Below are 56366 nucleotides of genomic sequence, written 5' to 3' on the forward strand. Positions count from 1 at the left end.
TGCGCTGCTGCCGCCTTCGGCCGTAGGCGTCAGGCTGACGGGGTGTTCGCACCCCGACCCACCCGGCCGGCGCTGCGAGCCCTGCCTGGTCCCAGAGCTTCCCCAGGGCACTGGAGCAGGCAGGGCTCCCCCTACTTCGGGAATGCCCAGCCCTGCCACGGTGTTGAGCCGGTGCACGAGCGCCGTTGAGTCCACTGTGGAGGGTCGAGATGCTGGAGAACTACCGCTGGGCGGAGTCGCTGCTGGCCCAAGGCGACCCGCTGGGCGCGCTGCAGGTGCTGGCGCCGATGCTGGGCGAGGACGCGGAGTTCTCGGTGCGGCTGCTGGCCGCCCGTGCCTATTACCACTCCGCGCAGCTGGGCCGGGCCGAGCGGCTGCTCACCGAGCTGACCGAGGCCGACCCGACCGACCACTACGTCCGGTTCCTGCTCGGCCGCACCTTGGAGCGCGCGGGCAGGCGGCCGGAGTCGGCGCCGCACTTCCGGCTGGCCGCGGCGCTCTCGCCGAGCCAGGACTACGCGGAGGCGCTGGCCAGGGTGGCCTGAACCGAAGACGAACGGCCCGGCCGCGGCAGGAACGCGGCCGGGCCGTTCGCCTCGTCCGGACTCAGCCCGCGAGGGCCCACTCCCTGCCGTCGGTGCTGAACGGCTCCACGCTGCCGAAGCCGTTGGCGAAGTTGCGCTCCACCTGGGCCTTCTCCGCGGCGTTCGGGTTGACGTTCTTGCAGCTGGTGCCCGCGCTGGCGCCGGACATCAGGTCGACGCACAGGCCGGTGCGCCGGTCCGGCAGGCCGAGGATGTGCCCCAGCTCGTGCGAGGTGATCCGCGGGATGTGGTGCCCGTCGTTGACCGCGGTGCGGCCCATCCACACGGTGCCGCGGCCGAGGCCGGTCACCTGGGCGCGCGGCCAGCCGTTGTCGGCCAGGATCCGGACCTGGGCGGGCGTGCCCGGCTCGAACCGGACGTTCTTGACCGAGGCGTTCCAGACCCTGGCGCCCTCGTCCCAGGCCGCCTTGAACTCCTGCGCCTGGCTGGTGTCGTACTTGATCACTCGGACCGCGCTGGTCTCCGCGGCCGCGGGTGAGATGACCACGAGCAGCGAGGCCGCCGCGGTGACCACCCCGACCACCAGCCGCCTGATCTTGTTCTGGAGCACGGTTCATCTCCTAGCGATGCAGGGGAAAAGAGCTGCCCCCAGCTAATCGCGCCGAGCCGTACACATCAACGGCCACGCATATACCAATGCCCCCCAATCCTGGGGTTATGGCGCAAAAACAGGACCGTCGGCCCGGGTGAGTAGTCGTGGCCGGTGCAGACCAATGGCGGGTTGCGGGCGAGTTCCGCGACTAGGCGAGCACGCGGTAGTGGGTTTGGTAGACGGTCCGGAATCCGGCGTTGTCGTAGAGGAGAAGTGCCGCCGGGTTGTCGTCCATCACCTGGAGGTAGAGCTTTCTCGCGCCGTCGGCCCGGCCCCAGTGGGCGAGCGCGTGCAGGATCGCGCGGGCCGCGCCCCTGCGCTGGGCCGAGGGCAGGGTGGCCTGGCAGTAGATGCCCAGCCAGTCCTGTTCGCGCACGCCCAAGGCGATCGCGACCGGCCTGCCGCCCAGGCGGACCGAGGCGTAGGCGGTGGGAAGTGTGATGCGGCGCAGGATCCTGGTGCGAATGTCGGCGCTCTCCGGAGTGAGCCGGTCCTCGGACTCCTCGGCGTCCGCGCTTATTCGCGGCGACTCGGATCTGCAGTAGGTGCCGAACCATTCTTCGTCGATGACCGGGGTTATCCGCACTTCCGGCGGGCCGGGGGCGGCGGTGCGGCCGAGCACCTCGTCCACCTCGGCGGCCTGGACCGCGGTGGGCCACTTCCGCTGATAGCCGCGCCGGGCCAGCTCCTCGTCTAGTTCTCCGGGTAGAGCGGCTGGGGACAGCTGAAATGACGGCGGCAGGCCGCGTTCGCCGTAGAACTTCTCGACCTGGGTGATCCGGGTGTCCAGGTCCGCCTCGCCACGGAGCTCGTTCGGCCACACCGCGTTCGCCCGCCGGGTGACCCCGGCGCCGTACCGGAGCCGCCAGCCGCCGAGCTCCTCGATGCTCAGCGCCGGCCACGCGTGGATCGCCAGCTTTTCCAGCAATCGTGCCGTCTCCAGGCTCATTCCCGGAGTGTGCGTGCGGCTCGCTGGAGTGGTCAAACATTTGCCACTCCGGCTGGCGCGCTATTCACTGTGATCGGTGATGACCAGCACTGTTCTCGTCAGCAAGCGAGGGCCTGCGGAGTTTCGGCTGAATGCGCGCACCGGCGCGGTCGAGCCGCGAAATCCGCATGGCGCGGCCACCGGCGTGGTCAGCGCGATGGCACGGCGGCTCGGTGCAGGCGTGCCCTGGATATCGAGCGCGACCAGTGACGGCGACCGCCAGCTGGCCCGCAAGCACCCCGACGGGTTCGAGATGGCCATCGGCGACGGCCACACCGCCAGGCTGCACCTGCTCGAACACCGGGCCGAGGTGTTCGCCGCGGTGCAGGACCGGATGAGCAGCGGGCTGCTGTGGCAGGCGCTGCACGGGGTGTGGGACCGCTGGTCCGAGCCCACCTTCGACGAGGGCACCCGGCGGGACTGGGCGGCCATGGGCGAGTTCTGCCAGGACTACGCGGACCGGATCGCCAGGGTGGTCAGCGGCGAGCCCGGCGCGCGGGTGGTGCTGCACGACTACCAGTTCACCGGGCTGCCCGCCCGGCTGCGCGCGGCGGTGCCGGACGTGCCGATCTGCACGGTCATCCACGTCGCCTGGCCTGATCCCGGGCAGCTGCGGGTGCTGCCGCGGTACATGAGAGAAGAGATGATCCGGGGCTTGCTGAGCTCGGACCTGGTCGTGGTGCTGGCCGAGCGGTGGGCGCGCAACATCCTGGACTGCGCGCGGGAGTTCGGCGGCGCGGAGCTCGGCGGCCGGGTCGTGGTCCAGCCGCTGGGCTACAGCCCGGACCTGTTGCGGCAGGCGGATTTCCCGCCGGAGGACGCGCTTTGGGCGGCCGGGCGTCCGCTGGTCGTGCACTACGGCCGGACCGACCCGATCAAGAACGCGCCCAGGGCGATCCAGGCCTTCCGGCTGGCCCTGGCCGGGGAGTCGCGGCTGCGGGAGAGCCGGTTGCTGGTGCGCGCCGCACCGCACCACCTCGGGCACACCGCCAACCTGCGCTACCTGGAGCAGATCGAGGCCGAGGCGGCGCTGGCGAACAAGGAGCTGGGCGCGGAGGCGGTGCGGGTGGTCCAGGTCAACGACGTGGCGGCCACCTTCGGCGCCTACGCGCACGCCGACGTGCTGGTGGCCAACTCGGTGGTCGACGGCCAGAACGTCGGGCCGTTCGAGGCGGCCATGCTCAACGACCGGCTGCGGATCGTGCTCTCGGAGAACGCGGGCGCGGCCGAGGTGCTGGGCGAGCACGTGCTGGTGGTCAACCCCTTCGACGTGGCCGAGCAGGCCGAGGCGCTGCGCCGGGCGCTGCTCACCAGCGCTGCCGATTCCTCGGCAGGGCTGCGCGCGGCCGTGGCGCCGCACACCTGGGAGTCCTGGGCCGACAGCGTGCTCGCGCTGCTCGCGGAAAGGTGAGGTCCATGCGACAGGACATCCGCCGCCTGGCGCCGGTGTCGGCGTTCTTCGCGCTGAGCGGCTTCACCCACGGCAGCTGGACGCCGCGGCTGCCGGGCATCGTGGAGCAGATCGGGGCCGACGTCGGCATCCTCGGCATCACGCTGACCGGGTCCAGCATCGGCATGATCATCGCGGCCTCGCTGGCCGGCCGGCTGTGCATGGCCTTCGGCGCGCGCCGGATGCTGGCGGCCAGCACGCTGCTGGTCTGCCTGATGCTGCCGCTGCTCGGCTCGGTCACCACCGTGGTGGCCTTCGGCATCGCGCTGGTCGTGCTCGGGCTTGGCATCGGCCTGCTCGACGTGGCGATGAACGTGGCCGCGGCCGCCATGGAACAGCGGCTCGACCGGCCGGTCATGTCGATCTTCCACGCGGCCCTGCCCATCGGCGGCGTGCTCGCCTCCCTCGCCGCCGCGCTGGCCGCCGCACTGAAGATCAGCCCGCAGGCCCACCTGCTGGTGGTGGGTGTGGTCGGCCTGGCCGTCACGCTGACCGCGCTGCGGGCCATCCCCAAGGACCTCACCGGCCAGCCGAAGCAGGACGCGGCCGGGCGCACCGGCCGGGCGCCGTTCCGCCTGCCCGCGCTGTGGCTGCTGGCCGGGGTCGCGCTGTGCTCGGTGATCGCCGAAGGCACCGCCGGCAAGTGGTCCGCGTTGTTCCTGGTGGGCGACCGGGGTGTGTCCGAGGGCGCGGCCGCGCTCGCCTACACGGTCTTCGCCGCCTCGATGATGGTGGCCAGGCTGTTCGGCGAGCAGGTGCGCAACCGGTGGAGCGCGGCCCGGATCCTGGTCTGCACCAGCGTGATCGCCGCGTTCGGCCTGCTGAGCGCGGTGCTGGTGCCCTCGGCCCTGGCCAGCTACCTGGGCTTCGCGCTGGCCGGGGTCGGCCTGGCCTACGCCTTCCCGGTGGCGCTCGCGATGGCGGGCAAGGCAGGCCGGGACAACGGCGGCGACGGGGCACGCGAGATCGGGTTCGTCACCACGGTGGCCTACTGCGGCTCCTTCGCCGGATCGCCGCTGGTCGGCGGCATCGCCCAGGTCAGCAGCCTGGCGGTGGCGTTTGTGGTGGTGGGACTGCTGGCCGCGCTGATCGGCCCGCTCGGGGCGTCGGCCCAGGCCGTGCTCGGGAAGAAGAAGCAGCCTGAGCCGACCGCCCGCTAGGGCGCGAAGGCGAGCTTGCCCGCGCCGTAACCGCTGCCGGGTCCCAGGGCGAGCAGCTCGAAGGCCGACTGGGACTCGGTGAGCGGGAAGACGTCGGTGACCAGCTCTTCGCAGGGCAGGCCGCGGATCAGCTCGATCGCCGCCGGGAACACCTGGGCGTGGTAGTCGCAGCTGCCGATCAGGCTGACGCAGCGACCGGTCAGGTCGAAGGGCCGGACCGTGGCGGTGGCCGCGGTGTCGCAGCCCAGCAGCAGCACCCGCCCGCCGTCCTGCACCGTGCGCAGACCCGGCTCCAGCAGCGAGCCGGTGGTGTCCACCACGACCGTCGGCGGCGGGGACGCTGACTCGTCGAGCTCGGCCAGCGGGGTCAGGCCGGTGACCGCCTCGGCCAGCTCACGCCGGTACGGATCGGGTTCGACCAGGCTGACCCGCGCCGCCCAGCGGACCGCGAGCAGCGTGGAGAGCACGCCCATCGGGCCGCCGCCCAGCACGACCACCCGGTCCGCAGGGCCGACCGCGGCCGCGCACAGCCCGGTCAGCACGCAGGCCAGCGGCTCGATCAGCACGCCGCGCCGGTCCGGCACGTCGGCCGGCAGCGGGTAGAGCGCCTGGTCCTCGACGGTGAGCAGCTCGGCGAAGGCGCCGTCCCGGCCGACACCGATCTCCAGCGCCGACTTGTTCGCGCAGTGGCTGCTCTCCGCGCGCAGGCACCGGTCGCAGCGGCCGCAGGACTGGGTCGGGTCCAGCACCACCCGGTCGCCGGGCCGCAGCCTGCTCACTCCCTCGCCGACCTCGGTCACGACGCCGACCGCCTCGTGGCCGAGCACCCGTGGCGGCTCGCAGTGGTAGCGGCCGAGGTAGATCGCCCGGTCGGTGCCGCAGACCCCGGCCAGGGTGGGCCGGAAGGTCACCTGGCCCGGTCCAGGCGCGGGCGGGGCGGCCCGCTGTTCCAGCGCCAGCTCACCGGGTCCGCGGAACTGCAGAACATCCATCTTGTCCGTGCCTTTCAGAGAGAGGTGAGGACGCGGTCCAGCCGGTCGCAGATGAGGTCCGCCTCCTCGTGGGTCAGGATCAGCGGCGGGCGGATCTTCACCACGTTGCCCAGGCCGTACCGCGAGGAACGCAACAGCAGGCCGTGCTCCCGGCCTTTCCGGACGATCTCGTTGGTCAGCGCGGGCGAAGGCGTGCCGTCCTGGTCGACCACTTCAAAACCGATCATCAGGCCGACGCCGCGAATGTCGTCGACGCACCGGTGCCGATTCCGGAGTTCGGTCAGCCTGCGCAGGATGTGCGCGCCGACCGCGCGCACATTCGCCAGGAAAGCCTCGTCGTCCACCACGCTCAGCACGGCGTTCGCCGCCGCGGCGGCCAGCACGTTCGCGCCGGAGGTGAAGGAGAGGTATTCGGTCTCCAACGGCCCCAGTTTGGGATCGGAGAGCATTGCGGCCACCTGCGCGCCGCCGCCGAGACCCTTGCCAATGGTGATGACATCCGGTTGCACGCCAAAGTGCTCGGCGGCGAACATCCGGCCGGTCCGGCCGATACCGGTCTGGATCTCGTCGAAGATGAGCACGATGTCGCGTTCGTCGCAGAACTCGCGCAACCGGGCCAGGTAACCCTCCGGCGCCACCACGTTGCCGCCGTTGCCAGTGATCGGCTCGACGATGACCGCGGCGACACTGCCGGAGCTGGCGAACTCGATGAAGTCGTCGATCCGGTTCACGCACATCAGGCCGCAGGTCTCCCGCCGCTGCCCGTAGAAACAGCGGTGGCAGTACGGATCCGGCACGATCAGTCTGCTGATCCCCACCTCGGGGAAGGGCGCGCGGCGGAAGGCGTTCCCGGAGATCGCGGTGGTGGCCATGGTCTGGCCGTGGTGGCCGCGGAACAGGCTGATGATGTCCCGGCGGCCGGTGGCTCGCTGGGCCAGTTTGATCGCGCCCTCATTGGCGTCCGATCCGCTGGCCACTTTCAGGTGCACGCGCTGGATGTTCTCCGGTGACACCGCGACGAGTCTGCGCACCAGATCGTTCACCGGGTGGTTCTGGAACGACGAGGACGCGTGCACCAGCAGTTCGGCCTGCTGCTGAATCGCCTTGACCAGTGCGGGATGGCGATAACCGATGCTCAGGTTGAAAGTGCCGGCGGCGCAGTCGAGATATTTGTTCCCCTCGGCGTCGCAGGCGTAAACACCCTCCCCGTCGACGATGGTGACCGTTCCGACGCTATAGGAGTACAACTCCCTGACGTCGCCCACCAGATTGGTAGCCATCGAACCTCCTCTTGGCTGACAGAGGAAATTCTATGGACGGGTAAGAGTGGTTGCGAATAAAGGAATTCAGCGCAAACCGAGCAGTCGTGGCAGCTCGCGCATGTCCTCGAACTCGATGGTGCGCTCTCCGGTGAGCGCGCCCGGCGGCACCAGTTCGGTGCGATAGCCGAGCACCGTCATGCCGGCCGCCCGCCCGGCGGCGACGCCTGCCGGGCTGTCCTCGACCACGGCGCAGCGGCCGGGTGGCACGCCCATCTTCTTGGCGGCGTGCAGGAAGAGGTCGGGCGCCGGTTTGCCGTGCTCGACCTCCACCGCGCTGAAGATCCGGCCGTCGAACCGGTCGGCCAGCCCGGTGATGCCCAGCGTGGTGGCCATCTTCTCCGGGGTGCCGCTGGAGGCGACGCAGGTAGGCACCCCTGCGGCGGCGATCCCGTCCAGCGCCGCCACCACGCCCGGCACCGCGGTGAGGTCGCGGCGGAACCGGTCCCGGTAGCGCTCGTGCAGCCCGGCCAGCCAGTCCGCGCCCAGCGCCCGGCCCACCTGCCGCTCGATCTCGGCCAGCATGTGCTCGTCCGACTTGCCGAGGAACCGGCCGGCCACCTCCGCCGGCGTCAGCGGCCACCCGGTCTGGGTGATCAGCTCCGCCTCGACCTGGACGCAGAGCCGCTCGCTGTCCACCAGCACGCCGTCGCAGTCGAAGATCACCAGGTCGAAGTGGCCGTTCACCGGTCCAGGTCACCGCCTCGAAGTAGGTCGCGGGCCGCGGCCGCGATGTGCCCGGCCGAGATCCCGGCCAGGTCGAGCTGTTCGGCAGGCGAGGCGGAACCGGGCATGGTCCGCACCGCCAGGTGCCGGGCACGATACGTGATCTCCTGCTCGGCCAGTCCTTCGAATATCGCCGCGCCGAGCCCGCCCTCGGGCCGGTGGTCCTCGGCGACCACCAGCTGCCCGCCGGTGGCGGCCAGCGCCCGCCGGACCGCGGCCGTGTCGCAGGGCTTCACCGAGTAGAGGTCGAGCACCCTGGCGTGAATCCCTTGCGCGTCAAGGGTGTCCGCCGCCTCCAGCGCCTCGTGCACGGTCACTCCGGCCGCCGCGAGCACCACCGAGTCCCGCTCGTCCGAGCGCGGCGTCTTGGAGCCGCCCACCGGGAACTGCTCGTCGCTGCCGTACAACACCGGCCGGGCGTTCCGGGTGATCCGCAGGTAGCAGATGCCGCCGGTGTCCAGCGCGGCCTTGGTCAGCGCCCCCGCGGAGACCGCCTCACTGGGGTAGAGCACCACCGAGCCGTGGATCGCGCGCATTGCGGCGAGGTCCTCCAGCGCCATCTGGCTTGGCCCGTCCCTGCCGATCTCCACCCCGCCGTGCGAACCGGCCAGCACCAGCCGCGACCGCGAGATCGCGGCCATCCGGACGAAGTCGTAGGCCCTGCTCAGGAACGCGCCGTAGGTGGAGACCACCGGGGTGAAACCGCGCGCGGACAGGCCGATCGCGGTGCCCAGCATCTGCTGCTCGGCGATGTAGGTCTCGATGAACCGGCCGGGGTGCCGGGCGGCGAACCGGTCGGTGCGCATGGACACCGTCACGTCGCCGTCGATGACCACCACCTCGGGGCGCTCGCCCAGCTCGGCCAGCGCGTCCCCGAAAGCGTCCCGGATGGCGACCAGGTCGCCGACGGCGTAGCGGGGGAGCCGGACCTCGGTCCGGGCGGGCGGCGGCTGGGCGGGCTCGCGCGGCGGCGGCGGTCCGGTCAGCCGGACCCGCTCCGGCGGTTCGATCAGGGCCAGCGCGCGGCGTGCGGTGGCCTCGTCCAGGGCCGCGCCGTGCATCTCCGCGCGGTGGGTGATCTCGTCGAAGCCCTGGCCCTTCACCGTGCGCGCGACGATGGCCAGCGGCTCGGCGTTGGCGCCGGCTTGGGCGAGCGCGGCGTCCACCTGGTCGAGGTCGTGGCCGTCCACCTCGGCGACCTGCCAGCCGAAGGCGCGCAGCCGGGCCGCGTAGGTCTCGGCCGGACTCCGGTGCGGCACCGGCCCGGACTGGCCGTAGCCGTTCACGTCGATGATCGCGGTCAGGTTGGCCAGCCCATGGATCGCGGCCTTGTCGAAGGCCTCCCACATCGAGCCCTCGGCCAGCTCGCCGTCCCCGCACAGCACCCACACCCGGTACGGGCGGCGGGCCAGCCGCGCGGCCAGCGCCATGCCGACCCCGATCGGCAGTCCCTGGCCGAGCGAGCCGGTGGCCACGTCCACCCACTGCAGGTCGGGCGTCGGGTGGCCCTGCAACCGGGAGCCGCGCTGGCGGTAGGTGGACAGCTCCTCGACCTCGATCGCGCCCGCCGCGGCCAGCACCGAGTACCAGAGCCCGGAGACGTGCCCCTTGGACAGGACCAGCCGGTCGTTGTCCGGGTGCGCGGGATCGGCCCAGTCGTAGCGGAAGTGGCGGCTCATCAGCGTGGCGACCACATCGGCGCAGGACATCGCCGAGGTCGGGTGCCCCGATCCGGCCGCGGTGCTGGTGCGGATCGCGTCCGCGCGGAGCTGGTTGGCGAGCCGGCGCAATGCGGTCCTGGTCACTTCACGGCCTGCGAGCTCGGTCATCTCGGGTCTCCTCCCTCGGCCAGGCCGAGCAGTGGCCCGCACCGCCTGGCGATCTCCGGTCCCGGCGCGCGCGGACCGACGTGCTCACAGGTGGCCGCGCCCGCGACCGCACCCACGACGGCGGCCTTCGCTGGGGTGAGTCCGGCGATCCGGGCGGCCACGTAGGCGCCGTGGAAGGCATCGCCCGCGCCGGTGGAGTCGACCACCCTGGCCGGGGCCGCAGGCACCTCCTCGACCCGGCCGTCCGCCTCGGCGACCACCGAGCCGCGCGCGCCGAGGGTCACCACCACGACCTCGGGGCCGTCGGCCAGCAGCTTGCGCGCGGCATCCTCGATCACCTCGGTGCCGGTGAACCGGACGGCCACGTGCTCGGGCACGATCAGCTCGTCGATGTCAGCCAGCGCGGCGCCGAGCCAGTCGGCGTCCTCGGCGTCGGCGAAGGTACGCACCCCAAGTCCCTTGGCGGCCGCCAGCCCGTACCGGCTGAACTCGGCTTCCCTGCCGTCGGAGAAGAAGGCGTGGCAGCGGCGCAGCAGGCTTGGCGGCAGTTGGGTGTGGTCCGGGGTCAGCGCCGGGCTCTTCTGGGTCACGATGGTCCGTTCGCCATTTCCGTCCACCACCACCGCGGCGAAATGGTGGTCGGCGCCCGGCACCAGAATCGAGCCCTCGACCGCGCAGCCGTGGTCGAGCAGGAAACGGCGGTGCTGTTCGCCGTCGGGATCCGCGCCAAAACGGCCGACGAAGTTGGTGCGCAGGCCCAGCGCGCTCATCACCAGGCAGGCGTTGGTCGCCTCCCCGCCGACCGCCCTGGCCAGCTCGTGCGCCACCTGCTTGTGGCCGGGGTTGAGCGCCGCGCCGATGCGCAGGGTGTAGTCGATCGTGGCATTTCCGACGACCACCACGTCGTAGCGCGTTTCCGGTGGACTCGTCATGGAAAGCACCCTGCCGGAGCGGGCGGAGAGCGCGCAAACACGTCGATTCGCCTTACGCTCGCCGGGTGCGCGTCCTCCATTGCCCCGATCCCGTCGAGTCGGTCACCAGCGGCCAGCGCCTATTCCTGGCCGGTCCTTCACCACGGAACTCCACCGCGTCCTGGCGCGATGAGGCCTGCGCCCATCTGCGAAGGGTCCAGTTCACCGGAGTGGTGCTGCACCCGCAGTCCCGGCCGGGCGAACCGGCCGTTCCGGTCGAGGTGCAGTTGCGCTGGGACTGGCTGGCCGGCGCGCACGCCGACGCGATCGTGTTCTGGATTCCCCGGGTTATGCCGGAACTGCCCGGCCTGACCTCGAATTTCGAGTTCGGCCTCTGGGCCCGTTCCGGCAAGGCGGTGCTGGGCGCGCCGCCGGAGGCCGCCGAGATGGCCTATCTCCGCGGCACCGCCGAGCTGTTCGGCGTGCCCCAGGCCGACACCCTGCCGGACGCACTCGACCAGGCGCTTCTGGTGCTTGCTGCCTAATCCGCGAGCCGGTTCGCTTCGAGATAGGCGATATCCCGCTCGTAGAGCAGGTGGTGGCCGAGCTCGAGCACCCGCTGCTGCGCGGGATCGCCATTCCGGGCCCGGGTCACGATGAACTCGACCATTTCCCGAAGTCGCCGGACGGCTGTCGCGGCCACCTCGCCCGGAGTGATCCGGTCCATTCCGTAGGCCGTCACGAACAACGCCAGCCGCCTGCGCTGTTCCGCGATACCTGGATAGGGCACATCGGGATTTTCCGGGTCGGTCAGCGGCACGAACCGGTAGGCCGTGTACGCCAGATCCCACACCCTCGGACCGGGGGAGATCGTGTCGAAGTCGATGACCCCGGAAAGCCGATCTCCCTCGAACATCAGGTTGTACGGGGCGAAATCGTTGTGACACAGCACTTCCACCGGTTCGTGCGCGGGCAGTTGCCAGACCGCGTCTTCCGGTGGCCGGAAGTCGACGGTGGCCTCGTGGTAGTCGCGCAGCAGCTCCGCGACCGCGATGAGGGTGCGATCGCTGAGCACGTGCGCGGGCAGCGGGTAGTGCGCCACCGCGCCCGGCAGCAGGCTGATCACCTCCCGGCCCTGCTCATCCAGGCCCAGCGCTTCCGGCGCGCGGTCGAACCTGCGCCGCCGCAGGTGGTCGAGCAGCGCGTGCACCGAGGGCGTCCACGGCCCGGCGGCCCGCCGGACCGTGTCACCCACTTTCACCACGCTGGTCATGTTGCCGCCGGTCAGGATTTCTTCCACGAGCGCCACCCTAACTATTCTTCCGGCGGGGTCTCTAGCCGACGGTTGATCTCCTTCCACGCCTCCGCGTAGTACTGGGCGAGTTTGGCCACCGGATCGGAACAATGCGCGGGCAGACCGTCGATCGCGCCGTACAGGCTGTGCAGCGCACCGGCTTGCAGGTGAATCCAGCGCAGCAGCGTCCGGCCCGAACTGGTCAGCCGCAAACTCGGATCACTGTTCATGCTCTGCACGATCGCCCCGATCCGCGCCAGCCGCGAAGAATCCTCCTCCGCCGCCGCGGCCGCCGACCCGGCGGGCTTGCGCCGGGCAACCGGATCCTCACCCCGGTTCAGCCGCATCCGCACATCGCGCGCGGTGGACAGCGAAATCCCGGCCTCCTTGGCAATCTGCCGCAACGAGGCGTCCGGGTTGTCCCGGACAAACCGGGAGGCGCGAATCCGGCCGGCCGCCGGACTGATCGGCCGGACCCGGCCATCCGCGCCGATCCGGGTGTTCGACTGCGCAATATCGGGATTCGAACGGGCCCGGATCGTGGCCACCGTGCGCGGGGACAGTCCGGTGGTGCCGCCGACCACCCGATCCGACCATTCCGGGGTGGCCGCGATGATCCGTTCCGCCGCGGCCCGCCGATCGGCCAGGGTCAGCGGCAAGCCGTGCATGGTGTTGAGCCGCACGGCCAGCACAAATGCTTCCGCTGCACTGCCTTCGAAGAATTCCGCCTCGATCTCGGTCCGCCGCAGCAGGATCGCGGCCCGTACCCGGTGCACGCCGTCGATCACCCGCAGGGACGGCCAGTGCACCAGAATCGGCGGCAGCGCGGCCGCCGAACTGGCCAGTTTCGCCACGTGCTCGGCATCGGCCCCGGCCGACCGCGGCGAATCCCGCAAGCTCAGACTGCTGATCGGCACGATCCGAGTGCGGCCACCATCCCGGACCGTACTCGTCAAATGTTCCGCTCGCTCCAGTTGCCCGACGTCGTCCTGCACGCAGACCGCCTCCCCAGCGCCGTCTCGTGTGGCCTAACCGCTAGCAGAAAGAACGTTTGCGCGACAGCCCCAAGTGCATCCCCAGTTCTGATCTCCCCAACAGAGCCGGTCCGAAACCGAACCGTGATAAGAACCAGACGTAACCTACCCGCCAGGCCACTGTCAAGACTGGTTACGGTGATCGGGTTTGGCCGAGATCAGCAACGAATGGCCCGTATCCAGCGGGTTTCGCGTGTGCATGAATTTAGTCCGGCACGTCATTGGCGACACCGGACAACTAAGCCGCACCCCGGATGACCTCCACCAGGCTGGCGAAGCTGGCCGAGCCGAAGCCAGCCGCGACACCCCGCGCGGTCAGCGACTCCACCAGCCGCGGCAACGCCGGATCCAGCCCGCGCTCCTCGCTGGCCCGCACCAGGTTCGCCATCAGCGGCCAGTCCAGCTCCAGCCACTCCTGCTCGCCCGGATACGCACCGTGATCCACCTGTTCTGCGTAGTCGGCGACAACTTCGGAGACGGTGCCGCGCAGCCACCGGGTGAGCATCGGCGTCACCGCGCCGGCCTGCACCCCGTCCGCGGTGAGCAGCGCGGCGGTGTGCAGGTAGCCGATGAGCGTGGCCCAGGCGAAGTTCAGCAGCGCGATGTCGTAGAGGGCCGCCGTACCGGGATCCGCGCCGAGGTAGGTCGCGTTACCCAGCCGGTCCAGCGCCGCCCGGTGCTGCTCGAACACCGCCGCGTCCCCGCTGTAGACCAGCTCCGTCTCCGGCCTGCCCACGTGCTCGGGATGCGCCATCAGCGCCCCGTCGAGGTACCGCCCACCCCTGGCCGCCACCCGCGCCGCGGTCTCCCGCGCCTGCGCGCTGGTGCCCGAGGTGAGGTTGACCAGGTCGCGCCCACCAAGGTCCCGCGCCAGCAACGCCCACAGCTCTTCGTGGTCCGCCGCGCACACCACCACCAGCCCCGCGTCGAAGGAGTCGCCTGCCACCACTCCCAGCGCCCCGGCCAACCCGGCCCCACGGGCATTGATCCCCACCACCGCAACCTGCTCCACGCGTCCTCCAACCTACAAAACGTAACCTACGTTCTGTAGGATAAGCACATGGCAGACCAACGCCTCAACCGCCAGGACCGCCGCAGGCAACTCCTGGACACCGCCACCGAGATCATCGCCACCGAGGGCGCCAGCGCCCTGACCCTGGTCCGCCTCGCCGAACGCGCCCGCGTCTCCCGCCCCGTCGCCTACGACCACTTCACCACCAGAGAAGGCCTGCTCCTGGCCCTGTACCGCGACTACGACGAGCAGTTGAGCGAGTCCATGCGCGCCGCCAGAACCCGAGCAGGCTCACTCCACCAAGTGGCCACCGCGGTCGTCACGGCCTACGTAGACGGCCTGCTCGCCGCAGGCCCCGAATGCGCGGAGATCAAAGCCGCCCTCTCGGGCCACCCGGAAACCCGCCACTTCCGCCACCAGTCGGAACAGCTGTACCGGGACGAGCTCCGAGCAGCCTTCCGCCCCTTCGCCCCAGCCACCCCACCGATCATCACCGGCCTGTTCCACGCCCTGGACGGCCTGGCCACCGCGGCAGCCGAGGGCAGGACAACCCGGGCCAAGGCGGTAACGGCGGCGGTCACCATCGTGGTCAGCACGCTGCGCGCGGCAGCGGGTCAAGGCGGCGGCAGTCCCCGCCCCGCCGCGAGTCGTAGTACTGCCGCACCAGCGACAACAGTGACGGCCGCGGCAGGGCGACCCGAGCGAAGTGACGCACCAGAACAACCGGAAAAGCGCCAGCAATCACCAGGCTGAAGAGAGAAGACCAAGACGAGCGGGAAACCACAGCCGCACCCCCGCAAAGCGAGCGAGGACCCGTGGCGACACCCCCACAAAGCGAGCGAGGACCCGTGGCAACACCCCCGCGAAGCGAGCGGAGAACCACGGCAACACCCCCGCGAAGCGAGCGAGGACCCATGGCAACACCCCCACAAAGCGAGCGGGGAACCGCCGCGACACCCCCACGAAGCGAGCGGAGAACCACGGCAACACCCCCGCGAAGCGAGCGAGGACCCATGGCAACACCCCCACAAAGCGAGCGGGGAACCGCCGCGATACCCCCGCGAAGCGAGCGGGGGTCCGGGGGCAGAGCCCGCCGGGCGGGGTCCGGGGGTCGCACCCCCGGTGTGATGAATGGAGTCGCCCCGGCGAAGCGCGCAGCGCGAGCAGGGGCGACCCAGTCGACGGAATGGGGCCGGTGGGAGTCGAACCCACACTGGCACGGACCTAAACCGTGTGCCTCTGCCAATTGGGCTACGGCCCCGTCGGCGTACAGCCTAACCGGCGACACCTGCCGGGTGGAGGCGGACTGGGTGACGCGGCGTGGCGGGTTGGGGCTACCGTGATCCCGCGTCAGACATTCGTCCTGCGAGGAGGGACCTGTGGCTCGGGATCCGGAGAGCATTCAGCGTGACATCGAGCAGGCGCGGGACTCGCTGGCCGCGACCTTGGACGAGCTGGCGGTGCGGGCGAATCCGAAGAAGTTCGTGGATGAGTCCAAGGCCGCGGTGAAGTCCAAGCTGGACGATCCGCGGATCAAGTACTCCTTGATCGCCTTTGGGGTGCTGGTGGTGCTCGCGCTGGTGCGCAAGATCTTCCGCTGAGGGACGGGGCCTGCTGCCGCGGGTCAGTTGAGCAGCGGTAGCAGGGCCTGTTCCAGGAGCTTGTCGACGAACGCCTCGTCGATGGGCTCGCCGGTGAGCATCAGGCGGTAGGTCAGGGTGGCGCCTGCCAGCTCGTTCACCATGCCCAGCGGCGCGTGCCGGTTGATCTCGCCGCGTTCGGCCCCGCGTTCCAGGATGCGGCGCAGCATGCCGCGCTGGCCGGTGAGGAAGCTGTCGCGGAAGGCGGTGGCCAGTTCGGGTTCGTGCGGGAGCTCGCCGACCAGGGCCTGGGCCGCTTTGCCGGAGGGGCCGGTCAGGAAGTCGACGTAGCCCAGCAGGAACTCGCGCAGGTCGCCGGCGACCGAACCGGTGTCGGGTTCGGGGACGCTGCGGCTGACCAGTTCGTTGCAGGTGTCGATGACCAGTTCGAGCTTGGACTCCCAGCGGCGGTAGATGGTGGCCTTGCCCGCCTTGGCCCTGGCCGCGACCGCGTCCATGGTCAGCGCGCGGTAGCCGACCTCGGCCATCACTTCCAGGGTGGCCTTGCGCAGGGCGTCGTCGCGGGTCGCGTCGCGCGGTCTGCCCCGGGGCGCTCCACCTGCTTCCTTGGCTCGGCTGCTGCCGTGCAACTCCTCAGTGCCTGGCGCAGTCGCCAAACCTGCCCCCTCTCACCGCCGCCGACGCCCGTGTCGGCGACGTGACCGCCCGTGTCCTGCCATCCTAGGGCCGGGGCGCGGCCTGGGGTGTCAACCGGTCGTCCGAAGTGGAAGGTCAGCCGGTGTTGGTGGTCGCCTGCGCGCCTTGTTCTTCCGCTTCTTCCACTTCCTCGCCGTCGGGCTGGGTGGGCTCCCCGCCCACCGGGGTCAGGCCGTGCCGGGCGTGCAGGTAGGCCGTGGTGAAGGCGAAGGCGTCGCCGTCGAGCAGGTGCACCGCCCTGCTGGGGATGCCGGGGGCGATCCGTTCCAGGATCTGGTCCGCCTGGTCGCGGGCGGCGATCAGGCCTGGCGCGGTGGCCGCCTCCTCCAGCTGGCCGTACCGGACCGTGACGGTCCAGTCCTCGCCTTCGGGCATGTAGTCGACGGTGATCGGTGTGTGGTCCATTGACGCCTCCCGCTCGGCCTCGTCCCATGGTGAGAGACCTGGCGGGGACGCGCATGACGGGTTGGCGGCTGACATCCCCCAGACGGCCGTACTCACTCGTCCGAGTGGACCTGGCTTGCCTGTGTAACCCGAGCGGGGGCCGGACAGATATCCCGGGCAACGGCGCGGTTCCGGTCGAGGTCCCGCCATGGTCGAGCAGGGGCAGCGCGACTGTGGCGGGGCTGCTCGCCGCCTGCTGCCGGCTTCCCGTGTCGAAGGGGCATGCGGGAGGTGCGGGCGGCTCCCGGTCGACGCGGAATCGGGAGCCACCCGCAACACTCACGCCGGCACTGGGGCGAGCCGTCCGGAACGGTCCATCCGGTGCACGGCGAGCGTGCCGAGCAGGCCCAGCACCAGCAGCGTCAGCCACGGAATCGCCGGTGTCCCAGCGGATCTGGCCAGGTCGAGCGCGCGGCCGGCGACCAGGTTGCCGATGGTGATGCCGATGCCGGACAGGGTGCTGTACAGGCCGTAGTGCGTGGCGACCAGCCTGCCGCCGGAGAGCGCGGCGATGGTGTCCATCTCGAACGGGTAGGTCACCACCGTGCCCACCGTGAGCAGCAGCGTGGTCAGCAGCAGCACCGGCAGCCACAGGCCGGGGCCGCCCTGCTGCTGGGGGTCCAGCAGGCCGGTCAGCAGTGGCGGCAGGAACGCGCCGGTCATCAGCGCCAGCCCGAGCGTGATGCACCGGGCCGGGCCGTAGCGCGCCCGGCACCAGGCGGTGATCCGCAGCTGGCCGAGCACCGCGACCAGCCCGGACACCGCGAACAGCGCGCCCACGCTGGCGGTGGCGGCCAGCTCGCTGCCCGCGATCGCCCTGACCTGCAACGGCAGGGTCAGGTAGATCTGGAAGGACAGCACGTACGAGCCGATCATGGCCACCGAGAACAGCAGGAACGGCCGGTTGCGCACCGCCTCGCCGACCCCACCGAGCACACTGCCGCCGCCACCGGGGGCCGACCGCGCGGGCAGCTCCCTGACCTGCAAAACGGTCAGCACGGCGAAGACCACCGCGGCGACCAGGCAGGTCAGCGAGAAGGCCACCCCGGTCAGCAGCAGCCCGATCAGCGGCCCGATCAGGATGCCCACCTGGTAGAAGACGTTGAACAGCGCGAACGCCTCCACCCGCCGCGCACTCGACTCCGCGGTCAGGTAGGCCCTGGAGGCCGGGTTGAACAGCGCCCCGGCCAGTCCGGTGGCGGCGGAGGCGGCGATCAGCGCGGGCAGGCTGTCCACGAAGCCGAGCAGCCCGAACCCGACCGTGCGCAGGGACAGTCCCGCGATGATCATCGGCTTGTAGCCGAACCGGTCGGCCAGCGCGCCGCCGAAGAGGAACATGCCTTGCTGGGACAGGTTCCGCACGCCGAGCACCAGCCCGACCAGCCAGGCGGCCAGGCCGAGACCGCCGGAGAGGTGCGCGGCCAGGTAGGGCATCAGCATGTAGAAGCCCAGGTTGATGGTCAGCTGGTTGACCAGCAGCAGGCGGACCGGCCTGGGGAAGGACCGGTACTGGGTGAGGACCTGCATCACGGCGCTCCGGCCGGGTCGAGCGGGGCGGGGTCGAGCACGGTGCGGCAGCGGGTCCACGACGTCACCTCGGCCTCACCGGGGTGCGCGATCTCGGCCGGGCCGGTGGGCGGCGGGCCGTCCAGCAGGCCGTGCGTGTGGCAGTAGTCGTCGTTGAACACCGTGGTGTAGTAGCGCTGCGGGCCGTCCGGGAAGATCGCCGCGATCCGGGTGTCCGGTTCGGCGTTGCGGGCCAGCCAGCCCGCGACCAGCGCCACCGCGCCCACGCTCCAGCCGCCGGTGGCGAAGCTGGTCTGCGCCAGCGCCCTGCTGGCCCACACCGACTCGCCCGGCGCGACCCAGTGCACCTCGTCGAAGGCGGAGTAGGCCACGTTGCGGGGGTAGATGCTGGAACCCAGGCCGCGCATCAGCCTGCGGCGGGCGGGCTGGCCGAAGATGGTGGAGCCGATGGTGTCCACCCCGACCAGGCGCAGGCCGGGGCAGAACTCGCGCAGCACCCGCGACACCCCGGCGGAGTGGCCGCCGGTGCCCACCGAGCACACCAGCACGTCCACCCGGCCGAGCTGGGCCACCAGTTCCAGCGCCAGCGCCGAGTAGGCGGCCACGTTGTCCGGGTTGTGGTACTGGTCGGGGCAGTACGCGCCGGGGTTGGCGGCCAGCACCTCGGCCACTCGCTGCCGCCTGGCCTCCTGCCAGCCGCCGGTCGGGTGCGCTTCGCTGACCAGCTCGATCCGTGCGCCGTAGGCGGTGAGCAGCCGGTGCAGGATCGGTTCCATGCCGGGGTCGGTGACCAGGGTGACCGGGTGCCCGTAGGCGATCCCGGCCAGCGCCAGGCCGAGGCCGAGGGTGCCGCTGGTGGACTCGACGATCATCGCGCCGGGCGCCAGCTCGCCGCGGCGGCGGGCGCACTCGACCATGTGCAGTGCGGGACGGTCCTTCATGCCGCCGGGGTTGGCGCCTTCGAGCTTGGCCCAGAAACCGTTGCCGGGCTTGGCGAAGGGCTCGTCGATCCACAACACCGGGGTGTTGCCGACCGCGGCGCGCAGGTTCTGGCAGCGCGGCGCGCTGGTGAGCAGCTGGGCCGGGGACGTGCGGGCAGGAGGCAGCAGCAGATCCATGACGTGGTTCTTCCTCGGGAAAGAGGTACGGGTGAAGGCGGGTTACCGGCTGCTGCTCAGGTCCGGAACACGCAGTTGACGAGCTGGATCGATTGTCCACTATGGACAGATATCGGGACGGGACACCGGGTGGGCGCGGACAACACTTGCGGGGCAAGGGAAATCGGCGCGGTGACGGCCAGGTCGGGCAGGACCGGGATGTCGGTCAGCTGGTCGCCGCGGGGCAGTGCGAGGCAGAGCTCGTCGGTGCCGTCGTGGTGGTCACCGTCGCAGTCGTGCTGGCCGTGATCGGCGGTGGAACTGTTGTGTGCATGGGAATGCACGTCAGCGGTGTGCGCCACGAAGCACTCGCCACCGAGGTGGAGAGTGAGGTAGAGGACCCCGAGCAGCAGTGCCACCAAGGGTCGGGCCAGACGCACACCGCCAACGTACCGGATCTTCCGGCCGGGTCACGGGCCGGTCACGACGAAGGTTGTAGGCCTTCCGGGTTGTCTTCGGCGGCGAGCTCGTCCAGCGCCCTGGTGATCTCGGCCATCGGGTAGCCGGAGCGGAACGCGCGGGCGCCGGTTCCGCCGCGCTGCCAAGGCTTCGGGTCCGCCAGCGGCCGGTACTCCACACCCGCCGCGTCCAATCTGGACAGCTGCGCGCGGACCCGCTCCGGCTCCTCCGGCCAGCTCGACGGGGCGCCCGTCCAGGCCACCTCGGCCAGCGCGCACACCCGGGGGAAGGCGCGGTAGTCCAGCAGCCGGGCGTGCGGCAGGTACTCGCTCCACAGCTGCGCCTGCACGCCGATCACGTTGGCGTTCTCCGCCTCGGTGAAGGCGGCGGGGCGCGGGTCCAGCGCGGCCACGTCGGCCAGCCGCACCGGGCCGCCGATGGCCAGCGGCTCCCTCGGGTCGTCGTCGCTGTAGTAGTCGAGGTAGGTGGGGAACACCGGGGTGCGCACCACCTGGAACCCGGCGGCCGCGGCCTTGCGGGCCACCTCGTCGCCGCGCCAGGCCATCACGACCGAGTCCGGCCGCAACCCGCCGCTGCCGAAGGCCTCGTCCCAGAACACCGCGCGCACGCCCCGGCCGGCCAGCCGGTCGGCCAGCCGCCGCAGGAAGTCGCCGTGCAGCGCGGCCATGTTCGGCAGGCCACGGGACTCGCGGTAGGCCTGGATCTCCGGGTTGTCCTCCCACTGGCCGAGCGGGCACTCATCGCCGCCGAGGTGCGCGAACGGGCTGGGCAGCACCTCCAGCAGCTCGCCGAGCAGCTCGTCCACCACCTGCTCCACCGCGGGCAGCGGGGACAACAGGTTCGGGAAGATGCCCCAGGTGGTCTGCACCTCGTACTTGCCGCCGGGCACCGAGCCCAGCTCGGGCAGCGCGGTCAGCAGCGCGGAGGCGTGGCCGGGCACGTCCAGCTCGGGCACCACGGTGACCGCCCGCTCCTGCGCGTAGGCGCCGATCTCGGCCAGGTCCGCGCGGGTGTAGTAGCCGCCGTGCGGGGTGCCGTCGTGGCCGCTGTGCTCGGCGCCGTGGCCGAGCGCGGTGTGCGGCCGGTGGCTGGCCAGCTCGGTCAGCTGGGGGTAGCGGGCGCTCTCGATCCGCCAGCCCTGGTCGTCGGCCAGGTGCAGGTGCAGCCGGTTCAGCTTGTGCATGGCCAGCAGGTCGATCATCCGCAGCACTTCGCGCTTGGGCAGGAAGTGCCGGGACACGTCGAGCATCACCCCGCGCCAGTCGGTGGCCGGGGCGTCGGTGACCTCGCAGCAGCCCAGCTCCCACACCGTGCCCCTGGCCGCGGCGGCCCGCCAGGCCACCTCCGGCAGCAGCTGGCGCAGGGTGGACACGGCGTAGGTCGCGCCGGCGGTGGAACCGGCCACGATGTCCAGCCGGTCCGGCCGGACCAGCAGCTGGTAGCCCTCCGGGCCGTGCGCGGCCGGGTCAAGGGTGACCACCACCGACCCCGGCTCGGGCGTGCCGCGCTGGGGCAGCGGCAGGCGCAGGAAGGACAGCGCGCGGCGCACCAGGTCGGTGCTGCCGTCAGCGCCGGGACCAGCGACGATGCTGGTGCGCTCGGTGAAGGTGAAGGTGCCGGTGAGCCCACGCGCGCTCCGGGGGCGGGGCAACAGGGTGGCGAGTCGATCGGTCACAGGACACATACTTCACCAATTTCGGGGACACGAACCGCCCCAATTGGTGAACCGACAGGTTGTCGCGTTGTGTCGCCAGGTGGCGCGCACCCAGGGTGTTGCGCATGGCGAGCCTGCTCGACTGGTCCCTGATCGACGGGGCGGTCCCGGCCGTGCTGACCTTCGCCGGTGGCGCCGCCTTCGCCGTGCTGCTGGCCGATGGCCGCCGGATGTGGTGGCGGCGGATCGTGCCGCTGGCGCTGCTCGGCATGGTGCTGCTCGGCCTGTTGGTCGAGCTGGTGGTCAACCAGCTGTGGCGGCCGTTCGCGGACCGGCTGCCGACCAACGTGACGCTGTGGATCGCCGTGCTCGCCGGTGGCCTGGTGCTCGGCGTGTTCCGCGCACTGCCGCTGCGCTGGCCGGCCAGGGTCGGCATCGCGCTGGCGGTGGTGGTGCTCGCGGTGTGCGGGGCGGCCGATGTGAACCGGTTCTTCGGCCAGTTCCCGACCGTCGGGGCGGCGCTGGGCGGCGGGCAGGGCAGGACCGCGGACCTGTCCGAGGCGGCCAAGCCCGCCGCGAGCACCGTGGTGGTGCCGCCGGGCAAGGCGCTCAGCGAGGTGTGGCAGCCCCCGGCCGGCCTGCCCGCGCAGGGCACGGTCTCGGAGGTGACCATCCCGTCCTCGGCCGGGTTCGGCACCCGCACCGGCCGGGTCTACCTGCCCCCGGCCTACCAGGCCAGCCCCCGCCCCAAGCTGCCGGTGCTGGTGCTGCTGGCCGGTCAGCCGGGTTCCCCTACCGACTGGCTGGTCGGCGGCCAGCTGAGCACGACCATGGACAAGTACGCCGCGGAGAACAAGGGCCTCGCGCCGGTGGTGGTGCTGCCGGACCACCTGGGCAGCGAGCTGGCCAACCCGCTGTGCCTGGACTCCAAGCTCGGCAACGCCGAGACCTACCTGGCCAAGGACGTGCCGAACTGGGTCCGGCAGAACCTCCAGGTGGAGACCGATCCGCAGGCCTGGACCATCGGCGGGCTCTCCCAGGGCGGCACCTGCGCGCTGCAGCTGGCGGTGCGCGCGCCCGAGGTCTACCGCAACTTCATTGACATCTCCGGGCAGCGCGAGCCCTCGCTGAGCAACCGCAAGGACACCGTGAACGCGGCCTTCGGCGGGGACGAGGCCGCGTTCAAGAAGGTCAACCCGCTGGACATCCTGGCCACCGCGAAGTTCCCGAAGACCGCGGGCCTGATCGCCTCCGGCAACAAGGACGGCGAGTTCCGGCCGCAGCAGCAGGAGGTGCTCAAGGCCTGCCGCCGGGCCGGCATGCAGATGGACTGGCTGGAGCTGCCCGGCGCGCACAACTGGGTGGTGTGGCGGCCCGCGCTGGCGCAGTCCCTCCCGTGGCTGGCCCAGCACACCGGACTGACCCCGCGATGATCGGAGCCACAAGTGTCCACTGAGGACAGTCACGCGGATCGTCCGCCCGGGCCGCGCCGAGGAGCCCCGGTCCGGTTGGCGCACCAAGGAATGGCCGCGCTGCGCGGACTGCTCGGGCTGCTCGCGCACGCGCCGCTGACCCTGGTGTTCCTGGTGGCGCTGTGGACCGTCGGCGCGCTGACCGGCAGCCTGCTGGACGGGCCGCCGGACGAGCTGCTCCAGCAGGTCGGCATCGGCACCGGCTCGCTGGCCCACGGCCACTGGTGGGCGCCGGTGAGCAGCGCGCTGTGGTGCCTCGACCTGACCGGCTACCTGGCCAGTTCGGTGCTGCTGCTGGGTTTTGGCGCGGCGGGGGAGCGGCTGCTGGGCGCGGGGCGGACCGCGGTGCTGTTCCTGGCCGCGCAGGTCGGCGGCACCTTGCTGGGCATCGGGGTGGTCAAACTCGGCTCGCTGGCGGGCTGGCTGTGGCTGAACTTCCTGGACGATCCGGCGGAGCTGGCGCTGAGCCCGTCCACCGGCGCGGTCGGGCTGGGACTGGCGCTGAGCTCGCGGCTGCCCGCGTTGTGGCGCAGGCGGTTGCGGCTGGTGCTGATCGTCGCGCTGGTGACGCTGGCGCTGTTCTCCGGCTACGCCCAGGACGTGGTGCGGCTGTGCGGCGGGCTGGTCGGCCTGCTCGCCGGGGTGGCCATGTTCGGGCGGGTCGGCAAGACGCTGGGCGCGCCGTCCCGGTCCGAGACCAGGGTGCTGGTCGCGCTGCTGCTCGCGGCCTGCGCGCTGGGGCCGGTGTTCATGCTGCTCAACCCCTACAGCGCCGGGCCGCTGGTGGCGCTGGGCGATGTGCTGACCGCGCCCACCCCCAGCGCCGAGGAGGTGGCTGCGGTCTGCGCGGATCCGGAACTGGTCGAGCAGTGCCGGGAGCACCGGGCCAGGGCCAGTTTCGACGGGCTGCCCAGCGCGATCCTCTCCGTGCTGCCCGCGCTGTTCCTGCTGGTGCTGGCCGAGGGGCTGCGGCGGGGGCGGGTGCTGGCCTGGTGGTCGGCCACCGTGGCCAACCTGGCCCTGCTGGTCTGGTTCGTGCAGTCGGTGGTGGACCTCGCGCTGACCCCGGCCGAGGACATCGTCGGGCTGTCCCCGCACACCAAGGCGCAGCTGGTGTTCGACTCCTCGATGCCGCTGCTGCTGTCGGTGGCCATGCTGGCCGGGCTGATCGTCACCCGCAGGCAGTTCACCGTGACCGGGCCGCGCCGGTCCCGGCGACGGCTGCTGGCCTTCGTGGTGACCGCGTTCCTGTCCCTCGGCGCGTTGTACGTGCTCGGCGGATACCTGTGGCGGGACCAGTTCGACCCCCGGCCCAGCTTCGGCGACCTGCTGGCGGACGCGCCCTCGCGGTTCCTGCCGCCGGGTTACCTCGACCTGTTCCCGGTGCGGTTCATCGCCAACGGCGGCGCGGCCGAGGTGCTGTGCGAGTACCTGGGCGTGGTGTTCTGGCTGCTGGTGCTCGGCGGGTTCCTGGTCACCTTCTGGCGGGCCGCGCCGCCCACCGACGCGACCGCGGCCGCCCGCGCCCGCGAGCTGGCGGAGAAGTTCGGCGGTTCCACGCTGGCGCACATGACCACCTGGCCCGGCAACAACTACTGGTTCACCCAGGACGAGCGGGCCGCGGTGGCCTACCGGGTGGTCGCCACCATCGCGATCACCACCGGCGACCCGGTCGGCGAGCCGGCCGCGCGGACCGAGGCGGTGCGCGGGTTCGCCGACTTCTGCGCCCGCAACGGCTGGACACCCTGCTTCTACAGCGTCACCGAGCAGGTCAAGGAGGCCACCGGCGAGTTCGGCTGGAGCGCGGTGCAGGTGGCCGAGGACACCCTGGTGCCGCTGCCCGAGCTGGCCTTCACCGGCAAGAAGTGGCAGGACGTGCGCACCGCGCTGAACAAGGCGGGCAAGGCCGGGATCACCGCGGAGTGGTGGAGCTACCCCAAGGCGCCGCTGGCCATCACCGACCAGGTGCGCTCGATCTCCGAGGAGTGGGTGGCGGACAAGGGCCTGCCGGAGATGGGCTTCACCCTGGGCGGCCTCGACGAGCTCAACGACCCCGAGGTGCGCTGCCTGGTCGCGGTGGACGCCGACCGGACCGTGCACGGCATCACCAGCTGGCTGCCGGTGCACCGGGACGGGCAGGTGGTGGGCTGGACGCTGGACTTCATGCGACGGCGGGCCACCGGCTTCCGCGGCGTGATGGAGTTCCTGATCGCCTCGGCCGCGCTGAGCTTCCAGGAGGAGGGCGCGGAGTTCCTCAGCCTCTCCGGCGCCCCGCTGGCCAGGCTGGACCGCGGTCAGCAGCCCGGCGCGCTGCAACGGCTGCTGGACTTCGCCGGGCGGGCGCTGGAGCCGGTGTACGGGTTCCGGTCGCTGTTCGCGTTCAAGGCCAAGTTCCAGCCGACCTACCAGCCGCTCTACCTGGCCTACCCGGATCCCGCCGCTCTGCCGCGCATCGCGAACGCGATCAGCCGGGCATATCTGCCGAATATGGGACCTCGGCAGGGTCTACGCCTGGTGCGGAGGGTGTTGAGCCGTTAGTTTGCCGGGGTAACGAACCCGGCGAAAGGCGGCGACGTGCGATCCCTACGACCCTTGCGTGCGGCGGTGGTGCTGTGCGCCACGGCTGCGGTAGCCCTCTCCGGTGCGCCGGTCGCGCTGGCCGCTGATGCTGGTCAGAGCGGCAAACAGCCGACGCAGACCGGGTACGGCGGCGCGGTGTCCACGGTTGACGAGGACGCCACCAAGGCCGGGATCGAGGTGTTGCGCCGGGGCGGCAACGCGGTCGACGCGGCGGTGGCCGCGGCCGCGGCGCTGGGCGTGACCGAACCGTTCTCCGCCGGGATCGGCGGCGGCGGGTTCTTCGTCTACTACGAGGCGCGCACCGGGAAGGTGCACACCATCGACGGCCGGGAGACCGCGCCCCAGGCGATGAAGAAGGACTCCTTCGTCGAGAACGGCAAGGCCATCCCGTTCGAGGAGGCGGTCACCTCCGGGCTGTCCGTCGGCGTGCCCGGCACCCCGCTGACCTGGCAGCGCGCCCTGGACAAGTGGGGGCGCAAGAGCCTGGCCGAGACGCTGCGCCCGGCGATCAGGCTGGCCCGCGACGGGTTCACCGTCGACGAGGAGTACCGGGACCACACCTGGCAGAACGAGGACCGCTTCCGGGCCATCGCGCCCACCGCCAAGCTGTTCCTGCCCGGCGGCAAGCTGCCCGAGGTGGGCAGCACCTTCCGCAACCCGGAGCTGGCCGAGACCTACCGGGGCCTGGCGGAGAAGGGCCTGGACTGGCTCTACCGCGGTGAGCTGGGCCGGGAGATCGTGCACACGGTGAACCAGCCGCCGGTGGCCGAGGGCGCGACCATCAAGGTGCGGCCTGGCCTGATGGTGCCCGAGGACCTGGCGCGCTACCGGGCCGAGGACCGCGCGCCGACGAAGATCGGCTACCGCGGGCTGGACGTCTACGGCATGGCACCGCCGTCCTCCGGTGGCTCCACGGTCGGCGAGGCGCTAAACATCATGGAGCGGTTCCCGTTGTCCCGCAAGGACGTCAACGGGGCCACGCACACCTACCTGGAGGCCAGCAGGCTGGCCTACGCGGACCGGAACAAGTGGCTCGGCGATCCGTCCTTTGTGGACGTTCCGCTGAAACCGCTGCTGTCGGACAACTTCGCCAAGGACCGGGCCTGCCTGATCGACCCGAAGAAGGCCATGCCGCACCCGGCCCCGGCAGGCGACCCGCTCAAGCCCGGCGGCTGCAAGACCGCCGCGCCCGGCCCCGACCGCTACGAGGGCACCTCCACCACGCACCTGACCACCGCCGACGCCTGGGGCAACGTGGTGGCCTACACGCTGACCATCGAGCAGACCGGCGGCAGCGCGATCACCGTGCCGCACCGCGGTTTCCTGCTCAACAACGAGCTGACCGACTTCGACTTCGCGCCCCCGGCCGCCGGTCAGCCGTGGCCGGCGAACGCGCCCGATGGCGGCAAGCGGCCGCGCAGCAGCATGTCACCGACCATCGTGCTCAAGCACGGCAAACCGTTGCTGGCACTAGGTTCCCCCGGCGGCTCGACCATCATCACCACCGTGCTGCAGACCTTGGTCAACCGGCTGGACCTGGGCATGACGCTGCCGCAGGCGGTGGCCGCCCCCCGGCTCTCCCAGCGCAACCGGGCCAAGACCGAGGCCGAGCCCGCCTTCTTCAACTCGCCAAGGCGCGCCGAGCTGGAGGCCTACGGGCACCAGTTCGAGCTGCCGTCCACCACCTTCACCCCGAACCCGGAGATCGGCACCGTGGCCGCGCTGGAGTTCCTGGGCTGGGGCCGGATCCAGGCGGTGGCCGAACCCGTGCGCCGCGGCGGCGGCAGCGCGAAGGTGCTGTTCCCGGTCGGACACTGATCGCTAAGGTCGGGGGCATGGGCTTCTTCGACGATGAGCCGGATGTCGCTCCCGCCCCCGCGGCCGAGCCGCCCCGTCCCGAGCGGGCGGTGTGGCTCGGCCCGCCGGAGGACGTGCCAGGGGTGCTGGTGCCGCTGGACGCGGTGGTGACCAGGACGGCGAACGCGGTGGTGTTCCTGGTCGGGGCGCGGGCTTACCCGAACGGGTGCCAGGTCGAGGTGCGGGTGGCGGCGCGCCGGGACGGGCTGGCCGAGGACGCCTGGTGGGAGCTGCACGACGGGCTGTTCGGCGCGCACCGGCGGCGCTGGAACCGGGATCCGTCCACCGAGTCCGCGCCGCACTTCAGCGTGCGGCTGGCCGACGGGAATGAGGTCGCCGCGGTCGGGTCGGCTCCGGAGGAACAGCCTGCCGGGCCGTTGCTGGTGTGCAGCCCGGACGGTGGCACCGCGGACAGCGGCACGGTGGACTCGCACTTCCAGCTTTGGCTGCACCCGTTGCCCGCCAAGGAGTTCGAGCTGCGGGTGGAGTGGGCGAGCGCCGGGGTCAACACCACCGCTGCCGTGGACGGCGCGGCGATCGCGGCGGCGGCTGAGCGGGCGCAGCCCTACTGGTCCTGAAAGTCCTCGGGGTCGTCATCCGGTAGCGCCCAGGCCAGCAGCACAGTGGGCGCGGCGGCCAGCAGGGCCAGGTCCACGGCCAGCAGGACACCGGCGGTGCGGCCGAGGTCCGGGTCGCCGTTGCGGATCAGCAGGTAGGCGATCAGCGGCAGCAGGGTCAGCAGCCCGAGGCTGTAGCCAGCCAAGACCGCCTGGTCCCTGAGCTGGCGCTGGCGCTCGTCCAGGGTGGTGCTCATGGTCTCGGTGATCGCCGAGGTGAGCACGCGCAGCACCCGCCACACCGCCAGCCAGCCCCCGTACACCGTCAGCCACAGCGGCAGGAACAACCCGGTCTCGCGCGGGATGGTCAACAGGATCGCGATCAGCGCGACCGGGAACACCAGCCACAGCGCCACCAGCAGTCGTCGCCGGGACTGGGTGCGCCAGCGCGGCAGCATGCGGCTGTACTTCGCCGCCCGCCGCAGCTCGAACTCGGTGTACCGCTGCCGCAGGCTCATGCCCCGCCCCCTCGATAGACCTGCTCCGACAGCGGGGTGAACGGCTGCCGGCTGAACACCGCCTCCACCGGCAGCCCGAACACCTCGCAGATCCGGAAGGCCAGGTCCAGGCTCGGGTAGTGGTCGCCGCGCTCCAGCGCGCCGATGGTCTGCGGGTTGACCTCCACCGCTTCGGCCAGTGCGACCCGGGACAGGCCGCGTTCGGCGCGCAGCACCGGGAGCCGGTTGTAGATCGGCAGGTCCTTGCCCCGTCGCACTGGGCTCACGGGGCTAAGTCTGGCACAACCAGCTAGCTGGACAACTTGACAGCTTGTTGGGTTTTTACAACACTTCGCCGCATGAACACATCAGGGATGGCGGGAGTGGATCTCGGGCTGGAGGTGGATCGGCTCGGCAAGCGCTATGGCCAGCGGCGGGCGCTGGACGGGATGAGCTTCCTGGTGCGGCCCGGTGAGCTGTTCGGCTTCGTCGGCGGCAACGGCGCGGGCAAGACCACGACCATGCGGATCGTGCTCGGCGTGCTCACCGCCGACGAGGGTGAGGTGCGCTGGAACGGCGCGCCGCTGGGTTTCGCCGACCGCCGCCGGATCGGCTACATGCCGGAGGAACGCGGGCTCTATCCGAAGATGAAGGTCGGCGAGCAGCTGACCTACCTGGCCCGGCTGCACGGTTTCACCCCGAAGGCGGCCCGCCGGGAGACCGAGGAGTGGCTGGCCCGCCTCGGCGTGGCCGAGCGGCGGGACGACGAGGTGCAGAAGCTCAGCCTGGGCAACCAGCAGCGGGTGCAGCTGGCCGCCGCGCTGGTGTACCGGCCGATGCTGCTGGTGCTGGACGAGCCGTTCTCCGGCCTGGACCCGGTGGCGGTGGACGTGCTCAGCGAGGTGCTGCGGGAGCAGTGCGCGCGCGGTGTGCCGGTGTTGTTCTCCAGCCACCAGCTCGACCTGGTGGAGCGGCTGTGCGACCGGGTCGGCATCGTCCGGCAGGGCCGGATGGTGGCCTGTGGCACCGTCTCCGACCTCCAGCGTGCGGGGTCGGCGCGACTGGTGGTGGACGCGCCCTCGGCCGCGCCCGGCTGGGCCGACGAGATCCCCGGCGTCCAGATCGTGTCCACAGTGGACGGACAGACGGTGCTGGAGCTGGCCGAGGGCGTGGACGACCAGCTGGTGCTGGCCGCGGCGCTGCGCACCGGGCCGGTGCGCGGGTTCGGCCGCAGGCAACCGACTTTGACCGAGACCTACCGGCACATCGTCACCGAGGAGGCGGGCGCGTGAACACCCAGCTTGGACCCCTCCGCGGCGCCTGGCTGGTGGCCGGCCGCGAGATCAGCACCCGGATGCGCGGCAAGTCCTTCGTGCTCGGCACCCTGCTGATGCTGGCCATCGTCGGTGGCCTGGTCGGCTTCTCCGCGCTCGGCGGCACCAGCGAGCGCACCGCGGCGGTCACCGCGCAGAGCGCCCAGACCGGGGAGGCGCTGCGGACGCAGCTCCAGGCCACCGGCGGGAAACTGACCCTGCGCACGGTGGCCGATGCCGCCGAGGGCGAGCGCCTGGTCCGCGACGGTGACGTGGATGTGTTCCTGGCCAACGGTGCCGGGGTCTCCGCGGTGGTGGACCGGGACACCGACCGCGAGCTGCGCGGCGCGCTGGACGTGCTCGCGGTCAAGGCCGTGCTGGATCAAGCCGGGCGGGCGCCGGAACCGGCCCAGGTGCGCGCGCTGACCCCGGCCGACCCGGATCGCGGGTCCCGGCTGATGCTGGCCTTCGCCACCGCGATGCTGTTGTACTTCGCGCTGGTCGGCTACGGGGTGACGGTGGCCCAGGGCGTGGTGGAGGAGAAGAGCAGCCGGGTGGTCGAGCTGCTGCTGGCCGCGGTCCGGCCCTGGCAGCTGCTGGCCGGCAAGGTGATCGGCATCGGCCTGGTCGGACTGACCCAGCTCGCGCTGGTCGCCGGGGCCGGACTGACCGCCGCCGCCGCGTCGGGGGTGGTGACGCTGCCCGGGGGCACGGTGGGCACGGTCGCCGGGATGATCGGCTGGTACCTGCTCGGGTTCACCCTCTACGCCACGCTGTTCGCCGCGACCGGCGCGCTGGTCTCCCGGCAGGAGGACATGCAGTCGGTGATCACCCCGGTGATGATGCTGCTCATCCTGCCGTTCGCGGCCGGGCTGCCGCTGCTGCTGCGCAACCCGGCCGACCGGTTGGTCGAGTGGGCCTCGTTGCTGCCGCCGTTCGCGCCGATGCTGATGCCGATCAGGGCCGCCCTCGGCGCGGCCCCACTGTGGCAGCAGCTGCTCGCGGCCGGGCTGATGCTGCCCGCGATCGGCCTGCTGCTCTGGCTCGGCGGCCGGGTCTACGCGAACACCGTGCTGCGGGTGGGGTCCCGCACCAAGCTCGCGGAAGCCTTGAGCCGCAACTGAAACCCGGTGCCCCCGGCCACCTCGGCCGGGGGCGCCGCGGTCAGCGCCCGCGCCAGGCCATGGTGGACACGCTCAGCGCGGCCTCGGCCACCCGGCGGGCCGCCTCGGTGTGCAGCGACTTGCGCGAGGAGTCGATCCAGCCCTGCACGCCCCGGTACCCGCTTTCCCGGTACTCCACGGCTTGCAGCAGGCATTCCAGCTTGTCCGCGTCCTTGGCGCAGCGCGCCTCCGCGGTGCCTGCCGACTCGTACTCGTGCACCACCTCCTGCACCGTCTTGCGCGCGGTGTCCGGCAGCGCGGCGGTCTGGTCCGCGGTGATCCGCTCGTTGGAGGCGGCCTGCAGGTAGTCGCGGGCGGTGTGCGTGAGGTCGCCGATCCTGGTCTCCTGGGAGTCGTGCCAGAGCGCCAGTAACGCGGCGCGGGCGGGGTCGGCGCCCTCCATGGCGGCGAGCATGGTGGCGAGCTGGGCGACCCGCAGGCTGTGCTCGGCGACCGACTCGGGGTCGCGGACGCCGACGTGCCACCAACCAGCCCGGCGGGTGCGTTTGAGCACCCCCAGCTCGAAGGCGAACTCGGCGACCGCGGCCGCTTCGCGGTCGTGCTTGTCGTTCACTGGCTGACCTCTCTCCTAGGTAGTCACGTACCTGGAGCCATCCCGGCCCGCTCAGCGCGCGGCCAGGCGGATGGCGTAGTCAAGTCCGGTCAGTTCGCGATGGGCCTGCTTGGCCAGCTCCCGGTCCGCGCTCATGCCGTCCACCCGCTCCCTGGCCAGGCGGCGCAGGCCGGGGTTGGCGTCCAGCAGCGCGGGACGGGCCAGCACCAGCGACCACAGGCTGTGGATGTTCAGCTCGGCGTGGTCGCCGCCAGGCATCAGCCGGACCAGCAGGTGCCGCAACAGGTCCTCGCCGGTCCAGGACCGCACGCCCAGCTCGGTCATGAAACCGTCGTCGATCTGCACGTCGGCGACCTCGCCCACCCAGTAGGCCCAGTAGTTCAGGTTGGCGATCTCCTGCGCCTCGTTGGTCAGCGCGGTGCGCACGAAGGCGCGCAACGGGTCCCGGTCACCGGAACGGCTCAACGCGATCGCCGAGGAGCGCACCTCCACCCAGGACGGCACGTGGTCGGTGCGGCCCGCGCTGCGCAGCGCCCTGCGCTGTTCGGTGGCCAGCCACTCCGCGGTGGCGCCCCTGCCGTCGAAGCCCAGCAGGTACACCGCCTGCCTGCGCAGCAGCGCCTGGTCCTCGGCGGCCTCGGCGTCCGCGGTGACCAGCAGGTGGTCGAAGAACCGGTCCGTCTCGGCGGCGCCCAGGGCAGGCCGGTCCGGCACCGGGCCGCGGCGCTGGTGGCTCTGCCGGTCCAGGTCACGCAGGTTCGGCGGCACCAGGCCGGTGAACGGCCAGGTGATCATGTTGGTCAGGTTCCGGCGGTGCACGCACTGCGCGAGGGGATGGTCGCCGGCCCTGGCCGGGCGGTCGCCGGTCTCCACCGCGTGCCCGATCAGCAGGTCGGCCTCCAGCGCGTCCTCCAAGGCGGCGAACACCTTCGGCGGCACGCCCAGCCGGATCAGCTTGGCGCGCAGGCGGATCAGGTCGGCGGTGCGGATGGCGGTCAGCGGCCTGCGCCCGCTTTCCCATCCCTGCACCGTGGTCAGGTCAACGCCCAGGTGCTCGGCCAGCACCGACTGGCTCAACGGGACGGACTCCCTGGCCAGCTTGAGCACATAGCCGGAGACGATTCCGACACAGCGCGGAGAACGTTGACCCGTTCGCAGTCTTCCGGACCGATCGGCCACGCCGCTCGCCCTCCCGCCGAGCACCGGCCGGAGCGAGCCAACCCGTACTTCCGGTCAGTCCTCTTGTCGCGTCAGGTTCCCTAACGTTGTACAGACAGTGGTTGATCCACTGCCATGGGTAAGCAGGTTACCGGGGACAACCGCTGGGTCGGACCCCTCCGATCAGCCGGTTGTGTCGGAGGGGAGAGGTCGTGTGCCACTACTACGCGCCGCGGGACGGTGGTGCGGATGGCGGCCAATGACGATCTGGCCTGGTGGCGGAGCTGGCGGGACAAGCAGGTGCACGGGTTCAGGGTGGCCACCCTGCGCCCGGAGACACCGCCGGATGATCTCACCGCCTTGTGCGGACATGTGGCCCCACTAGCCGTGATCGAACCGACCAGCTCCGGGATGCCCTGTGTCCTGTGCGTGGCGCGGATCCCGATGCCGCACCAGCACGAGATCGACCGGTGACATCCCTCCCAGGCTCGTGTCCCCCGTGCCTCTCCCTGGTCGCGGGCGGGGGACACGAGCCCGTTCGGACTAGCTCCCACCGGTGAGTTCTGTCCACAATGGACAGACAGCGCCGCCGGTTCACCCGAACGCCAGGTTTAGACCACCTTTGTAGGTGCCTCCGGCGTATCGCCTGCCGCTAGCTTCGGCCTCTCGTATCGCCTGGTGGTAGGAGGGGCACCTTGTCGAGACATCGGAGAGTCGTCGCCATTCTGGCGGCATTGGGCCTGGTGGCAAGCGGTGTGGCCGGGGGAGTGGGCACCGCGTCGCCACAGCCGCGACCTGGCCAGGACGTGCCGGTCCGGTCCACGGAACTGACCCTGGTCACCGGGGACACCGTGGCCCTTGACCACTACGCGGACGGCCGTCAGGCCGCGCGGGTCCGCGGCTCCGAGCAGTACCGCACGTACACCTTGGACAAACAGGCCCACGTCATCCCGTTCGCCGCCGAGCCCTACCTCGCGGCCGGGCTGCTGGACGAGCGGCTGTTCAACGTCACCAAGCTGGCCGAGCAGGGCTTCGACCGGCAGGACTCGCTGCCGCTGATCCTCACCTACGACCGGCCGCAGCTGTCGGTCACCGCGAACCCGCCCGCCGGTAGCCGCCGCCAGGCCGTGCTGGCCAGCGCCAGCGCCCAGGCGGTGCGCGCGGACCGGGGCAAGCTCGGCGAGTTCTGGGCCGCGCTGACCAACCCCGGGGCCAAGGCGCTGAACAACGGGGTGGCCAAGGTCTGGCTGGACGGCCAGGTCAAGTCCACTTTGGACACCAGCGTGCCCCAGATCGGCGCGCCCGCCGCCTGGCATGCCGGGTTCGACGGCAGTGGCGGCACGGTCGCGGTGCTGGACACCGGGATCGACGACACGCATCCCGACCTGGCCGGGAAAGTGGTGGAACACAAGAACTTCAGCACCGCGCCGGACGCCAGCGACAAGCACGGCCACGGCACCCACGTCGCCTCCACCGTCGCCGGTTCCGGCGCGGCGGCCGGTGGCGCCAAGAAAGGTGTCGCGCCGGGTGCGAAGTTGTTGAACGGCAAGGTGTTGAACGACGGTGGCTCCGGCTCCGAGTCCGGCATCATCGCCGGGATGGAGTGGGCCGCGAGCAAGGCCAAGGTGGTCAGCATGAGCCTCGGTGGCGGGCCCACCGACGGCACCGACCCGATGAGCGTGGCGGTCAACCGGATCTCCGCGGACACCGGCGCGCTGTTCGTGATCGCGGCTGGCAACTCCGGCCGCGGTGGCGCGGAGACGGTGTCCTCGCCCGGCGCGGCCGACTCGGCGCTGACCGTCGCGGCGGTGGACAAACAGGACCGGCTGGCCGACTTCTCCAGCAAGGGCCCGCGTTACGGCGACAACGCGCTCAAGCCGGACATCGCCGCGCCCGGCGTGGCGATCAGCGCGGCCAGGGCGAACTCCGTCGGCGGCGACCGCTACATGTCCGCCGACGGCACCTCGATGGCCACCCCGCACGTGGCAGGCGCGGCCGCGATCCTGGCCCAGCGCAACCCGAAGTGGAACGCCGCGCAGCTCAAGGCCGCGCTGATGCAGACCGCCAAGCCGCTGGACGGCATCAGCGCCTACGACCAGGGCGCGGGCCGGGTGGAGGCCGGGGTGGCCGCGACCGCGCAGCAGCAGCTGCGGGCCGACGCGGGCTCGCTGAGCCTGGGCCGCTTCCTCGGCCCCTACGGCTCGGTCGAACCGGTGACCCGCAAAGTGACCTACACCAACGACTCCGCCGCGCAGGCGCAGCTCGACCTCACCGTCGCGGCCAAGTCCGCCACCGGCGCGAGCGCACCGGCGGAGCTGCTCTCGGTGAGCCCGGCCACCGTGTCGATCCCGGCCGGTGGCTCGGCCACGGTCACCGTGACGGTCAACCCGAACGCGGGTGAGCTGGGTCTGTACTCCGGCGCGCTCACCGCGAGCCAGCGCGGCGGCGGCGCGGTGCTGCGGACCGTGCTGGGCTTCCACAAGGACCTCCAGCACAAGGTCTCGATCAGCGCGATCGGCCGCGACGGCAAGGCCCCCGGCTACGCCGCGATCTCGGCGTGGAACCTGGACAACGCGCGCTACCACCGGGTCAGCGTGGACGCCACCGGCTCCGGCGGCCTGCTGCTGCCGCCCGGCAGGTACTTCCTCGGCAGCTTCCTCTCCACCGCCGACCCCAGCCGCAACGACACCGAGTACACCGTGGTGACCAAGGACGAGCTGGAGGTCAACGGCGCCACCTCGATCACCCTGGACGCCCGCGGCGGCAAGGAGGTCCAGGCCCGCACGCCGGAGAAGACCGAACCGGTCACCCTGTCCCAGACCTGGACCAGGGCCACCGGCAACAACCGGTTCACCAGCGGGTTCTTCTACGGCCGCACCGTGGACCGGATCTACGCCGTGCCCGCCGAGCCGGTCCGGCGCGGAGAGTTCGAGCTGGCCAACCGGATGTGGCTGGAAGCGCCCAAGCTGACCGCCAAGGTGCTCGCGCCGGAGACCGTGCTCCGCCCCGACTACCTGGGCACCGGCCAGGAGCTCGGCAAGCGGATCGACGGCACACACCGGCTGCCGGTGGTCTACGTGGGCACCGGCACCCCGGCCGAGTTCGCCGGGCGGGACGTGCGCGGCAAGATCGCGCTGATCCAGCAGTCCAAGGACATCACGCCGAACGACCAGGTGCGCAACGCGGCCAATGCCAAGGCCGGGGTGGCCGCGGTGTTCGGGTCAGGACCGGGCCGCTTCGCCGACTACACCACCCGAAACCCGGCCATCCCCGGCCTCGAACTGTCCAATGTGGAGGGTAAGCGGCTGCTGGAGCTGCTGGCCAGGGGACCGGTCACGGTGGAGCTCAAGGGCACCGCGCACAGCCCGGTGCAGTACCACCTGGTGCAGCCCTTCGCGCAGCGCATCCCCTCGGACCTGTCCTTCGACGTGAGTCCCGCGTCGGTGGCCACCGAGCGGACCAGGCTGCACGCGGTGCGGCCGGACCAGGTCGGCTCGCAGGGCATGTTCAGCTTCCGGCCGTACGACTTCATCGCGATCGCGATGAGCTTCGAACGGCGCATGCCGAGTGACCACCTGCGCTACTTCTCCGCCAACGGCACCCGGTACCAGCCGCTGTTCTACGGCTCGGGTGGCGCGGACGGCATGGCGGGCAACGGCAGCGCGCCGCTGCCGGTGGCGGGCAGCAGCCGCACCGTGTCCTGGTACCAGGGGCCGTTCCAGCCCGGCGTGTCCAAGGCGCTGCTGCCGGTGAGCCGCACCGATGACAAGCTGCGGCTCAACTTCGCCGAGTTCCTGGACAGCGATCCCGACCACTACCTGCGCGACCTCGGCGCGAGCACGGTGGCCAGGGTGTACCGGGACGGCGAGCAGGTGGCCGAACAGCCGCACGCGCTCGGTGAGGTGGCCGTCGGCGTGGCGGAGAAGGCGAACTACCGGGTGGAGCTGGACGTCAACCAGGGCCGGCCCGGCTGGTCGATCGGCACCGAGTCGTTCTCCTCGTGGAGCTTCAGCTCCGCGCGGGGCGAGGCGGGCAAGACGGTGCCGCTGCCGGTGCTCCAGGCCCGGTGGAACCTGGACCTGGACCTGGACAACGCGGCCCCGGCGGACCGGGTGTTCGCGCTGAACCTGACCGCGGCCACCCAGCCGGGCGCGCCCCCGGTCAAGGTCGCCGAGGCCAGCGCCGAGGTGTCCTTCAACGACGGCGGCACCTGGGAACCGGTCAAGCTCAGCGCGATCGGCGGCGACGGTGGCTACAGCGGGGCGGTCCAGCACCCGCGCAAGGCCGACAGCAGCGGGTTCGTCTCGCTGAGGGTGCACGCCACCGATGTGGACGGCAACGCGGTGGAGCAGACCCTGATCAGGGCCTACGCACTGAAGTAACCCTGCGCTCAAGTAACACTGCGGGTGAGAAGGGGGCGGACCCAGGCGGGTTCGCCCCCTTCTCGTCGGCCCACTCAGGCAGGCACGCTGACCAGCACCTTCTTGTCCAGCGTGCGCACCTCGAACTTGGCGATGTCGCCGGGCTTCATGGCCGCGCCGCCGCGCATCACCAGCGGCTGCGGCCAGCCGGGCACGCCGTAGCCCCAGGACGGCACCAGCCAGCTGTTCACGGTGGCCTCCTGCCCGTTCTTGCCCACCGCGATCAGCTCGCACTTCTCCGGGCCGCGCACGCCCTTGAGCGAGAGCACCACGTCCGAGCCCCAACCCTTCTCCTGCACGGTCAGCTCGATCGAGGCGCCGGTGGGCCCGGATCCGGTCAGCTTGGGCACCCCGTCCGGGAAGGCCACCACGTTCGGGTCGGTCGCGGTCAGCGCCGCGGTCACGATCGGACCGGCGATGATCGCGATGGTCGCGGCGGCCGCGGCCACCCAGGTGACGATCTTGCGCCTGCGGCGGCGCGCGGCCACCTCGTCCAGCAGCCTCGGCATCTCCACCTCGACCGGCGCGGGGGCCGAGGGCGGCTCGCGCAGCTCGTCGAGCAGGTCGGGCAGCGCGGACAGCGACTTCAGCTCCGCCTGGCAGAGCTCGCAGCCGAGCAGGTGGGCCTCGAACGCCTCGGCCTCGTGCGCGTCCAGCACGCCGAGGACGTAGGCGCCCACGTCCGTGTGGTCGATCGGCGGCGTCATGGCGTGACTCCCTGTTCTTCCAAAGTCCGGCGCAGCGCCCGCAGCGCGTAGAACACCCGCGACTTCACTGTGCCAGGCGGAACGCCCAGCACGGCGGCGGCCTCGGTCACCGAGCGGTCCCGGAGGTAAGTCTGCTCGACCGCCTCCCGGTGCTCGGCGCTGAGGCGCTCCAGCGCGCCCTTGATCACGATGCGGGACAGCGCCTCGTCGGTGCGCGCGGGCTCCGGCATCACCTCCAGTGGCGCCGGATCCACCTCCTGCGGCCGGATTCCCTTGCTGCGGCGGGCATCGATGACGATCCGGCGAGCCACGGTGAACAACCAGGCGCGCAACAGGTCCGGATCGCGGTCCAGCTTCTCCGCGTGCCGCCAGGCCCGCAGCAGCGTCTCCTGCACCACGTCCTCGGCCCAGTACTTGTCGTTGCCGGTGAGGCGCATCGCGTGCCGCATCAGCACCTGGCCGTACTGGCGGTACAGCAGAGCGATGAGCTGGCGCTCCGCTTCGTCCTTGCGCTTCTCCGGCTTGCCGAAGCGCCGTACGTTCACCGCGCTGCCTTTCGTCGCCGACTCATCTGGCCTCGCTCCTTCGCGCTGCTCACAGGGCGTCCTTCCCGTGGGATACGAGGAGTCCGCGGTTCCGGTTCAGGAAGCTGGGGTCTTCTGGCACATTCGGCCGTTTCTGCCGTTGAGCTGAACCCGCGCGGCCGATGGGCTCGTATTCCACGGCGTCCGCCTGCTGGGCGAAACACCGAAGACTTCGTGGAGGGATGAGCCGTGCAGACTCGACGCGTGCGCACCATGATCATGGCAGTTTCCGCTGTGTCCGCCGTGCTGCTGGCCGGCGCGTGTGGGTCCGGAGTGGACGGTGCCGCGCCCCAGCTCCAGCCGCCCGCGCCGCCGCAGCAGCCCACCAGCAGCCAGGCCCCGGCGCCGGCCACGCTGAACGTCTCGACCATGGCGCAGCTGGGCGAGGTCGTCACCGACGCCAACGGGAAGACCCTGTACCGCTTCGACAAGGACACCGCCAAGCCGCCGAAGTCCAACTGTGCGGACAAGTGCCTCGAGGCCTGGCCCCCGGCGCTGGTCGAGGGGCAGCCTACGGTGCAAGGCGTGGACTCCGCGCTGGTGGGGTCGCTCAAGCGGGCCGACGGCACCGAGCAGCTGACCCTGGCCGGCTGGCCGCTCTACACCTTCGCCAAGGACACCGCGCCGGGTGAGGCGAAGGGCCAGGGCGTGCAGGGCACCTGGTTCGCGGCCACCCCGGCGGGCAAGAAGGCCAAGGCGAGCAGCGGCGGCGGCCAGAACGCCGCGGCCACCCTCAACGCGGTGGCCTCCAGCGAGCTCGGCAACATCGTCACCGACGTCAACGGCCTGACCCTGTACCGCTTCGACAAGGACACCGCCAAGCCGTCCAAGTCCAACTGCGCGGGCAAGTGCCTGGAAGCCTGGCCGCCGGTGCTGGTCAACGGCAACGTCACCGTGCAGGGCGTGGACCAGGCGCTGGTCGGCTCGGTCAAGCGGCCCGACGGCTCCGAGCAGGTGACCCTCGGCGGCTGGCCGCTGTACCGCTTCACCCAGGACGCCAAGGCCGGTGACACCAAGGGCCAGGCCGTGCAGGGCACCTGGTTCGTGGCGGCCCCCGACGGCAAGAAGGCCAAGGGCGCGGCCGGTGGCAGCGCCAAGGGCGGCGGCGCGACCGGCGGCTACTGAGCCCCCGGGACGGCCGCCCGTGTCCACTGTGGACACGGGCGGCGGCGTGCGCGGGCTAGACCTGGTCCAGGTGCGCGATCTCCTCCGCGCTGAGCTCCAGGTGCACCGCGGCGACCGAGTCCAGCACCGAGGCGGTCCGGCTGGCGCCGGGGATCGGGATGACCACCTCGGACTTGGCCAGCATCCAGGCCAGGCAGACCTGCTGCGGGCTCACCCCGCGGCCGTCGGCGACCTCGGCGAAGGCGGTGAACCCGCTGCCCAGCTCGGCCGCCTTGGCGATCCCGCCCAGCGGGCTCCAGGGCAGGAACGCGATGCCCAGCTCGGCGCACAGTGCCAGCTCCGGCTCGCTGGAGCGGAAGGCGGGGGAGTACTGGTTCTGCACCGAGACCAGCCTGCCGCCGAGGATCTCGTTGGCCTCCCTGATCTCGGCCGGGTTGAAGTTGGACACCCCGGCGTAGCGGATCTTCCCGGCGTCCAGCAGGTCGCGCAGCGCGCTCACCGAGTCACCGATCGGCACCCTCGGGTCCGGCCGGTGGAACTGGTAGAGGCCGAGCACGTCCACGCCGAGCCGCTTCAGCGAGGCCTCGCAGGCCTGCTTCAGGTAGCCGGGGTCGCCGTTGAGGCCCCAGGCCCCCTGCTCGTCGCGGGTGTGCCCGCCCTTGGTGGCGACCAGCACAGCGCTGGTGTCGCCGGGGTAGGCGGCCAGCGCCTCGGCCACGAAGCGCTCGTTGTCCCCGAAGTCGGCGCTGCTGGTGCAGTAGGCGTCCGCGGTGTCGATGAGCGTGACCCCGGCGTCCAGCGCGGCGTGCACGGTGGTCAGCGACGCCTGCCTGTCCTTGCCGAACTCCGATGCCATGGGCATCGCGCCCAGGCCGATCGCGCTCACCTCGACGTCGCCGATACGGCGAGTCCTCATACTTGCTCCTGTCCTCAGCTGTCGGCGTTTCTCCAGCTTGCGGTGTGGTCTCGGTTGAGTCCAACAGCAGAACCTGCTGGCACTCATCGGCTAACGTGCACAGTCGTGGAGCTTCGGCACCTGGAGTACTTCGTCGCGGTAGCGGAAGAACGGCATTTCACGCGAGCCGCCGAGCGGGTGCGGGTCGCGCAGTCCGGTCTCTCCGCCTCGATCAAAGCACTGGAACGCGAACTCGGCGCGCCGTTGTTCGTGCGCAGCACCCGACGGGTGGAACTCACCGAGGCCGGGCGCGCGCTGCTGGTGGAGGCCAGGCGCACGCTGGTCAGCGTGGCCGCGGCCAAGGACGCGGTGGCCGCGGTGCAGGGCGTGCTGCGCGGCACCCTGTCCGTGGGCATGGTGCAGTGCCTCGGGGTGATCGACGCCCCCGCGCTGCTGGCCCGCTTCCACGCCGCGCACCCCGGCGTCGAGGTCCGGCTGACCCAGTCCGGCGGCGCCAAGCTCATCGAAGGGGTGAAGGCGGGCCGGCTGGACCTGGCCCTGGTCGACCAGCCCCGCCCGGCCCCCGACGGCGTCAGCCTGGCCCACCTGGCCACCGAGCCGATGCTGCTGGTCTGCGGCCGCGAGCACCGCTTCGCCCGGCGCGACCGGGTGGAGTGGGCCGAGCTGACCGATGAGGTGTTCGTGGACTTCCAGAGCGACTGGGGCGCCCGCCAGCTCACCGACCGGGTCTTCGCCGCCCAGGGCATGACCCGCAGGGTGGCCCTGGAGCTCAACGACGTGCACAGCCTGCTGGAGCTGGTCGGGCACGGCCTCGGCGTCGCGGTGGTGCCCCGGCCGATGGCCTACAAGAAGGGCTTCCCGATCTGCATCGCCGAGCTCAACCCGGCCGCGCCGAACTGGGAGGCCAGCATCGCGCTGCGCTCCGGCGAACACGTCAGCCCCTCCGCCCAGGCCTTCCTGCGCCTGGTCCTGGGCAGCGACGCACTCCCCGTCAACTGAGGATCACTCGCGGCAGAAGGCCGCCACCGCCATGGGCAGCACCGCGGTGGTCGGCGGGTCCTGCCGGTAGGGGTTCAGCGACAGCACCAGCGACCTGCCCCGCCCGTCGGCGAGTGCGACGGTGACGTAGCCGATCAGCTGCCCGGTGTGCCCCCACACCGGCTTCGGGCCGCCGGCACAGGGCAGCGCGAACTCCTGCAGCCCGAGGCCGTAGCGGAACAGCGGGTCGGCAGCCCGCATCCGCCGCATCTCCGCCAGACCGGCCTGGCTGGTGAGCTTGCCGTCGAGCAGCGCCGTGACGAAGGTGGCCAGGTCGCGCGAGGTGGAGATCATCTCGCCGGCGGCCCAGTCCAGCGACGGGTCCATCCGGGTGGCGTCCACGAACGTCGGCGGAGTCGTGGGCAGCGGTTCGTAACCGTGGGCGTGCGGGGCGGGCAGGGACGGGCGGTTGCCGGGCAGGCTGGTGTGGCTGAGCCCGAGCGGGCGCAGGATCCGGCGCGCCACCTCATCGCCGTAGCGCTGGCCGGTCAGCTTCTCGATCAGCAGACCGGCCACGACGTAGTTGGTGTTGGAGTAGCGCCAGGACTCGCCGGGGCCGAAGGGCGGCTTGGTCGCGAACGCCACCCGCAGCAACTGTGCGGGCTGGTAGTCGTCGAAGCGGGCCTCGCCGCGCCAGCGGTTGGTCGAGTAGCCCGGTTCGCTCATGTAGTCGGGCAGGCCGCTGGTGTGTTGCAGGACGTGCCGCACGGTGATGCGCTCACCGCCGGGCACCACGCCCGGCAGGTGCCGCGCGATCGGGTCGTCGAGGGTCAGCCGTCGCTCGTCGGCCAGTTGCAGGAGCACCGTGGCCACGAAGGTCTTGGTGACACTGCCGATCCGGAAGTGGCCGTGGGCCTGGGCAGGGGTCCCCGACGCCAGGTCCCGCACGCCCACCGCATCCGACCACCGGGTGGCGCCGTCCTGGACGTGGACCAGCCCGGCGGTGATGTCGCCCTTGGCGGCCAGGCCGGTCAGCCGGTCGCGCAGCTCGGTCACCGGGATCTCCGGCGGCGGGGGCGGTGGGCCGGCCGGGCCGGCGGCCAGGGCGGCGGACAAGATCACTTTGAGCAGCATGGGCGTGACGCTATGCGGGGCGGGCGGGCTGAGCCATGCGGTCGACCGGACAGTGCTCCTGTGGAAAACCGCACCCCATCGGGGAAAGGACCGGGGACCGTCCGAAGTGGACGGTCCCCGGTATTTCCCTGTGGAGGTTCGCCTCAGAACTCGTCCGGGGTGCGCATGCGCTCCCGGATCCAGGCGCCGGCCGGCTTCAGCACGCCGGTGCCGCTGAAGTTGTTGCCGGCGCAGGTGCCGGGCTTGAACACCGCGCCGGAGCGGTTGTCGTCGGAGAAGTTCCAGTTGGTCCAGCTGATCTTCTTCTGCTTCATGAAGTCGATGTACTTCTGGGACCAGGTGAAGTCGTTGCCGCCGTCACCGCTGGCGGTCTGGGTGCCGAACTCGGTCACGAACAGCGGCAGCTTGGCGGCCGCGCGGGTGAACGCGTCCAGGTACTGCTGCTTGTGCGAGGCCGCGTAGAAGTGGAACGTGTACATGATGTTCGGGATGTTGATCTGGTTGTTGATGATGTCCTGCTCGTTGCGGCCGTCGGAGATCCCGAGCGAGCCCCAGCCGTGCGTGCCGACCAGGATCAGGCTGTCCGGGTCCTCCGCGCGGATGGTCGGCATGACGGCCTCGGCGTAGGTCTTGATCCGGGACCAGGAGACACCGTTGGGCTCGTTGGCGATGTCGTAGATGATGTTGGTCTTGTCCTTGTGCCGCTGGGCGATCTCCTTGAAGAAGGTCTTGGCCCGCGCGGTGTTGTGGTTCGGGTCGCCCGGCGTGAGCTGGTGCCAGTCGATCAGCGCGTAGAGGCCGCGCTTGGTGGCCTCCTCGATGTACCCGTGCACCATGTCGGTGAACTTCCGGGGGTTGGTCTCATAACCACCCTCCTGGATGTACATCGCGATGCGCAGGACGTCGCCGCCCCAGTCCTTGGCCAGCGCGTCCAGCGAGGCGGTCTTCACGCACTGGCTGTACCACTGGATGCCGTGCGTGCTCATGCCGCGCAGCTGGATCGGCTTGCCGTTCTTGTTGCACAGTTGCAGGCCACAGACCTTGAGCTGGCCGTTGATCGCCGCGGGGGTGCCGGGTGGCAGGGCAGCCGACCCCAGCGGTGCGGTGGCGGCGTTCGCCACCGCCGGTTCGGGGGTAGGAGAGCCCTGTGCGCTGGTGGCAAGCACACCGGTTGTGGCCAGTGCGGCGGCGGCGATGATGCCGAGTGCACGCCTGACTACGTTGAGCCGTCCCATCGTTTGCGCTCCTCTCGTCCGGAGCCCCAGGGCAGGGTGGGGCCGCCGAGCTGTGCGAGTTTGCGGCGGTGCGTGGCGGCGGCGGTTCGGTGAAGCAGAGTTGGTGCGGGGTTCATACCGGGGAACATTGTTAGGTTAGTTTCCTAACAGTGGGACGGATGTTAGTGATCCCGCTCACCAACCGTCAAGGGTTGATGGTCGGCGAGCGGGGTCCGATTTGTCTTACTGGCGATCTTGGCGTTGGCGGCCAACCGGCCAGAAATCAACGGAAACAGACACAAGCACGCACAGTGCAATGAGAGCGGAACGAGCTGTCAATGCGGCATGGTCCAGGTTGGCCAACTGGAGTAGCGTTCGGATGACAACGTATTCATCCGGGACTCTTCTTGACGAACCGCAGGTCCAAGACTTACTGTCTGATCAGTCAGTCAGAACGGCTCCCTGGATGGCTACCACCGATCCAGGGTAGGGGTGAACGCACCGAGTGGCGGCTCGGTGCGTTCACCCTGTTTCTTTTTGTTGTACTTTCGGACAGGTCAGGCGGCCTCGGCCAGGCGCTCCTTCTCCTGGCGCAGCCAGCCGTCCAGCCACCAGCTCAGCTCGATCAGCAGCATGCCGACCCCGGCCACCAGGAAGGCCAGCAGCAGGGTTGGCGAGTGGTTCGGGTCGATCTTGAAGAACTCCTGGCCGAACGGGATGAGGGTGGCGAAGGCGAAGCCGCCTGCCATCACCAGCAGCAGTGCGACCTTCCACCAGGCGTACGGGCGGGCGATCACCGCGAGCACCCAGAAGGCGACCAGGAACAGCGTCACCACCGCGGCAGTGCTCTGCTGGTCCTGGGTCGCGCTGGCGTCGTTGAGCGCGAGCAGGTAGCTGGTGAAGGTGGCCACCGCGGCGATCGCGCCCGCGGGCACGGCCAGCCGCATCACCCTGGCCACGAAGCCACTGCGGGCGCGTTCGGTGTTGGGCGCCAGTGCCAGGAAGAAGGCCGGGATGCCGATGGTGAAGGCGTTCAACAGGGTGGAATGCCTGGGGTAGAACGGGTACGGCACCTGGGCGATGATCACCAGCACCGCCAGCAGCACCGAGTACACCGTCTTGGTCAGGAACAGGTTGGCCACCCGCTCGATGTTGCCGATCACCCGGCGGCCCTCGGCCACCACGTACGGCAGGGTGGCGAACTTGTTGTCCAGCAACACGATCTGTGCCACCGCCCGGGTGGCCGGGCTGCCCGCGCCCATGGCCACGCCGATGTCGGCGTCCTTGAGCGCGAGCACGTCGTTCACGCCGTCGCCGGTCATCGCCACGGTGTGCCCGCGCGACTGGAGCGCGCCGACCATGTCCCGCTTCTGCGCCGGGGTGACCCGGCCGAAGACCACGCCGTCGTTGACCGGCCCGGCCAGGTTCTCCTTGCCCTCCGGCAGGGTGCGGGCGTCCACCGGCCGGTCCGCGCCAGGCAGGGACAGCGAGGCGGCCACCGCGCCGACGGAGACCGCGTTGTCGCCGGAGATCACCTTCACCGCGACGTCCTGCGCGGCGAAGAAGTCCAGTGTTTCCTTGGCGTCCGGGCGGACCTTCTGCTCCAGCACCACCAGCGCCACCGGGGTGACCACGCCGGGCGCGGCACCGTCGTCCACCGCGCAGCTCGCCCGGCCCAGTAGCAGCACCCGCAGGCCCTGCGAGCCAGTCTGCTCGGCCTCGGCGCGCACCGGGGAGTCGTTGTCCAGCAACACATCCGGCGCGCCGAGCACCCAGTCGCCGTCGCCGTGGAAGCTGGCGCCGCTCCACTTGCGGGCCGAGGAGAACGGTGCGATCGCGCTGACCGTCCAGTCCGCGCCGCCGGGGTGCGCCTCGGCGATGGCCTGCAGGCTGGCGTTCGGCCGAGGGTCCACTGTGGACAGTGCGGCCAGCGCGGTGCCGATCTCTGCGGTGGCGTGGCCGTCCAGCGGGCGGACCTCGGCCAGTCGCATGCCGTTCTCGGTCAGTGTGCCGGTCTTGTCCGCGCACACCACGTTCACCCGCGCCAGGCCCTCGATCGCGGGCAGCTCCTGCACCAGGCACTGCCGCCGCCCGAGCCGGACCACGCCGACGGCGAAGGCGATGCTGGTCAGCAGCACCAAGCCCTCGGGCACCATGGGCACCAGCGCGGCCACCATGCGGCGGATCGCGTCCGGCACGTCGGAGTTGTCGGCGAGCTGGCTGTAGATGGTGAGCGCGCCGATCGGCACGATCATCCAGGTGATGATGCGCAGGATCTTGTCGATGCCGGAGCGCAGCTCGGAGGAGACCAGGGTGAACTTGCTGGCCTCCTCGGCCAGCCGGGCCGCGTAGGCCTGCCGTCCGACCTTGGTGGCCTGGTAGGCCCCGGTGCCGGCGACCACGAAGCTGCCGGACATCACCTCGTCGCCCGGCTGCTTGACCACCGGGTCGGACTCGCCGGTGAGCAGCGACTCGTCGACCTCCATGGCCTCGGCGGCGAGCACCTGGCCGTCCACCACGATCTTGTCGCCGGGCCCGATCTCGATCACGTCGTCCAGCACGACCTCGTGCGGGGAGACCTCCACCGCCTGGCCGTCGCGGCGCACCGTCGGCTTGGCCTCGCCGACGATGGCCAGCCGCTCCAGGGTGCGCTTGGCGCGCACCTCCTGCACGATGCCGATCAGCGTGTTGATCACGATGATGACGCCGAAGAGGCCGTCCTGGATCGGCCCGATGACCAGGATGATCGCGAAGAGTACCCCGATGATCGCGTTGAACCGGGTGAACACGTTGGCCCGGATGATCTCGCCGACGCTGCGGCTGGCCCTGGCCGGCACGTCGTTGGACTGGCCGGCCGCGACGCGCTGCCGTACCTGCTCTGGGGTCAGGCCACGGGCGGGGTCAACCCCGGCGAGCGCGACCGGTTCTTCCGTCGTCGACACTGCGCGAGGGTACGCGCCGGGGGTGGCCGGGAAGTGGACTCCGCGCAGGTCCACTCCGGCGGGCTACCTGGGCGAGTGACAGAGCTAGCTCCGCTGGGTGACCTGCGCGAGCTTGGTCCATCCTTCGGGGGACTGCGGCCCGTCCACCTCCAGCAGCCGGAGGTAGCACTCCCTGGCCAGCAGCACCTTCTGCAGCTCCTCCAGGATCTCGTCGAAGAACTGCTCCCGGTAGCTGGCGTCGTTGACCGCGTAGACCGCGAAGTACAGCGCGGAGAAGGCGGCCATCACGATGGAGACCTGGATCAGCTCGTTGCTGACCCCCTCGATCGGGATCGGGATGGTGAAGAAGGTGCCCTCGGTGAGCGGGTGGCCCACCCAGGCCTCGGCCACCGAGTCCTTGATCGCGATCGCGCCGAAGGTGACGAAGAACAGGAACACCAGCAGGCCGAGCAGGGCGATCTGCAGGCCCTGGCTGACGAAGGCGATGAGCAGCACGTTGAGCCGCTCGCCCAGCTTCATCGGGTGCCGGTCGAAGTTCAGGTCCTCATCCGGCAGCTGCTCGGCCAGCCTGCCCAGCTCGGTGCCGGCGCAGGCCGCGCGCACCGAGTCCGGGGTGATCTCCACCCGCAGCTTCTTCAGCTCCTCGGGCAGCCGCACGCACAGGAACAGCGCGATGATCACGATGAAGAACCAGGCGATGCCCCACAGCCTGGGCCGGTCCAGGTTGCCGGACATCTGCCAGTTCTCGGTGTTGATGAACAGGAAGGTGACCAGGAGCAGCAGCAGCGGCACCGCCCTGGTGACCAGCCTGCCCAGGTTGCCCAGGTGCGGCACCAGGTGCCAGCAGGCCCAGTGCACCAGCGAGCCGATGCCCGCCCTGGTGAAGGCGTAGACCACCAGGATCAACGCGGCGCCGATGACCAGGTCCTCCCGCGCGCCGGCCAGGTTCCAGCTGGTCAGCACCTCCAGCAGCGGGGGCAGGAGGAGGGTGACCGCGGCGCCGGTGATGCCCGCGGTGCGGCTGCGCAGGTAGCGGCGGCCGGTGCGCAACCAGAGGAACAGCAGGGCGAAGCCGACCGCTGTGACAGTGGCCACACCCAAACCGGTGAGCGAGTAGGCGTCGGAGTCGGCCATCAACGCGTCCGCCTCGGCGTTGGGCAGGTTGCGGTAGGGCGGGCTCCAGCGCCAGGCCACGGTCACCGCGGTGTAGCCGAGCACGCCGCCGAGGAAGAACATCAGCGCTGGAAGGGACCGGGCGAGCACCGGGTGCTTGCGCATGTTCCGGACCACAAAAGGCATGCCCTCGCGCAGGAACCAGCGCTCGACTTCCTTGATCGGCAGGGCGTTCCGCTGCTTCTCACTCGCCACCCGGCTGAGGCTATCCGCGTCCGCTCGATCGGGTGTGCGCGGTCGAGCCGGATGGGAACCCAGCGGCCAAGAATGAGACATCGGTGTATCGTTTGATGCGTGGACGTCCAATCGGACCAGGGGGCCGCGCGCCCCTCCCGGGTACCTGTCTGGGGCCTGCTCGGCTCGACGGCGCTGTCCGTCACCGGCAACGCGATCGTGGCTGTCGCGATGCCGATCCTGGTGTTGCAGCGCACGGGTAGCGCCGTGCTCGCGGGGGTGGTCGCGGCCGCGGCCGCCGCCCCGCTGGTGCTCTCCGCGCTATTCGGCGGGGCGCTGGTGGACCGGTTCGGCCGGCGGCGCTCCAGCGTGGCCGCCGACCTGCTCAGCGCCGCCGCGGTGGCCGCGCTGCCGCTGCTGGACATGACCGTCGGCCTCGGCATCCCGGTGATCCTGGCCCTGGTCGCGCTCGGCGCGGTCTTCGACGGCCCCGGCATGGCCGCGCGCGAGTCGCTGCGGCCGGATGTGGCGGCCCGCGCGAAGCTACCCCTTGAGAAGATCAACTCCTGGGGTGAGGCGGTGGACGGGATCGGCGGCGTGGCCGGTCCAGGACTCGCCGGTGTGCTGATCGCGGTGATCGGGCCGATGAACACCTTGTGGGCCACCGTGATCATGTTCTTCCTGGCTTCGTTGCTCACCTTCGTCGCGGTGCCCTCCACCCAGGTCAGGACCGAGGACCGGCCGCCGGCCGAGCCCTACTGGCAGTCGGTGTGGCATGGCCTGAAGTTCGTCTGGACCGAGGGCGCGCTGCGCGCCACCGCGCTCACCGGCATGCTGATCGTGCTGTTCCTGGCCCCGATCACCTCGGTGATCATGCCCGCGATGATGTTCCAGGCCGGGCGGCCCGAGCAGACCGGTTTTGTGCTCGCGCTCTTCGCCGTCGGCGGCATCATCGGCGCCATCGGCTACGGCGTGATCGCCAGGTGGGCCTCCCGCCGCGCCTCGCTGCTGGGCGCGCTGCTGCTGACCTCGGTGGCCTTCTGCGGCTTCGCGCTGAGCACCGAGTTCGGCTGGCTGCTCACCCTGGCGCTGATCACCGGTGTGGTCTCCGGCCCGATCAACCCGGTCACCGCGGTGGTCATGCAGGAGCGCACGCCGGAGCACATGCGCGGCCGGGTGATCGGCACGGTCGCCTCGCTGTCCCTTGCGGCCAGCCCGCTGGGCGCGGTGGTCGCCGGTCCCATCGTCGAATTCTCCGGTCCCGCAACGGCTTTCGTCATCATCGGCGCCGGCTGTCTGCTGGCCACCGCCTACGCCGCCCTCACCCCGGGGCTGCGCCGGATCGAACCTTCGCAGGCGCCGTTCGCTCCGGCGCCGGAGAAGGCGAACACTCGATGAGAGGACACCGATGAACAACCTGGGCCCCGCCGCCTCCCTTCGGCTCGGCTCGCAGATCCAGGCTGCCAAGGCCGCGAACTGGCTGCTCGGCGGACTCGGCGATCTGCTCGTGCAGGTGGAGCACCCGAAATGGCGGGACGACCCGTATCCGCTCTACGAACGGATGCGGGAGAAGGGCCCGCTCTACCGCGGGCTCAGCGGCACCTGGGCCACCACCTCCTTCGCCCTGTGCAACCAGGTGCTGCGGGACCGCCGCTTCGGCATGAAGCACGCCGACGGCGCCCCGCCGCTGGGCGGTGCGATGGCCGTGGTGTCGCAGAACTACCCGGAAAGCTTCCTGGACATGGACCCGCCGGACCACACCCGGCTGCGCAGGCTGGCCGCGCCCGCGTTCAACCCGCGCCGGGTGGACGGCTACCGGCCGCGGGTGCAGGAGATCGTGGACTCGCTGCTGGACAAGGTGGAGCAGCAGGAGAGCTTCGACCTGGTCCGCGACCTGGCCGCGCCGCTGCCGATCACGGTGATCAGCGACCTGCTGGGCATCCCGGAGCCGGACCGGGCCGCCTTCGCCGAGTACGGCGCGATGATCGGCGAGGGCCTCAGCGGCGTGCACTCCATCCGTCAGGTCAAGGACCTGATCGAGGTCGGCGCCGACCTGGTCGCGCTGTTCGACCGGCTGTTGCATGAGCGTGCAAAGGAACCCGGCGACGACGTGATCAGCAGCCTCGCGGTCGCGGTCGGCGAGGAGAAGATGACCGCGCACGAGCTGCACGGCTGCGCGCTGCTGCTGCTGGTGGCCGGGTTCGAGACCACGGTCAACCTGATCGGCAACGGCGTGCGCGCGCTGCTGGCGCACCCCGAGCAGTGGGCGCAACTGCGCGCCAAGCCGGAGCTGGCCGCCTCCACGGTGGAGGAGGTGCTGCGCTACGACCCGCCGGTGCAGGCGTCCATGCGGGTCGCGCACACCGACGTCGAGCTCGCCGGCGAGACCATCAAGGCCGGTCAGCTCGTCGGCGTGCTGCTGGCCGCGGGCAACCGCGACCCCGAGGTCTACGACGAGCCCGCCAAGTTCGACATCACCCGCGGCAGTGGACCGGAGCACCTGGCCTTCTCCAGTGGCATCCACTACTGCCTCGGCGCGCGGCTGGCCCGGATCGAGGGCGAGCTGGTCTTCCGCACACTGGCCGAGCGGATGCCGCTGCTGCGGCAGGCCGGTCCGCTGGAACGGCGGGAGACCAACTCCATCCGGGGGCTGAGCAAGTTCCCGGTGGCCGCGAACTTCCCGGCCCAGCGCTGCCAGTGACCGCCTGAGTCCTCCCGTGTCGCCCCGCTCCGCCCGGCGGGGCGCCACGGGCCGGTCGGCCACCCGGTCGTGAGCGTGTCCCCGGCCACCTTCACCAGGGCTTTTGCCCGATCGCGCATTAGCATGCGGGGCGTCACGGGTTGTCGTCTGAGGGAGCAAGTTCGTGCGGGACATCGCGGTCTTCAGTGGCAGTGCGCACCCCGAGCTGGCCGGGGAGATCTGCGCCCACCTGGAAGTGCCGCTGCGGCCGGTGCGGACCCAGCGCTTCGCCAACGACTGCATCGAGGTGCAGCTACAGGCCAACTGCCGGCAGCGGGACGTGTTCCTGATCCAGCCGCTGGTGACGCCGGTGCAGGAGAACCTGGTCGAGCTGCTGCTGATGCTGGACGCGGCGCGCGGGGCCTCGGCGGCGCGCACCACCGTGGTGATGCCGCACTACGCCTACGCGCGCTCGGACAAGAAGGACGCGCCGCGGATCTCCATCGGCGGGCGGCTGGTGGCCGACCTGCTGGTGGCCGCGGGGGCGAACCGGGTGCTGGCGATGACGCTGCACTCACCGCAGGTGCACGGGTTCTTCAGCGTGCCGGTGGACCACCTGCACGCGCTGCGCGAGCTGGCCGGGCACTTCCGGCAGTACGACCTGGGCAACACCACCGTGGTCTCGCCGGACCTGGGCAACGCCAAGGAGGCCTCGCACTTCGCCCGGCTGCTCGGCGTGCCGGTGGCGGCCGGGGCCAAGCAGCGCTTCGCCGACGACAAGGTGACCATCAGCTCGGTGATCGGCGAGGTGGCCGGGCGGGACATCATCGTGCTGGACGACGAGATCGCCAAGGGCAGCACCGTGCTGGAGCTGCTGGACCGGCTGCGCGAGCTGGGCGCGCGCACCATCAGGGTGGCCTGCACGCACGGGCTGTTCTCCGCGGGCGCGCTCAAGCGGATCGGCGACCAGCCGGACGTGCTGGAGATCGTGTGCACCAACACGGTGCCGATCCCCTCTGGCGAGCGGACGCCCAAGCTGAAGATCCTCTCCATCGCGCCGGCGCTGGCCGAGGCGATGCGGCGCATCCACAACGGCGAGTCGGTCAGCGCGCTGTTCGACGCCTAGGCCGGGAACAGCTGTTCGGCGACCTGGCGGCAGACCGAGGCGCCGTGCGCCTGGCCGAGCTTGGCCGGGTAGCTGGCCAGCACGGCGAGCACCTTGTCCGCCCACACCGCGAGGCAGTTCACCGCCCAGTTGCCGGTCGCCCCGTGCTCGGTCCAGCCGTTCTTGATCGCGAGCGGTTTGCCGGCCAGGCCGCGGGCCTCGGCGATGCCGAAAGCGTTGCTGCGGTCCACGTTCCGCATCTCCTCGCGCAGCCATTGAGTCCACTGTGGACTGAGGTGGCGGCCGTCGAAGAGGCACTCGCCCATCCGGGTCGCGTCGTCGGCGGTCATCCTGGTCTTGGACCACCAGCCGGACTTGATCGTGGTGCCGGTCAGGCCGCAGGTGCGGATCAGCCGCAGGATCACCTGGTCCGAGCCGCGCTGGCGGTAGAGCCGTTGTGCGGCCTGGTCATCGGAGACGTGGATCATGCGGTGCAGGTTGGTCAGGTCGGCCGGGCTGGGCTTGGCCTGGCCGAGCCCGTTGAGGAAGTCGAAGGCGATCCAGGCCTTGACCATCGACTCCACCGTGTTGGCGAAGCGGTCCTGGTTGGCCGAGCCGCGCACCGCGCCGGTCCTGGTGTCGCGCAGCGACCAGGAGTACTGGCCTGGTGTGTCCACCCTGACCTCGGGGCTGACCACGCGCTGCTGTGCGTCCGGGGCCTGCGGCTGGGCGCCGAACCCGGCCACGGCTGGCTCCGGCGCTCGCTGGCAGCCGGTCACGGCCACGGTGAGCAGGACGAACAGGGCGGCTGTCCACTTGCGACTCATGGCCGCGAAGCTAGGAACGGCGTGATGAAGAACTGACGAAGAAGCCGTGCGGGGGTGGTGCGATCAGGCGCGGGCGGGTGATTTCACGGCAACCGCGGCCGCCCTTCACCATTTCTTCACGGCGCCGGGCGGGGCGGCTGCGACACTGGGCCGGTGAGCGCGCGCATCCTCCTCGCCGAGGACGACCAGAAGCAGGCGCACCTGATCCGCGTCTACCTGGAACGCGCCGGGCACAGCGTGCTCGCCTGCGCGGACGGGCGAACCGCGCTGGAACTGGCCCGCTCCAGGCGGCCGGACCTGATCGTGCTGGACGTGATGATGCCCGAGGTGGACGGCCTCGACGTGTGCCGCATCCTGCGCGCGGAGTCCAGGGTGCCGATCCTGATGCTCACCGCCCGCTCCACCGAGGCGGACCTGCTGCTGGGGCTGGACCTGGGCGCGGACGACTACATGGTCAAGCCGTTCAGCCCGGCCGAGCTGACCGCCAGGGTGCGCGCGCTGCTGCGCCGCGCCGCCGACCGGACCGCGCCGGAGCTGATCACGGTGGGGGAGCTGGAGATCGACCCGACCCGGTTCACCGTGCGGCTGCGCGGCGAGCTGGTGGAGCTGACCGCCAAGGAGTTCGACATCCTGCACGCGCTGGCCCAGCAGCCAGGGGTGCCGCTGACCCGCACCCAGATCCTGGAGCGCGCCTTCGGTTTCGACAACCACGTGCTGGAGCGCACGGTGGACGCGCACGTGAAGAACCTGCGCCGCAAGGTGGAGGACGATCCGGCCCGGCCGCGCTACCTGCTCACGGTGAGCGGGCGCGGGTACAAACTGGCCGAGGACGCCGGATGAGTCCGCGCTGGCACGGCAGCCTGCGGTTCCGGCTGCTGATGCTCACCGCCGTGGTCGCGGTGCTGGCCGCCGGGCTGACCGCCTGGCTGACCGTGTACCAGGCCAGTCAGCAGGTGTCCTCGGACGTGGCCGCCGAGGAGGCGGTGTCCAAGTCCATTGTGGATGAACTGGTCGGCTACGGCGCGCTGCGCGGCAAGTGGGACGGCGTCGCGGGCACCGTGCGCGCGCTCAGGGACCGCACCGGGCAACGGATCCGGCTCACCACCATGGCCGGTGAGGTGGTAGTGGACAGCGACACCCTGGACGGCGGCGCCGCGCGGCCGCTGGGCAACCGGACGCCTCTGCTGATCGACCCGGTGCCCACCCCGGCCCTGCCGCCGGAGGCCTTCGCCGGCTCGATCCCGCTGACCACCGCCACGATGACCGTCAGGGGCCAGCCCCCGGCCAGCACCCAGTCCGTCCCGTTCACCACCGGGACGACCTCGCCGCAGGGCTACACCACCGCCCCGTCGCAGACCTGGCTGTCCCGGTTGCTCAACTACCGCAAGGACGTCGAGCTCGCGACCTGCCTGATCGAAAAGGGCTACCTGGTGGAGCAGAAGTCGAAGCCGGACGGGATCCCAGTGGTGGACCTGATCGGGCCCGGACCGGACCAGGGCCGCAAGCAGGTGCTGGCAGAGTGCGCGGGCAAGATTCGCGCGGCGGAGCTGGTCAGGGTGGCGGGCGCGGCCTACTCCGCGTGCAAGGTCGATCCGGGCGGGAGCGCCCAGCAGTGCGTGCTCAACAGCTTCCGGGCCAGGGTTCAGGCGATCATGCCGGCGCCGCTGCTGCTGTCCATGGGCGCGGGCGAGTCGCCGGCCACCCGCACCGTGCCGCTGCTGCCCGCGCTGCTGGCGGCCGCCGGGGTGGCGTTGGTGGCGATCCTGGGCATGTGGCTGGTCAGCCGCCGGGTGCTGCGGCCGGTGGGCGCGCTGATGACCGCCTCCACCCGGCTCGGCGCGGGTGACCTGGCCGAGCGGGTGCCGGTGCGCGGCAACGACGAGATCGCTGACCTGGCCGGGGCGTTCAACCGGATGGCGGACTCCTTGCAGCGCAGCGAGGAACGGCAGCGGCGGATGATCGCCGACATCGCGCACGAGCTGCGCACCCCGCTGGCCAACATCCGCGGCTACCTGGAGGCGCTCAAGGACGGTGTGCTGCCACCGGATCCGGACCTGTTCGACTCGCTGCACGAGGAAGCCCTGTTGCAGCAGCGGCTGATCGAGGACATCCAGCTGCTCGCCCTCGCCGACGCCGGATCGCTGTCCTACCAGCACGAACCGGTGGATCTGGGCGAGGTGGTGGCGGCCACCCGCACCGGCTTCCATGCGGTGGCCGCCGCGGCCGGGGTCGACCTGGTGTCCACTGTGGACGATGTGGCGCCGGTGGTGACCGGGGACCCGAACCGGCTGCGGCAGGTGCTGGGCAACCTGGTGAGCAACGCGATCAGGGCAACCCCGGCCGGTGGCGTGGTCGAGCTGGCCGCGCGGGCCGAGGGCGGGATGGCGGTGCTCACCGTGACCGACACCGGGCGCGGCATCCGGGCGGCGGACCTGCCGCACGTGTTCGACCGGTTCTGGCGGGCCGACGACGCGCGCGCCAGGGCCACCGGCGGGAGCGGGCTGGGGCTGTCCATCGCGCGGGAGATCGTCACCGCGCACGGGGGCACGATTGCCGCGGAGAGTCCGGCGGGCGGGGGCGCTGGGAGAGCGGTCGGCGCGGCGGGCGGGCGTGGCTCCCGGTTCAGCGTGCGGCTGCCGCTGCTCACCGGCACGGCGGGCGGTACGGGTAGTCCGGGAACCGGGCCGACCACTCCTCCGCGGTGAGCGGGGTGCCGGTCAGCGCGCACAGCCGGTTCACCGCGGCGTCCGGATCGGTGTCCCAGAACCGCAGGGTGTGCCCGCCGACGGCCAGCGCGATCCGCCTGCCACCGGTGTGGAAGACCGCGGTGACCGGGGCGTCCGGGCTGGTCAGCGGGGCGTGGAGCTGGGGGTTCGCCGGGTCGGCCAGGTCCCACAGCCGGGCGGTGCCCTCGCCGCCGGTGGTCACCAGGGTGCGGCCGTCCGGGCTGAACGTGGCGGTGTGCACCGGGCCGCGGTGACCGGTGATCACGGCCAGCGGCACCGGCCGCGCCGGCTCGCCGACCCGCCACAGCCGGGCGCTCTGGTCCAGGCTCGCCCCGGCCAGCAGCTGCCCGTCCAGGCTGAACGCGACCCCGGTGACCGCCTCCCGGAAGCCGGTGATCTTGGCTTGCTGGCGCGGGTTTCCCGGCTCGCTCAGGTCCCACAACCGGATCGAGCGGTCGGTGTTGCCGGAGGCCAGGTGACGGCTGTCCGGGCTGAAGGCCACCGCGTTCACGGTGCGGAAGTCATCGGCCAGGATGGCCAGCCGCTTCGGCGCGCGCGGGTCGGAGATGTTCCACAGCACCAGATCCCCGGCGTCGTCACCGCTGGCCAGCAGGCTGCCGTCCGGGCTGAGCGCGACCCGGCCCACGGTCTCCCGATAACCGTCCATAGTGGACAGATGGGCCGGGTGGTCAGGATCGGCCAGGTCCCACAGCCGGACGGTCCGATCCCTGGCCGCGGTGGCCAGGCGGCGGCCGTCGGCGCTGAACGCGGTGTGCTGCACCGCGTCGGTGTGCCCGGTCAGCGTGCCCAGCGGGAGCAGGCCGGACCAGTCGGTGCGCCACAGCCGGACCTCCGGCGCCCGCACCGCGGTGGTGGCCAGCAGGCTGCTCTCCTGGTGCGCGAACACCCCGTCGATCTCGTTCTGGTGTCCTGCCGGGTTGGCCAGCGGGTCGTGCCACAGGTAGGAGCGGCCGCCGCTGCTGGCGGAGGCGAGCAGCCGCCCTGCCCGGTCGAAGGCGATGGCGCGCACCCGGTTCGGCTGCCGCAGCCGCTGGATCTCCCGGCCGGAGACCAGGTC

General features: G+C 71.3%; 50 protein-coding genes and 1 tRNA gene (1 of these 51 only partly in view). 21 read left to right on the forward strand and 30 right to left on the reverse strand.

Annotated elements, in window-relative coordinates:
- Nucleotides 1–209 precede the first annotated feature (209 nt).
- Nucleotides 210–545: a tetratricopeptide repeat protein gene (locus ACWDY5_RS06805; protein ID WP_449721318.1), complete on the forward strand. Its 336-nt coding sequence runs from the start codon at nucleotides 210–212 to the stop codon at nucleotides 543–545.
- Nucleotides 546–606: 61 nt separating this feature from the next.
- Here ACWDY5_RS06805 and ACWDY5_RS06810 read toward each other — a convergent pair whose 3' ends face one another.
- Entirely contained in the window at nucleotides 607–1155 is a 549-nt protein-coding gene (locus ACWDY5_RS06810; RefSeq protein WP_449721319.1) for a snapalysin family zinc-dependent metalloprotease, read from the reverse strand.
- A gap of 190 nt (nucleotides 1156–1345) precedes the next feature.
- Nucleotides 1346–2146, reverse strand: a complete 801-nt coding sequence (locus ACWDY5_RS06815) for a GNAT family N-acetyltransferase (protein ID WP_449721320.1) — start codon at nucleotides 2144–2146, stop codon at nucleotides 1346–1348.
- A 79-nt stretch (nucleotides 2147–2225) separates the two neighbouring features.
- Here ACWDY5_RS06815 and ACWDY5_RS06820 point away from each other — a divergent pair, with 79 nt between their 5' ends.
- Nucleotides 2226–3596 (forward strand): trehalose-6-phosphate synthase, encoded by a 1371-nt coding sequence (locus ACWDY5_RS06820; protein ID WP_449721321.1) that lies wholly within the window; start codon nucleotides 2226–2228, stop codon nucleotides 3594–3596.
- Between the two features lie 5 nt (nucleotides 3597–3601).
- A complete protein-coding gene (locus tag ACWDY5_RS06825) occupies nucleotides 3602–4795 on the forward strand; it encodes an MFS transporter (RefSeq protein WP_449721322.1) in 1194 nt (397 codons plus the stop codon).
- Here ACWDY5_RS06825 and ACWDY5_RS06830 read toward each other — a convergent pair.
- The 5 genes from ACWDY5_RS06830 to ACWDY5_RS06850 form a co-directional block, all read right to left on the reverse strand.
- Entirely contained in the window at nucleotides 4792–5787 is a 996-nt protein-coding gene (locus tag ACWDY5_RS06830) for a zinc-dependent alcohol dehydrogenase (protein ID WP_449721323.1), read from the reverse strand. The two genes, ACWDY5_RS06825 and ACWDY5_RS06830, sit on opposite strands and share 4 nt — an antisense overlap.
- A gap of 14 nt (nucleotides 5788–5801) precedes the next feature.
- The gene (locus ACWDY5_RS06835; protein ID WP_449721324.1) at nucleotides 5802–7067 is read right to left on the reverse strand and encodes an aspartate aminotransferase family protein; all 1266 of its coding nucleotides are present in this window, start codon (nucleotides 7065–7067) and stop codon (nucleotides 5802–5804) included.
- 66 nt (nucleotides 7068–7133) lie between these two features.
- Nucleotides 7134–7793 (reverse strand): HAD family hydrolase, encoded by a 660-nt coding sequence (locus ACWDY5_RS06840; protein ID WP_449721325.1) that lies wholly within the window; start codon nucleotides 7791–7793, stop codon nucleotides 7134–7136.
- Nucleotides 7790–9661 (reverse strand): transketolase, encoded by a 1872-nt coding sequence (locus tag ACWDY5_RS06845; RefSeq protein WP_449721326.1) that lies wholly within the window; start codon nucleotides 9659–9661, stop codon nucleotides 7790–7792. The genes ACWDY5_RS06840 and ACWDY5_RS06845 overlap by 4 nt, the downstream gene beginning before the upstream one ends.
- The gene (locus ACWDY5_RS06850; protein ID WP_449721327.1) at nucleotides 9658–10593 is read right to left on the reverse strand and encodes a carbohydrate kinase family protein; all 936 of its coding nucleotides are present in this window, start codon (nucleotides 10591–10593) and stop codon (nucleotides 9658–9660) included. The genes ACWDY5_RS06845 and ACWDY5_RS06850 overlap by 4 nt, the downstream gene beginning before the upstream one ends.
- A gap of 65 nt (nucleotides 10594–10658) precedes the next feature.
- On the opposite strand from ACWDY5_RS06850, the gene ACWDY5_RS06855 reads away from it, so the two are divergent.
- The gene (locus tag ACWDY5_RS06855; protein WP_449721328.1) at nucleotides 10659–11117 is read left to right on the forward strand and encodes a nucleoside 2-deoxyribosyltransferase domain-containing protein; all 459 of its coding nucleotides are present in this window, start codon (nucleotides 10659–10661) and stop codon (nucleotides 11115–11117) included.
- Here ACWDY5_RS06855 and ACWDY5_RS06860 read toward each other — a convergent pair.
- The 3 genes from ACWDY5_RS06860 to ACWDY5_RS06870 form a co-directional block, all read right to left on the reverse strand.
- Nucleotides 11114–11872 carry a phosphotransferase enzyme family protein gene (locus tag ACWDY5_RS06860; protein ID WP_449721329.1) on the reverse strand — a complete coding sequence of 253 codons (759 nt, stop codon included), beginning with the start codon at nucleotides 11870–11872 and terminating at the stop codon, nucleotides 11114–11116. The genes ACWDY5_RS06855 and ACWDY5_RS06860 overlap by 4 nt on opposite strands.
- A gap of 14 nt (nucleotides 11873–11886) precedes the next feature.
- Nucleotides 11887–12783, reverse strand: coding sequence for a streptomycin biosynthesis protein (locus ACWDY5_RS06865; protein ID WP_449721330.1), 897 nt, complete (start codon nucleotides 12781–12783; stop codon nucleotides 11887–11889).
- 355 nt (nucleotides 12784–13138) lie between these two features.
- Complete coding sequence (locus ACWDY5_RS06870; protein WP_449721331.1) at nucleotides 13139–13912, reverse strand: imine reductase family protein; 774 nt, start codon at nucleotides 13910–13912, stop codon at nucleotides 13139–13141.
- Between the two features lie 48 nt (nucleotides 13913–13960).
- Here ACWDY5_RS06870 and ACWDY5_RS06875 point away from each other — a divergent pair, with 48 nt between their 5' ends.
- Nucleotides 13961–14665, forward strand: a complete 705-nt coding sequence (locus tag ACWDY5_RS06875; protein WP_449721332.1) for a TetR/AcrR family transcriptional regulator — start codon at nucleotides 13961–13963, stop codon at nucleotides 14663–14665.
- Nucleotides 14666–15099: 434 nt separating this feature from the next.
- Here ACWDY5_RS06875 and ACWDY5_RS06880 read toward each other — a convergent pair.
- Nucleotides 15100–15173: transfer RNA gene (locus tag ACWDY5_RS06880), tRNA-Leu, on the reverse strand.
- Nucleotides 15174–15291: 118 nt separating this feature from the next.
- Here ACWDY5_RS06880 and ACWDY5_RS06885 point away from each other — a divergent pair.
- Nucleotides 15292–15513: a DUF3618 domain-containing protein gene (locus ACWDY5_RS06885; RefSeq protein ID WP_252480084.1), complete on the forward strand. Its 222-nt coding sequence runs from the start codon at nucleotides 15292–15294 to the stop codon at nucleotides 15511–15513.
- Nucleotides 15514–15536: 23 nt separating this feature from the next.
- Here ACWDY5_RS06885 and ACWDY5_RS06890 read toward each other — a convergent pair whose 3' ends face one another.
- From ACWDY5_RS06890 to ACWDY5_RS06915, 6 genes are all read right to left on the reverse strand, one after another.
- Nucleotides 15537–16169: a TetR/AcrR family transcriptional regulator gene (locus tag ACWDY5_RS06890; RefSeq protein WP_252480085.1), complete on the reverse strand. Its 633-nt coding sequence runs from the start codon at nucleotides 16167–16169 to the stop codon at nucleotides 15537–15539.
- A 115-nt stretch (nucleotides 16170–16284) separates the two neighbouring features.
- The gene (locus tag ACWDY5_RS06895) at nucleotides 16285–16614 is read right to left on the reverse strand and encodes a hypothetical protein (protein WP_449721333.1); all 330 of its coding nucleotides are present in this window, start codon (nucleotides 16612–16614) and stop codon (nucleotides 16285–16287) included.
- 318 nt (nucleotides 16615–16932) lie between these two features.
- The gene (locus ACWDY5_RS06900) at nucleotides 16933–18180 is read right to left on the reverse strand and encodes an MFS transporter (RefSeq protein ID WP_449721334.1); all 1248 of its coding nucleotides are present in this window, start codon (nucleotides 18178–18180) and stop codon (nucleotides 16933–16935) included.
- The gene (locus ACWDY5_RS06905; protein ID WP_449721335.1) at nucleotides 18180–19298 is read right to left on the reverse strand and encodes a PLP-dependent cysteine synthase family protein; all 1119 of its coding nucleotides are present in this window, start codon (nucleotides 19296–19298) and stop codon (nucleotides 18180–18182) included. Before ACWDY5_RS06905 ends, ACWDY5_RS06900 begins: the two co-directional genes overlap by 1 nt.
- 56 nt (nucleotides 19299–19354) lie before the next feature.
- Entirely contained in the window at nucleotides 19355–19717 is a 363-nt protein-coding gene (locus ACWDY5_RS06910; protein ID WP_449721336.1) for a hypothetical protein, read from the reverse strand.
- A gap of 41 nt (nucleotides 19718–19758) precedes the next feature.
- A complete protein-coding gene (locus ACWDY5_RS06915; RefSeq protein ID WP_449721337.1) occupies nucleotides 19759–21432 on the reverse strand; it encodes a beta-N-acetylhexosaminidase in 1674 nt (557 codons plus the stop codon).
- 104 nt (nucleotides 21433–21536) lie between these two features.
- Here ACWDY5_RS06915 and ACWDY5_RS06920 point away from each other — a divergent pair, with 104 nt between their 5' ends.
- From ACWDY5_RS06920 to ACWDY5_RS06935, 4 genes are all read left to right on the forward strand, one after another.
- A complete protein-coding gene (locus tag ACWDY5_RS06920) occupies nucleotides 21537–22844 on the forward strand; it encodes an alpha/beta hydrolase (protein ID WP_449721338.1) in 1308 nt (435 codons plus the stop codon).
- 75 nt (nucleotides 22845–22919) lie between these two features.
- Nucleotides 22920–25421 (forward strand): bifunctional lysylphosphatidylglycerol flippase/synthetase MprF, encoded by a 2502-nt coding sequence (locus tag ACWDY5_RS06925; RefSeq protein WP_449721339.1) that lies wholly within the window; start codon nucleotides 22920–22922, stop codon nucleotides 25419–25421.
- 36 nt (nucleotides 25422–25457) lie between these two features.
- Nucleotides 25458–27281, forward strand: coding sequence for a gamma-glutamyltransferase (gene ggt / locus ACWDY5_RS06930; RefSeq protein WP_449721340.1), 1824 nt, complete (start codon nucleotides 25458–25460; stop codon nucleotides 27279–27281).
- 17 nt (nucleotides 27282–27298) lie between these two features.
- Nucleotides 27299–27898: a hypothetical protein gene (locus ACWDY5_RS06935; RefSeq protein WP_449721341.1), complete on the forward strand. Its 600-nt coding sequence runs from the start codon at nucleotides 27299–27301 to the stop codon at nucleotides 27896–27898.
- Here ACWDY5_RS06935 and ACWDY5_RS06940 read toward each other — a convergent pair.
- Entirely contained in the window at nucleotides 27886–28395 is a 510-nt protein-coding gene (locus ACWDY5_RS06940) for a hypothetical protein (RefSeq protein ID WP_449721342.1), read from the reverse strand. The two genes, ACWDY5_RS06935 and ACWDY5_RS06940, sit on opposite strands and share 13 nt — an antisense overlap.
- Nucleotides 28392–28661: a helix-turn-helix transcriptional regulator gene (locus ACWDY5_RS06945; protein ID WP_252480096.1), complete on the reverse strand. Its 270-nt coding sequence runs from the start codon at nucleotides 28659–28661 to the stop codon at nucleotides 28392–28394. Before ACWDY5_RS06945 ends, ACWDY5_RS06940 begins: the two co-directional genes overlap by 4 nt.
- Nucleotides 28662–28733: 72 nt before the next feature.
- Between ACWDY5_RS06945 and ACWDY5_RS06950 the strand changes: the two genes are divergently transcribed.
- Complete coding sequence (locus ACWDY5_RS06950) at nucleotides 28734–29666, forward strand: ABC transporter ATP-binding protein (protein WP_449721343.1); 933 nt, start codon at nucleotides 28734–28736, stop codon at nucleotides 29664–29666.
- Nucleotides 29663–30811: an ABC transporter permease gene (locus ACWDY5_RS06955; RefSeq protein WP_449721344.1), complete on the forward strand. Its 1149-nt coding sequence runs from the start codon at nucleotides 29663–29665 to the stop codon at nucleotides 30809–30811. The genes ACWDY5_RS06950 and ACWDY5_RS06955 overlap by 4 nt, the downstream gene beginning before the upstream one ends.
- Before the next feature lie 40 nt (nucleotides 30812–30851).
- On the opposite strand, the gene ACWDY5_RS06960 is transcribed toward ACWDY5_RS06955, so the two are convergent.
- Both ACWDY5_RS06960 and ACWDY5_RS06965 read right to left on the reverse strand, forming a co-directional pair.
- Nucleotides 30852–31424, reverse strand: a complete 573-nt coding sequence (locus tag ACWDY5_RS06960) for an HD domain-containing protein (protein ID WP_449721345.1) — start codon at nucleotides 31422–31424, stop codon at nucleotides 30852–30854.
- Between the two features lie 51 nt (nucleotides 31425–31475).
- Nucleotides 31476–32531, reverse strand: coding sequence for a helix-turn-helix domain-containing protein (locus tag ACWDY5_RS06965; protein WP_449721346.1), 1056 nt, complete (start codon nucleotides 32529–32531; stop codon nucleotides 31476–31478).
- Nucleotides 32532–32831: 300 nt separating this feature from the next.
- Between ACWDY5_RS06965 and ACWDY5_RS06970 the strand changes: the two genes are divergently transcribed.
- Both ACWDY5_RS06970 and ACWDY5_RS06975 read left to right on the forward strand, forming a co-directional pair.
- On the forward strand, nucleotides 32832–33056 hold the full coding sequence (locus tag ACWDY5_RS06970) for a hypothetical protein (RefSeq protein WP_252480101.1): 225 nt from the start codon (nucleotides 32832–32834) through the stop codon (nucleotides 33054–33056).
- A 332-nt stretch (nucleotides 33057–33388) separates the two neighbouring features.
- Nucleotides 33389–36964: a S8 family peptidase gene (locus ACWDY5_RS06975; protein ID WP_449721347.1), complete on the forward strand. Its 3576-nt coding sequence runs from the start codon at nucleotides 33389–33391 to the stop codon at nucleotides 36962–36964.
- A 74-nt stretch (nucleotides 36965–37038) separates the two neighbouring features.
- Here the strand turns inward: ACWDY5_RS06975 and ACWDY5_RS06980 are convergent, their stop codons facing one another.
- Both ACWDY5_RS06980 and ACWDY5_RS06985 read right to left on the reverse strand, forming a co-directional pair.
- Nucleotides 37039–37710, reverse strand: a complete 672-nt coding sequence (locus ACWDY5_RS06980; RefSeq protein ID WP_449721348.1) for an anti-sigma factor family protein — start codon at nucleotides 37708–37710, stop codon at nucleotides 37039–37041.
- Nucleotides 37707–38255 (reverse strand): sigma-70 family RNA polymerase sigma factor, encoded by a 549-nt coding sequence (locus tag ACWDY5_RS06985; RefSeq protein WP_449721349.1) that lies wholly within the window; start codon nucleotides 38253–38255, stop codon nucleotides 37707–37709. Before ACWDY5_RS06985 ends, ACWDY5_RS06980 begins: the two co-directional genes overlap by 4 nt.
- A 228-nt stretch (nucleotides 38256–38483) precedes the next feature.
- Here ACWDY5_RS06985 and ACWDY5_RS06990 point away from each other — a divergent pair, with 228 nt between their 5' ends.
- Nucleotides 38484–39419: a hypothetical protein gene (locus ACWDY5_RS06990; RefSeq protein WP_449721350.1), complete on the forward strand. Its 936-nt coding sequence runs from the start codon at nucleotides 38484–38486 to the stop codon at nucleotides 39417–39419.
- Nucleotides 39420–39474: 55 nt separating this feature from the next.
- Here the strand turns inward: ACWDY5_RS06990 and ACWDY5_RS06995 are convergent, their stop codons facing one another.
- The gene (locus ACWDY5_RS06995; RefSeq protein WP_449721351.1) at nucleotides 39475–40335 is read right to left on the reverse strand and encodes an aldo/keto reductase; all 861 of its coding nucleotides are present in this window, start codon (nucleotides 40333–40335) and stop codon (nucleotides 39475–39477) included.
- Nucleotides 40336–40440: 105 nt separating this feature from the next.
- On the opposite strand from ACWDY5_RS06995, the gene ACWDY5_RS07000 reads away from it, so the two are divergent.
- Entirely contained in the window at nucleotides 40441–41334 is an 894-nt protein-coding gene (locus ACWDY5_RS07000; RefSeq protein ID WP_449721352.1) for a LysR family transcriptional regulator, read from the forward strand.
- 3 nt (nucleotides 41335–41337) lie between these two features.
- On the opposite strand, the gene ACWDY5_RS07005 is transcribed toward ACWDY5_RS07000, so the two are convergent.
- The 4 genes from ACWDY5_RS07005 to ACWDY5_RS07020 form a co-directional block, all read right to left on the reverse strand.
- Nucleotides 41338–42447 carry a serine hydrolase domain-containing protein gene (locus ACWDY5_RS07005; protein WP_449721353.1) on the reverse strand — a complete coding sequence of 370 codons (1110 nt, stop codon included), beginning with the start codon at nucleotides 42445–42447 and terminating at the stop codon, nucleotides 41338–41340.
- Nucleotides 42448–42590: 143 nt separating this feature from the next.
- Complete coding sequence (locus tag ACWDY5_RS07010; RefSeq protein ID WP_449721354.1) at nucleotides 42591–43682, reverse strand: glycoside hydrolase family 5 protein; 1092 nt, start codon at nucleotides 43680–43682, stop codon at nucleotides 42591–42593.
- A gap of 536 nt (nucleotides 43683–44218) precedes the next feature.
- A complete protein-coding gene (locus tag ACWDY5_RS07015) occupies nucleotides 44219–46603 on the reverse strand; it encodes an HAD-IC family P-type ATPase (RefSeq protein ID WP_449721355.1) in 2385 nt (794 codons plus the stop codon).
- A gap of 84 nt (nucleotides 46604–46687) precedes the next feature.
- Nucleotides 46688–47971 carry a hypothetical protein gene (locus ACWDY5_RS07020; protein WP_449721356.1) on the reverse strand — a complete coding sequence of 428 codons (1284 nt, stop codon included), beginning with the start codon at nucleotides 47969–47971 and terminating at the stop codon, nucleotides 46688–46690.
- Nucleotides 47972–48070: 99 nt separating this feature from the next.
- On the opposite strand from ACWDY5_RS07020, the gene ACWDY5_RS07025 reads away from it, so the two are divergent.
- The 3 genes from ACWDY5_RS07025 to ACWDY5_RS07035 all read left to right on the forward strand — a co-directional run bounded on the left by ACWDY5_RS07025 (nucleotide 48071) and on the right by ACWDY5_RS07035 (nucleotide 51756).
- Nucleotides 48071–49348: an MFS transporter gene (locus ACWDY5_RS07025; RefSeq protein ID WP_449721357.1), complete on the forward strand. Its 1278-nt coding sequence runs from the start codon at nucleotides 48071–48073 to the stop codon at nucleotides 49346–49348.
- A gap of 10 nt (nucleotides 49349–49358) precedes the next feature.
- Nucleotides 49359–50651 carry a cytochrome P450 gene (locus ACWDY5_RS07030; RefSeq protein WP_449721358.1) on the forward strand — a complete coding sequence of 431 codons (1293 nt, stop codon included), beginning with the start codon at nucleotides 49359–49361 and terminating at the stop codon, nucleotides 50649–50651.
- 163 nt (nucleotides 50652–50814) lie between these two features.
- Nucleotides 50815–51756 carry a ribose-phosphate diphosphokinase gene (locus ACWDY5_RS07035; protein WP_449721359.1) on the forward strand — a complete coding sequence of 314 codons (942 nt, stop codon included), beginning with the start codon at nucleotides 50815–50817 and terminating at the stop codon, nucleotides 51754–51756.
- Here ACWDY5_RS07035 and ACWDY5_RS07040 read toward each other — a convergent pair.
- Complete coding sequence (locus tag ACWDY5_RS07040) at nucleotides 51753–52562, reverse strand: serine hydrolase (RefSeq protein ID WP_449721360.1); 810 nt, start codon at nucleotides 52560–52562, stop codon at nucleotides 51753–51755. The genes ACWDY5_RS07035 and ACWDY5_RS07040 overlap by 4 nt on opposite strands.
- A gap of 153 nt (nucleotides 52563–52715) precedes the next feature.
- Here ACWDY5_RS07040 and ACWDY5_RS07045 point away from each other — a divergent pair, with 153 nt between their 5' ends.
- Nucleotides 52716–53402 carry a response regulator transcription factor gene (locus tag ACWDY5_RS07045; protein WP_449721361.1) on the forward strand — a complete coding sequence of 229 codons (687 nt, stop codon included), beginning with the start codon at nucleotides 52716–52718 and terminating at the stop codon, nucleotides 53400–53402.
- Entirely contained in the window at nucleotides 53399–55267 is a 1869-nt protein-coding gene (locus ACWDY5_RS07050; RefSeq protein WP_449721362.1) for a sensor histidine kinase, read from the forward strand. The genes ACWDY5_RS07045 and ACWDY5_RS07050 overlap by 4 nt, the downstream gene beginning before the upstream one ends.
- Here ACWDY5_RS07050 and ACWDY5_RS07055 read toward each other — a convergent pair.
- Nucleotides 55206–56366, reverse strand: the 3' end of a protein-coding gene (locus ACWDY5_RS07055) for an nSTAND1 domain-containing NTPase (protein ID WP_449721363.1). It continues 2397 nt past the right edge of the window; 1161 of the gene's 3558 nt are visible here — the last part of the coding sequence; the start codon falls outside the window, past its right edge; the stop codon is at nucleotides 55206–55208. The two genes, ACWDY5_RS07050 and ACWDY5_RS07055, sit on opposite strands and share 62 nt — an antisense overlap.

It is taken from the genome of Crossiella sp. NPDC003009, from assembly GCF_053591555.1.

Excerpts from the sequence above, each read along its gene's own strand:
- ACWDY5_RS06805 (WP_449721318.1), top strand. The coding sequence starts at position 210 with ATGCTGGAGAACTACCGCTGGGCGGAGTCGCTGCTGGCCCAAGGCGAC.
- ACWDY5_RS06850 (WP_449721327.1), bottom strand. The coding sequence starts at position 10,593 with ATGACGAGTCCACCGGAAACGCGCTACGACGTGGTGGTCGTCGGAAAT.
- ACWDY5_RS06935 (WP_449721341.1), top strand. The coding sequence starts at position 27,299 with ATGGGCTTCTTCGACGATGAGCCGGATGTCGCTCCCGCCCCCGCGGCC.
- ACWDY5_RS06815 (WP_449721320.1), bottom strand. The coding sequence starts at position 2,146 with ATGAGCCTGGAGACGGCACGATTGCTGGAAAAGCTGGCGATCCACGCG.
- ACWDY5_RS07005 (WP_449721353.1), bottom strand. The coding sequence starts at position 42,447 with ATGCTGCTCAAAGTGATCTTGTCCGCCGCCCTGGCCGCCGGCCCGGCC.
- ACWDY5_RS06940 (WP_449721342.1), bottom strand. The coding sequence starts at position 28,395 with ATGAGCCTGCGGCAGCGGTACACCGAGTTCGAGCTGCGGCGGGCGGCG.
- ACWDY5_RS07040 (WP_449721360.1), bottom strand. The coding sequence starts at position 52,562 with ATGAGTCGCAAGTGGACAGCCGCCCTGTTCGTCCTGCTCACCGTGGCC.
- ACWDY5_RS06830 (WP_449721323.1), bottom strand. The coding sequence starts at position 5,787 with ATGGATGTTCTGCAGTTCCGCGGACCCGGTGAGCTGGCGCTGGAACAG.
- ACWDY5_RS06900 (WP_449721334.1), bottom strand. The coding sequence starts at position 18,180 with ATGCAGGTCCTCACCCAGTACCGGTCCTTCCCCAGGCCGGTCCGCCTG.
- ACWDY5_RS06920 (WP_449721338.1), top strand. The coding sequence starts at position 21,537 with ATGGCGAGCCTGCTCGACTGGTCCCTGATCGACGGGGCGGTCCCGGCC.
- ACWDY5_RS07050 (WP_449721362.1), top strand. The coding sequence starts at position 53,399 with ATGAGTCCGCGCTGGCACGGCAGCCTGCGGTTCCGGCTGCTGATGCTC.
- ACWDY5_RS06995 (WP_449721351.1), bottom strand. The coding sequence starts at position 40,335 with ATGAGGACTCGCCGTATCGGCGACGTCGAGGTGAGCGCGATCGGCCTG.
- ACWDY5_RS07010 (WP_449721354.1), bottom strand. The coding sequence starts at position 43,682 with ATGGGACGGCTCAACGTAGTCAGGCGTGCACTCGGCATCATCGCCGCC.
- ACWDY5_RS06905 (WP_449721335.1), bottom strand. The coding sequence starts at position 19,298 with ATGGATCTGCTGCTGCCTCCTGCCCGCACGTCCCCGGCCCAGCTGCTC.
- ACWDY5_RS06835 (WP_449721324.1), bottom strand. The coding sequence starts at position 7,067 with ATGGCTACCAATCTGGTGGGCGACGTCAGGGAGTTGTACTCCTATAGC.
- ACWDY5_RS06970 (WP_252480101.1), top strand. The coding sequence starts at position 32,832 with ATGGCGGCCAATGACGATCTGGCCTGGTGGCGGAGCTGGCGGGACAAG.
- ACWDY5_RS06895 (WP_449721333.1), bottom strand. The coding sequence starts at position 16,614 with ATGGACCACACACCGATCACCGTCGACTACATGCCCGAAGGCGAGGAC.
- ACWDY5_RS06875 (WP_449721332.1), top strand. The coding sequence starts at position 13,961 with ATGGCAGACCAACGCCTCAACCGCCAGGACCGCCGCAGGCAACTCCTG.
- ACWDY5_RS06950 (WP_449721343.1), top strand. The coding sequence starts at position 28,734 with ATGAACACATCAGGGATGGCGGGAGTGGATCTCGGGCTGGAGGTGGAT.
- ACWDY5_RS06825 (WP_449721322.1), top strand. The coding sequence starts at position 3,602 with ATGCGACAGGACATCCGCCGCCTGGCGCCGGTGTCGGCGTTCTTCGCG.
- ACWDY5_RS06980 (WP_449721348.1), bottom strand. The coding sequence starts at position 37,710 with ATGACGCCGCCGATCGACCACACGGACGTGGGCGCCTACGTCCTCGGC.
- ACWDY5_RS07030 (WP_449721358.1), top strand. The coding sequence starts at position 49,359 with ATGAACAACCTGGGCCCCGCCGCCTCCCTTCGGCTCGGCTCGCAGATC.
- ACWDY5_RS06820 (WP_449721321.1), top strand. The coding sequence starts at position 2,226 with ATGACCAGCACTGTTCTCGTCAGCAAGCGAGGGCCTGCGGAGTTTCGG.
- ACWDY5_RS06845 (WP_449721326.1), bottom strand. The coding sequence starts at position 9,661 with ATGACCGAGCTCGCAGGCCGTGAAGTGACCAGGACCGCATTGCGCCGG.